Here is a 53,348-nt window from a genome sequence, read left to right as displayed (position 1 = left end):
CGTGCCCGCCAACGTGCTGGGATTCGGAAAGCGCCCGTAATTGGGGGCACCTGTGCGCCGGGGGCCGGGGCCCCGTCCCACCGCCCCCTTCTTCATGTCCGGGCGCCCGGACGCATACGGGCTCGCGGCGGTTCCCGGGATCTGCTGAGAAATCCGTCAGACGGCTCTGGGCAAACACACAGCGGAGTCCGAACTGGCTCACGGATAGCCCTCCTAATGTTTTCCATGTCGAAACCGAACGGCCCAGCCGAACGGACGAGACAAACGAAAGAGAATCGCCGACATTCGCGAGAGGAAAACATCATGAGCTTCAAGAAGATCGCCCCGGTCAAGCCCGCCCGCAAGCCCGAGCCGGGCAAGAAGAAGCACCCGAAGCCCGCCCCGAAGGCGCCGCAGAAGCGTCAGCCCCGTCGCCCCATCGGCGGCTGACCCACCTTCTGAAGGCGGGCCCGCGGCAATCGCGCCGCGGGCCCGCCTCGGCCGTTTCCGAGCCGTTTCCGGACCCGGGAGACCCCACGTGACGACACCCCCGCCCTCTTACGACGACCAGGCGACCATGCAGCTGCGCATGGTCGTGGCCGACCCCGCCACCGGCCGGGGGCGGCACCGGCGCCCCGGGCGGCCCCGCCCGTACGGCCGTCACCAGCGGGCGGTGCAGCCGCTGCCCGAGGCGTACACGTACGTCGTCCCCGCGCCGGAGGACGGCGAGGCGGCGGAGCAGGCCGCTCCGCAGCTTCCGGCGCGGCTGGCGTTCCGCCGGTTCTGGCCGCTCACCAGGGGTGACCGGCGCTGGATCGTGCTGATCTGCGTCTGCGTCATCGCCGCGGCGCTCGCCGAGACCGCCGCGATCCTGCTCTTCTCCGACCTCACCGACAACGCCCTGCGGCAGGGCTCGCTCAGCGCGTTCTGGAGCCCCGCGGCGCAGTGGCTCGCGGTCGCCGTTCTCGGCGCGGGCGTCGGCTACGCCGGTAACTCGCTCGCCGTCTGGACCGCCGAGCGCTTCGTGATGCGGCTGCGGGCCCGGGTCTTCGGGCACGTCCAGGACCTGCCGCCGCACTTCTTCGCCCGCCACCGCCAGGGCGATCTGCTGGAGCGGCTGACCGGGGACATCGACGCCATCGAGCAGATGGTGGTGTCCGGGGTGGTGGGCACCGTCTCGGCCGTCTTCAGCACCGTCTTCTTCTCCATCGCCGCGTTCACCCTGCGCTGGGACCTGGCGCTGGCCACCTTCGTCCTCGCGCCGCTGTTCTGGCTGGCCGCCCGGCGCTTCTCCGGCCGCATCAAGTCGGTCGCCCGGGAGGAGCGGGTCGCCGACGGCGCGATCACCTCCGTGGTCGAGGAGTCGCTGTCGAACGTCGTGCTGACCCAGGCGTACAACCGCAAGGCCGCCGAGGAGGACCGGCTGCGGCGGGAGGCGGGGGCGTGGATGCGGGCCTCGGTGTCCGGGGCCCGGATGAGCGAGCTGTACGAGCAGATCGTCGAGGTCCTGGAGACGCTGTGCGTGCTCGCCGTCATCGGGCTCGGCGCCTGGGAGATCTCCCAGGACCGCATGACGATCGGCCAGCTGCTCGCCTTCGCCGCCTTCCTCGGCTACCTCTACCCGCCGATCCGCAACCTCGGCCAGCTGGGCCTGACCCTCACCGCCGCGACCGCGGGCGCCGAGCGGCTGCTGGAGATCCTCGACGCCGAACCGGCCGTACGCGATCCCGCGCCGGGCGCGGCCGTCGCGCCATGGCGGGTGCACGGCACGGTGGAGTTCGACCGGGTCGCCTTCCGCTACCCGGGCGCCGAGCGGCCGACCCTGGCCGGGGTGTCGCTGACCGCCCGGCCGGGCGAGTTCGTCCTGATCACGGGGGCCAGCGGGGCGGGCAAGTCGACCGTCTCCAAGCTGCTGCTGCGCTTCTACGACCCGGGCGAGGGCTACGTACGGCTGGACGGCGTCCCCCTGCACGCCGTACCCCTTGGCTTCCTGCGCGACCACGTGACCCTGCTGCCGCAGGAGACGCTGATCCTGCACGACACGATCCGCGAGAACATCGCGTGCGGACGGCCGGGCGCGAGCGACCACGAGATCGTCGCGGCCGCGCGCGACGCGGCCGCCGACGACTTCATCCGCGCCCTGCCCCAGGGATACGACACTCCCATCGACCCGCACACCGCCCAGCTCTCCGGCGGCCAGCTCCAGCGCATCGCCATCGCCCGTGCGATGCTGCGCAACGCGCCCGTGCTGGTCCTGGACGAGCCCACCACCGGCCTCGACGCGCTGGCCGCGCGGCGCGTTGTGCGCCCGCTGCGGCGGCTGATGGCGGGCCGTACGACCATCATGATCACCCACGACCTCAACCTGGCCCCGGACGCCGACCGCATCCTGGTCCTCGACCACGGCCGCCTCGTGGAATCCGGAACCCACCGCGAACTCCTCGCCCTGAACGGCGCCTACGCCCGCCTCCACGGCTCCCAGAACGGCTCCCTGACGGACACCGGATCGCACCCCACGGTCCAGCTCGGCCCGTCCTGACGACGGCGGTCCCGGCCCGTCCGGGGCCAGCCCAGGGCCGCTACCGCCACAAGGTCCGCAACCTCAACAGCTCCGATTCCGGAGTCGACGGCACATCGTAGGAGCGGCCGGATCAGGCGGCGGATTCCCCGTTGTCGGCACTGGTCGTCTGCTCGTTCACCCACCGCTGGGCCTCCGCGAGGCTCGGGGCGGTGCCTGCGGGCTCGTACGAAAATCCGTTCCACTCCTCCAGCACCCGTGGCTCGTCCGGACGGAGATGTCCGCCGGCGCGGGGAACGGCGCGGGACGGCTGGTTCGGCGGTCCGGGTCGGGAGTGCTTGCCCATGGTCTCGATGCTCTCAGGCCGCGACCGGCGTCGACCGCGCTGCCGCGACATCCGCCGCGCGGGTGCGGACCTCGTCCACCGCAGCGGTGCGGTACGGGCTGGCGGCATCCAGCAGGGTGTTGAGCCGGGAGGCCACCAGAGTGGAGTCGACGCGGGCGGCGTCGTCCAGCGCCTGCTGGGCTTCTGCGGCAGCCTGCTCAGGCTCGCCCTCGTTGAACAGTGCGGCGGCCAACGCAAGGGCGTCGGTGAAGTGCACGCTCGCGGCCCGGGGCAAGTGCGGCTGCCGAGCACTGCTCTTGAAAAGGCGTGGCTGCCGGGCATCGTGATGCGAAACTCGGTCCGCAGCCTTATCCACATCCGCGTCCCGGGGGTCCGCATGGAAGTCGCTTCGCTGCTGCCGTTGACCACGGCCCGGTTGTCGCTGCGTCTGTTCACTCCCGGCGACGCCGACGACCTGTACGCCTACCAGAGCCTGCCGAGCGTTGCGCGCTACTTGTACCGGCCGGTGCACACGCGTGAGCGCAGCGAGCAAGTTGCCGCCGAGCGCGCGGCGCAGACGGCCTGGCGCGTCGACGGGGACAAGCTGGCGCTCGCTGTCTGCCGACGCGATGAGCCCGGCGTCCTTGGCGAGGTGAGCCTTGCCCTGGCCGATGCCCGCGCAGCCCAGGCCGAGATCGGCTGGACTCTGGACCCAGGTCACCAGGGGCACGGCTACGCGACCGAGGCGGCCTCGACGCTGGCCGGGTTTGCCTTCGACACGCTGGGCGTGCACCGGCTCTACGCACGGCTGGACGTGGAGAACACCGGGTCTGTGCGGGTCTGTGAGCGCCTCGGGATGCGCCGGGAGGCGCACCTGGTCGAGAACGACCTCGACGGGGATCGCTGGGGCAGCGAGTACATCTACGCGGCGCTGTCCGCGGATCTCAAAAGATGCTGATGCTGCCGCCGTCACTGGATGAGTGGCTGCCCGAGGGGTATCTGGCCCGATTCGTGGCCGAACTGGTCGACGAGGTGCTCGACCTGGGCCCGATCCTGGCGTCCTCCACCGAGAAGCGCGGGTTCCCGCCGTATGACCCGCGGTTGATGGTCCGGCTGCTGATCTACGGGTACACCACCGGAGTGCGCTCGTCGCGGGCGCCTGGCGCAGCGACTGGGCATGGTCAAGATGGGCCCCGCCCCGCGCGGACGCATCCCGGCCGACGCCACAGCGCGCGAGCGCATGGCCCGCAAACCGCGCACCAAACCCGGACGCGCTGTCTTCGGGCAGGTCGGAACCCCCGGACTGGCCGCCGCCCGGGCCTGAGCGCCCAGGCGGCACCATCACCCTCCACTGCAACCACACCCCGCACCCGCCCCGACACCGCCGACAAACCCCAGACCGCCAGAGATCCGACCACCAACCCTCGGCGGCTTGCCCGTTACCGACCCACGCTCCTAGTCGACAACTCAGAGGCGTACGAGGGCCCCGGCAAGCCATGCCGGGGCCCTGTCGTGTCCGCGCACCCCAGACGCCCGCCGGATTGTCGGTCGTTCGGCCGTCTGCGGTCCCCGGTGCGCTTCCCTACGGTCGATTGAGCTGGTCAACCCAGCTCGAAACACAGGGGGAAGCACGTTCCATGAGCACCATTGGGATCACTCCGCGCCGCGCCCTCGGGGAGACGGGCGCCAACGAGTCGTACGCGCTGCGGTGGCGGCGCCGACGCGGGCTCACAGGTCCTCGACGGCCACCAGCCCGTCCTGGATGGCCCGCGCCACCAGGCCCGCTTTCGTGCGGGCCGGGCGGCCCGCGTTCGCGTACTTGATGCGCACCCGGTCCAGGTAGGTGTTGACCGTCCGCACCTTGATGTTGAGCCGCTGCGCCACCAGTTCCTTGGACTCCGACTGGAACCACTCGATCAGCACGTCCTCCTCGCGCTGGGAGAGCCGGGGCCGGTCGCTGCGGGCGTTCGTCCCCAGCGCGCCCGCCAGCGCGGGCGGGGTGTACGGGTGCTGGCGGGCGGCGGCGAGGGTCGCGGCCACCAGGTGGCGGCCGCCCTCGGTCTTCGTCAGATACGTGGCGGCGCCCAGGTCCAGGCAGGTCAGCGCCGTCTGCTCGTCGTCGCGCATCGTGTAGACGACCACCTGGCGCCCGGCGTCGACCAGCCGCCGCAACTCTCCGAAGGCGGGCCCGGCGTCGCTCAGCTGAAGGTCGAACACGACGACGTCGGCACCGTCGCCCGGCGGTGTCCACGCGGTGGCGGCGGTCTCGCCCGCCGCGATCACCTCGATCGGCTGCTCCGAGGAGGCGTACCACGCCTCGACCCCCGCGAGGATCGCCGGATGATCATCTATCAGCGCCACGCTGACGGGTTCGGTCGGCATCGTCTCCCCCTTCACCTACGGACGCCCGACCCTAATCGCCCGCGAGGTGCGACGCAGCGCTGCTGGCACGCACCCTCACCGAGAAAAATGGAGGTGCGCGCAGACCTCCGGCGGTGTCAGGCTGCGCGAATGAACCGTGAACAAATGTCCAGGATCGCTCATGCCCATCATCCGATTAAGGCTCCCCTCGACGACGATGCGGTGCGCGGTCTGCTGGAGCGCGGGATCTCCCGGCCCGACGCGCGGGTGCTCGATCTCGGGTGCGGAGGAGGGGAGTGGCTCCTTCGGGCGCTGTCCACCAGACCTCGCTTACATGCCGAGGGCGTCGACATCTCCGAAGACGCACTGGCACAAGCCCGTGAAGCCGCGAGCGGCCTCGGCGTCCAGGAACGCCTGGTCCTGCACCAGCAGGCAGCCGCCGATTTCGTCTCCGCGCAGCCGTTCGACTTGGTGCTGAGTGTCGGGGCCGCCCACGCCTTCGGCGGTCTGCTGCCTACGCTCGCGGCGGCGCGGGGGCATCTGGCTCCGGGCGGGCACGTCCTGGTCGGTGACGGAATCTGGGAGGGGGAGCCTTCTCCGGAAGCGGTCGAGATGCTCGGCGACTTCGCCGACCTGGCGACCACCTTGGATCGCGTGACCGCTGACGGGTGGACGCCCGTCCATGGCCACGTCAGCACCCGCCGGGAGCTGGACGACTACGAGTGGTCATGCTGGGGGACGCTGGCCGCATGGGCCCTGGACCATCCTGATGATCCGGACAGTTCCCAGGCTCTCGCGACCGCCGCGACCCGCCGCTCCGAATGGCTGCGTTCCTACCGGGACAGCTTCGGCTTCCTCTGCCTGGTCTTGCGCCGGACGCCGACCGCCTGACCCTAGTCCGCGCGGAGCACATAGCCGACGCCCCGCACCGTGTGGACCACGCGCGGCTCGCCGCCCGCCTCCGTCTTGCGGCGCAGGTACATCACGTACACGTCCAGCGTGTTGGACGACGGCTCGAAGTCGAAGCCCCAGATGTCGCGGAGGATCGCGGCGCGGCTGAGGACCTGGCGGGGGCGGGACAGGAAGAGCTTCAGCAGGGCGAACTCGGTCTTGGTGAGGTCGAGTTGGCGGCCGGAGCGGGTGACCTGGCGGGTGAGGGTGTCCAGGGTCATGTCGTCGAAGGCGAGCCGGGCGTCCGGCGCCGGGGGTGGGGGTGGGCAAACGGGGCTTAACGGCACGAGCGCCCGGCCTCGGCGCAGCAGGGCGCGGACGCGGGCGAGCAGTTCGTCGCATGCGAACGGCTTGGTCAGGTAGTCGTCGGCGCCGTTGTCGAGGCCGACGATGCGGTCGCCCACCGAGTCCCGCCCGGTGACCATCATGATCGGTACGGTGCGGCCGGAGGCCCGCACGCGGCGGGCCACCGCCAGCCCGTCCAGGCGCGGCATCGTCACGTCGAGCAGCACCAGGTCGGGCGGCTCCTCGTCGATGCGGCGCAGCGCGGCGAGGCCGTCCCCCGCCGTGTCGACCTCGTAGCCCTCGGACCGCAGGGCTCTGCCGATGGCTTCGCGCACCGAAGGCTCGTCGTCCACGACCAGGATCCGGGAAGTCTCGTGCATGGGCGTAAACCTGGTGCCCGTGGCTGTGGGTTCGCTGAGTCCGGCGTGTACGGGGGCTGAGAAGGTCAGCGGAGGGTCAGGGGTCTAGTTCGGGCGGGGCGGTGGGGGCGCCGGGGAGGCGGAGCCAGGCGACGGTGCCGCCGCCGGGCGCGGGCCGCAGCCCCACCTGGCCGCCGCAACTCTGGACGGTACGGGCCACGATGGACAGCCCGAGTCCGGAGCCGGGCAGGCTGCGGGCGGACGGCGAACGCCAGAACCGCTCGAAGACGTGCGGGAGTTCATCGGCGGGAATGCCGGGGCCATGGTCCCGCACCGTCAACTCGCCCCTTCTGAGCGCGACATCGATGACACCACCCGAAGGGCTGAACTTCACGGCGTTGTCGAGCAGGTTGACCAGCGCCCGCTCCAGCGCCGCCGCCTCGCCGCGTACGTACCAGGGCGCGATCGAGGCGTCGAGGGTGATCCCGGTGCCGCGCAGCCGGGCCCGCCGCAGGGCGCTGTCGGTGATCTCGTGGAGGGCGACGACCTGGAGCGGTCCGCTGCCGGGCAGCGCGTCCGGCCGGGACAGCTCCTGGAGGTCTCCTATGAGCGCCGCAAGCTCCGTCATCTGCGCCTTGACGCTGCTCATGAGCGCCTTGCGGTCGTCCGGAGGCAGCGCGCGGCCGGTCTCGTCGCTGCGGGCGAGCAGTTCGATGTTGGTGCGGAGCGAGGTGAGCGGGGTGCGCAGCTCGTGCCCGGCGTCGGCGATCAGCTGCTGCTGGCGGTCGCGGGAGGAGGCGAGGGCGGCGGTCATGGCGTTGAACGAGCGGGACAGCCGGGCGATCTCGTCGTCGCCCTCGGCGGGGATGCGGACGGCCAGATCCTCGGTGCGGGCCACGTGCTCGACGGCGTGGGTCAACCGGTCCACCGGCTTCAGCCCGGTCCGGGCGATCCACAGCCCGGCCGCCCCGGCGCCGACGACGCCGATGCCCGCGACGAGGGCGAGGACGAGCGCGAGCGTGTTCAGCGGATCCTGGACCTCGCTGAGCGGCCGGGCCATGGAGACGGCGATACCGCGCGGCAGCGGGCTGTCCGGGCCGCCGGACGGCCGGTAGGTGAAGACCCGCATGTCGCGGCCGTCCTCGGCGGTCGCGTCGTGCAGCGCGGTCGGCCGCGTACCGGTGGCGACCGCCACGTCGTCGGCGCTCACCGGCAGCTTCGTCGCCCCGGGCTGGGGGCAGCGGCTGCCGTCGGGCAGCACGATCTGCACGGAGTACGAGCCGAGGGCGCGCGGGGTGTGGCCGTCGTCGCCGTCGGGGTTCTGGCACGCGTCCAGGATGCTCACCACGTTGCGCTCGTCGACCTTGACGTTGCGCAGCGACGAGTCGAGCTGTGCGCTGAGCTGTTCGCGCACGATCAGCCAGCACGCGAACGCCGACGCCGCGACCGCCACCGCCACCGCCACCGCGGTCAGCAGGGCCAGCCGCGAGCGCAGCGGGAGTCCGCGGAACCTCACGACGGCTCGCCCTCGGCGGGCCGCAGGACGTATCCCACGCCGCGCACCGTGTGGACGAGGCGCGGCTCGCCGGCCGCCTCGGTCTTGCGGCGCAGATACATCACGTACACGTCCAGCGAGTTGGACGACGGCTCGAAGTCGAAGCCCCATACGGCCTTCAGGATCTGCTCGCGGGTGAGGACCTGGCGCGGATGCGCGAGGAACATCTCCAGCAGGGTGAACTCGGTCCGGGTCAGCTCGACGCGCCGCCCGCCCCGGGTGACCTCCCGGGTCACCAGGTCCATCCGCAGATTCCCGAAGGACATCGTGTCGTCGTCGGCGACCGGCGCGCCCTGCCGCGCCGCGTACGAGCTGCGGCGCAGCAGGGCGCGGATCCGGGCCAGCAGCTCGTCCAGCTCGAACGGCTTGACGAGGTAGTCGTCCGCGCCCGCGTCCAGGCCGGTGACCCGGTCGCCGACCGTGTCGCGCGCGGTGAGCATGAGCACGGGCACGGTCACCCCGGTGGCGCGCAGCCGCCGGGCGGCGGTGAGCCCGTCCATGCGGGGCATCAGCACGTCGAGCACGATCAGCTCGGGGTCGTAGGTGGCGGCCTTCTCCAGGGCGTCCACACCGTCGACGGCGGTCTCGGTCGCGTAGCCCTCGAAGGCGAGGCTGCGCTGCAGCGCCTCGCGGACGGCCGGCTCGTCGTCGACGATCAGGATGCGGGCGGGCTGATCGCCGTGGTCGGCGGGGCTCATGGATCGGTTTCCTTCACGGTGGGCGGGGGTGGGGGCGGGCGCTGTGCTGTCAGCCTCGCACGCCCGTCACCGCCACGGGTCGGCTCAGCTGTGGCTCAGCTGTCGCCGTTGCCGCCGCTGCCGCCGTCGCGCAGGGCGGCGAGGTCGGACTTGACGGTGTCGACGGGGATCGAGAAGCCGAGGCCGATGCTGCCCGCGCTGCTGCTCTGGCCCGAGGCCGGGGCGTACATCGCGGAGTTGATCCCGATGATCTGGCCGCGCATGTTGATGAGCGCGCCGCCGGAGTTGCCGGGGTTGAGCGAGGCGTCGGTCTGGATGGCCTTGTACGTGGTCGTCGACTGGCCGACGTCGCCGTTGTAGCTGCCGCCGCCGAACTCGAACGGCCACTGTCCGCCGCCGCCCTGCTGGCCCTGGCCCCGGCCCTGGTCCTGGCCCTGGCCCTCGTCCGTGGAGACGGTGACGTCGCGGTCGAGCGCGGAGACGATGCCGCTGGTCACGGTGCCGGTCAGCCCCTCGGGCGAGCCGATGGCCACGACCTGGTCGCCGACCTTGACCTGACTGGAGTCGCCCAGGGACGCGGCCTTGAGGCCGCTCGCGCCGCTCACCTTGACCAGGGCCAGGTCCTTGTTCGCGTCGGCGCCGACCACGGACGCGCTCTTGGTGCTGCCGTCGCTGAACGTCACCTTGATCGAGTCGGCGCCGGAGATGACGTGGTTGTTGGTGATGATCTCGCCGCCGCTGGTGATGATCACGCCGGAGCCGGTGGACTCGCCCGAGGCGGATGTCGCGCTGATCTCCACGATGCTGGGGCTCACGGCCGCCGCCACGGCGGAGACACCGCTGCCGGTGCTGCTGGAGTTGGCGTTGACGACGGGGGCCGCCACGGAGGTGCCTCCCTGGTCCGTGGCCTGCCCGACCAGGGTCGCCGTACCGCCGCCCACCAGCGCCGAGACCACCGCCACGGCGACGAGCAGCCCGGCCGTGCGGGAGACGCGCCGCTTGCGGCGGCCGCCGCCGTGGTGCGGTATCGCCGTGGTGTCCCCGCCACCGGTGCCACCGGCGCCACCTGATCCGTCGGTGCCGCCGCCCGGCCACACGGTGACCCCGGAGGGGGTGGTCACCGGCGTCTGCGGCTCATGGGTGGGCGGCGGCGGGTAGGCCGCCGCGCCGCCGTACGCGTAGGGATAGGACTCGTAGTCGCCGCTACGGCGCTGGCTGTCGGTCATGTCTATGACTCTGCGGCGGAAGTATGAGAGCCAGCTGAGGGCCTGCTGAGAACCAGGGCAGAAGTCGGTATGCCCGACATCAAAGAGCGTTTTTGTCCCGGCGAGGTTGTTTGGTTCGAGGTTCAGGTGTCGCGCCAGTTCGGCGTGGATTCACTGGCGAGTCGTTGGCTTATTCTGGCGGCACTGTACGTGTTCATCGACGACCATGTGGCGCCTTGTCGCCGGATCGGGCGACCTCCGAAACTCACGGACGCCGAACTGCTGTGCCTGGCGGTCGCCCAGGTCCTGCTGGGCTTCCTTCCGCCCGGCATTGGATCCGCTTCGCACACGCCCGGCTCGGGCACCTCTTCCGCTACCTGCCTCAGCAGTCCGCCTACAACAAGCGTCTCAACGCCGCCGGCCCGCTGATCAGCCACGTGATCGAGATGCTCGCCCGGCAGGTGCCGACCTGGCACGACGACCTGCGGCTGATCGACTCGACCCCGCTGCCGTGCGTGGCCTCCAGCGAGACCGTCAAACGCTCAGAGCTGGCCGGGCATGCCGGATACGGCTACTGCCGCAGCCACTCCCGCTCCTTCTGGGGATTGCGGCTCTACCTGGTCACCACCGCCGAAGGCATGCCGGTGTCCTGGTGTCTGGCCAACCCGAAACTCGGCGAGCGGGAGGTGATGGCCGCGCTGCTGGAACGCGACCACCGCCTCATCCGCGCCGGGCAGGTGATCCTCGCCGACAAGGGCGAAGACCCCGGCAGGGGTCCTGCCGCCGTGCTGTTCAAGACTGAGCTGGCCTTTGAGGGTGTCTATGACAGCCTCGATCCACTGGCGGACCCGAGCGATCTTCCCGTGCCGGACCGGCTCGTCCTTGCGGACCGGCCGCACCAGGTGAGCCCCTAGCCAGTCGGCGACGAAAGCCTCGAACTCCTTGCCCGCGAAACCCTTGCGGGCTTTGTCTCGTCACGATCCGAAGTGCCCCGCCCGGCAGTAACCTGTTCACCGTCCGTCAGGCCTTGACCCGGCTCGCGGAGGACATCGGCCTGCGTCACAGCACGGTCGAGAACGCCCGCTGGACAGCATCGCGGCGGCCGAAGGAACATCGCCAGGCGGGTGTGTCCTTCACCATTCACCGGGCCCTGGGCAGCACTCCTGACGAGGAAGAGCACTTCGACACGACCAAGACTCCACCCGAGGGCAAGAACCGTGCGCCGCCGGGCCCATTCCGGGGCGGAGCGCCGGATATTGGTTCGATTTAATTCGTGGAGCAAATTCTGGGACCAAATTCTTGGCGGAGCGGAGAATTCGACTCAGTCGCAGACTGAATGGGGAGCGTGCAGCATTTGCCCAGTTCAGAGTGCACCATCATTGGTAACGTTACCGAGAGTGTTCGTCATGGCATGCAAATTCACCCGACACCTTAGCGGATGACGGGTGAATTCGAAGACGAGGAATGGAATCTGTTAGCGCTTCTTGCGCAGCGTCGCTGAAGACGCGCGGGGACTGGATGCCTCGGTCGCGCTAGAGCTAGTATTCGCCCTCGCACTCACAGGAAGAAGTGAACCGGCAGGTACGCGAGACACAGTCAATTCGGTGGCAGATTCCGGCAAGGCCCTATCTTGCGCCATTATGTGATACTTTACCTGTTCTTTATTATCGGCTGGCAAAGAGTAGAATTTATATCCGCGCACCCCTAAGTGCGCAATCAGGTCATCGGATGGCCTAGTTAGGCGACCCCTACTACTTCTCCAGTTATTGATGGCACTAGCGGTTTCCTTTGGAATACTAATGTTCCCCTGAAGTCCCCTCACGTGATCCTCGTCCGTCCTTCGTGGCACCGGAACAAAGTCATCATCTCTCAACAGTTTCCATTTACGACCAACGAGCCCTATCTCCAGACCATGCCTCTCCAAAGCTTCTTTCAGATTTTCGTTCGGCTCGTCGCTCCATCCCTTATAGAAGAGATTCGAGACTGCATGACCGACAGCCACTTCCTTCCCTGATTCGATTGGCATCAAACCCTTATACGGAATTCCGCTCTCTACTGGTATTCCGTTCAAGGCTTCCGCTAATTCATCATCTGTATAATCTCTCTCAAATCCCACAGGCAGGTGTCCTCGCTGAGTCTTTGGCTAGAAGTCCTGTCCCTATCTCTACGGTTCGCGCCCAGCAACGGTTCAATCTCAGTCCGCCGAGTTGGACCTATCAAATGAGCGACCCCGATGCTCATCTGGTGGTGACGGATTGCGGGCATTTGCCGGATTGCGGGCGGTCCGGGCTCATTCGCTACCAGATCCTCGATGGTCTCCAGGACACCTTGAGGTGCTGGACCGACATCTGCACCACCTGCCACCAACCCCTGCCCAGCAAGACACCAAGATCGAGAATGACCTAGTCGAGTCCTATTAGCCTCCATCTTGCATGAGGGGCCGTCAGCTTGCTGATGGCCCCTTTCAGCTTGTTCGGGGTGGAGATTTCTCGGGTGGGCAGGCTGGTGGCCCGGCTGTCGCCTCGGGTGGGCGCCGGGTTCCACGGCTCCGATCGGGGTGGTGCTGCTCGCAGGGACGCTGCTGTTCAGCCGGGGTTCGGCAGGGACGCGAGCCATTGCTGGGCATCGATGATCACGCCGGTCCAGGACCAGTGCCTGGCGAGGCGAAGGATGCGAGACCGTCCGGTGGTGACGAGCTGAGCGGCTGCGGAGAACAGTCGCAGCCGTGGGCGGCGGGGCTCCCATAGGCGGGCTTGGCCGGTCAGCGCGAGCATCGGCATCCAGGCCAGCAGGTCGAGGGCGATCTGGACGATCTCCAGCCAGATCTGGTTCTGTGGGGTGTCGTGCAGGGGAAGGTTGCGCAGGCCGGTGGCCCGTGCGGCGCGGATGCGGTCCTCGGCGCGGGCCCGCTGGCGGTGCCGCAGCTCCAGCGCCGCGATCGCGGTGTTCTTGGTGTTGGTGGCGAAGCAGGACAGGCGCATGCCGGCGGCGTCGGTGAAGCGCAACTGGGCTCCGGGGTGCGGCCGTTCCTTCCGCACGATCAGCCGCATCCCCATGGGCCAGCCTTTGAGACAGTCGCCTCGAGTTCGGCGGCCCAGGCGCCGTCGCGGACCTCGCCGTCGGGCTCGACAGCCGGTGTCCAGGCCGACGCTGGGACCTTCAGGACGGCCTCGTGGATGGCATCGGTGAGGGTCATGCCGACCGAGTAGGACAGCCACCGGCCGCGTGCGGACAGCCAGTCGACGAACTCGTGGGTGCCCCCACCCGAGTCGGTGCGGATCAGCGTCTTTCGTCCGCGCCGGTACCTCTTCGGCAGCTGCGCCAGCGCAAGCTGGGCGGCTTCGATGTGCTCGGCGGCGGTGTTGCTGCCCGCGTTCCCAGGCCGCAGCAGGGCAACGGCCGGCTCCCCGGCCCCGCCCCGGCCGTGGTCGACGAACCCCATCAGCGGATGGTGGCCGAAGGTCTTCTTCCAGGTCGCGGCGACATCCTGCTTCTCGGAATGTGCCAGGACGAGCACCCCGTCCAAGTCCACGACCACCTGCCCGGCCGCGTCCGGCGCCCCCGGCCAACCTCCACACATGTTCACGGACTTCAGCGCGTGCGGAGCGGAGCGCGGCCAGAACCCGATTCCCTCCTGCGGCCAGCCGGCCGATCAGGCGGGAGACCGTCGGGTCGGAGGCTACCGGACTGAACACGGCCGGCTCCGCCCGCAGCATGCCGACGCCGGCCAGGCAATCCCGCCCAGCGCGACCGCGAGAGCGACGTCCAGGAGGACCTTTCCCGGGTCGTGGACGGACCGGTGCTTGCGCCACGGGGCGAAAGCGGTGGATATTGCCGGATCAAGGCCGGTCTTTCGGATCGTCTCCACCAGCAGCACGGCCCCGGCCTGAGAAACCACCCCGCGGCCATCGCCCTCGACGCGGACATGCGGGTACGACCCGATATTCTTCTTCACCTGGGAAGTGCTTTTTTCCCCGCAGCCAACAGGACCCTCAGCAAGTCCTATCGTTGCAGGTCAGAAGCACTTCTCGCGTTTTTGATCAAACCTCGGACGGCCTACTTCGTGAAAACGCGAGACTAGAGGGGCTGAAGCGGAGATCTGGGAGAGCAGGTGGATGTTGCCAGCGTTGTCGGAGACGCTCGCCGCGGTCACCCGGACGGCCAGCAGCAGGCCTAGCGTGTCGACGCCGATGTGACGCTTGCGACTGCGATTTTCTTGCCTGCGTCAATGCCCTGATCAGCTCCGGGCACGTTGGCGGAGGTCTTGACGCTCTGAGCGTCCAGCACGCGGGCGCTCGACTCTGCGCTGCGGCCTTCGGCTTCACGCACCAGGCATCGCAGCAGGCCGTTGAGCTGGTCGAAGACGTCTTCCTTCTGCCAAGCGGCGAAGTAGCCGTAGACCGTCTCCCGCGGTGCGAAGTCGTGCGGCAGGTAGCACCAGAAGACCCCGGTGCGGTCGACGACCTGCACCGCATCGGGTGGACGGCCGATGTCCAGGCTCTTGCTGGACAGCATCGCGGCGGCCGAAGGAACATCGTCAGGCGGGTGTGTCCTTCACGGTTCCCCGGGCCCTGGGCAGCACTCCCGACAAGGAAGAGCGCTTCGACGCGACCAAGACTCCACCCGAGGGCAAGAACCGTGCGCCGCCGGGCCTATTCCGGCACGGAGCGCCGCATATTGGTTCGGATTAATTCGCGGAGCAAATTCTGGGACCGAAGCTGTAGCGGAGCGGAGAATTCGACTCAGTCGCAGACCGAATGGGAAGCACGGAGCATTTGCCCAGTCCAGAGTGCGCCACCATCGGTAACGTTACCGAGAGCGTTCGTCATGGCATTCGAATTCACCCGACACCTTAGCGGATGACGGGTGAATTCGAAGACGAGGAATTGAATCTGCTAACGCTTCCTGCCCTTCGTCACTGGAGACACGGGGGGACTGGATGTCCTGGTCGCGCTAGAGCTAGTATTCGCTGCCCCCCTCGCATCCGCAGGAAGAAATGAACCGGCAGGTACGCGAGACGCAGTCAATCTGGTGGCGGATTCCGGCAAGTCCCCACCTTGTGTCGTTACCTTATACTTTACCGTTCCTTTACTGCCGACCGGCAAAGAATATACTTTGTAATTGCGCGCCTCTAACTGTGCAATCAGGTCATCGGATGGTTTAGTTGCGCGACCCCTTCTCCTCCAGTTACTGATGGCAAGATAGGTTCTGTCCGGAATATTCCCTTTCTGTCGAAGCCCCCTCGCGTGCTCCTCGTCCAGGACTCGTGGCCCCACCTTAGGGTTACTATTTTCCGGTATTTTCCATCTACCGTCTCTGAACCCTATCTCCAGACCATGTTCCCTCAAAGCATCTTTCAGATTTTCGTTCGGCTCGTCCGGCCTTCCCGTGTAGCGGTAATACGCGAGTACATGACCGATGTTCACTTCCTCCCCTGATTCGATTGGCTCGTAACCGTTATACGGAATTCCGCTTTCTGGTGGTATGCCGCTCAAGGCTTCCGCTATTTGATCGTCTGAAAAATTGTTCTCAGGCATAGGCAAGTGTCCTCGCTGGGTCTTTGGCCAGAAGTGCTGCACCCATCTCCACGGTTCGCGCTCAGCAATGGTTCAATCTCAGTCCACCGAGTTGGGCCTATCAAATGAGCGGCCTTCATGCTCATCTGGTGGTGACGGATTGCGGGCATTTGCCGGATTGGGGGCGGTTCGGGCTCACTCGAGAAAGACCTAGCGGAGTCCTCTTAAGGAACGGCCGGCAGGACCCAGGAGCCTACGAGCAGCCGCAGGAGCGCCGTACCACCAGCGCGGACGGGAACTGCCGCATCCGCTCCCGCCGCGAGACCGCGATCCGCGGCCCGTCGTCCAGCACCAGGTCGACCGCGGCGCGGGCCATCGCGGGGCGGTCGGAGCCGACCGTGGTCAGCGGCGGGTCGGTGAGCCCGGCTTCCTTCACGTCGTCGAAGCCCGCGACCGCCAGCTCCCCGGGGACGTCGATGCGCAGCTCGCGCGCCGCCCGCAGCACCCCGAAGGCCTGGTCGTCGGTGGCACAGAAGATGGCCGGGGGCCGGTCGGGACCGGCCAGCAGGCCGAGGGCGACCTGGTAGGCGTCGTACCGGTTGTACGGGGCCTGGAACAGCCGCCCCTCCGTGGACCGCCCGGCCTCCCCCATCGCCCGGCGCCACCCCTCGACGTGGTCGGTCACCGGGTCGCCGACGGTCGGGGTTATCTCGGTGCCGCCGAGGCAGGCCACATAGGGGTGGCCGTGCTCCAGCAGATGGCGCACCGCGAGCTGGGCGCCGCCGATGTCGTCCAGCACCACGGCCACGTCGTCGATCGCCTCGGGCCGCTCGTGCAGCAGCACCACCCGGGCGTCCCAGGCCTCGATCTCGGCGGCGGCGTTCTCGCTGGGGCCCTGGCTGATGAGGATCAGCCCGGACACCCGCATCCCCAGGAAGGCACGGAGGTAGTGCACCTCGCGCTCGTCCAGGTAGTCGGAGTTGCCGACCAGCACCATCTTGCCGCGCTCGGCGGCGGCCTGTTCGACGGCGTGCGCCATCTCGGCGAAGAACGGCTGGCGGGCGTCCGGAACGATCAGCCCTATGAGGTCGGTACGGCGGCTCGCCATCGCCTGGGCCACCCGGTCGGGCCGGTAACCCAGCTCCTTGATCGCGGCGAGTACCCGCTCGCGCGTGGCCGGGGCGACCGGCCTGGGTCCGTTATTGATGACGTAACTGACGACCGCGGTCGAGGTTCCCGCCAGCCTTGCCACATCATCACGCGTCACCTTGGCCACGCGCGCAGTCTACGCGGGTCCAGCTAGGTCTTGACCGGTCGTGCGGGGCCCGGTTCCGCTCCGGACCGCTGGGCTCCGCCCGCCGGACCTGAGCCGGTATCCCGGGCCGTACCCCGGGCCGCGTTCCTGGCCCGGGCCTCCTCGGCGGCCCGCTCGGCCCGCTCGACCTTCTCCGGCGTGACGAAGCGGTAGCCGACGTTACGGACGGTCCCGATCAGCGACTCGTGCTCCGGGCCCAGCTTGGCCCGCAGCCGCCGTACGTGGACGTCGACCGTGCGCGTACCGCCGAAGTAGTCGTAGCCCCAGACCTCCTGCAGCAGCTGCGCCCGGGTGAAGACCCGGCCGGGGTGCTGCGCGAGGTACTTCAGCAGCTCGAACTCCTTGAAGGTGAGGTCGAGCACCCGCCCCTTCAGCTTGGCGCTGTACGTGGCCTCGTCCACCGACAGATCGCCGTTGCGGATCTCCATCGGGCTGTCGTCGGTGGTGATCTGCTGGCGGCCCATGGCCAGCCGCAGCCGGGCCTCGACCTCGGCCGGGCCCGCGGTGTCCAGCAGCACGTCGTCGATGCCCCAGTCGGCGGTGACGGCGGCGAGCCCGCCCTCGGTCACCACCAGGACCAGCGGACATCCGGGCCCGGTCGACCGCAGCAGCTGGCACAGGCTGCGCACCTGCGGCAGATCGCGGCGGCCGTCGATCAGGATGACGTCGGCTCCCGGGGTGTCCACCAGGGCCGGGCCCTCCGCGGGGGCGACCCGCACGCTGTGCAGCAGGAGGCCGAGGGCGGGGAGCACCTCCGTCGAGGGCTGGAGTGCGTTGGTCAGCAGCAGGAGGGAACTCATCGTCCACCACCTGCCCCGGCCGTGATCGTGATGTTGTGCACGCTTCGCTCGCCCATTGCCTCGGTTTCCTCCTCGGTCCCTTGCGAGAGGGGGCACCTCCCAGGCGGCTCCGCCCGGGGGAGTTTGCGGCTACTACTTCGTACGGTGTGCTCGCCGGGGCATCCGCGCGGCCCTACGCTCAAACGCGCGCAGTGCCCCTGAAAGCACAAAAGGACCCGGGGGCGACATTGCCCGGATCCTTCACCCAGCAGAATAACCCACATGACACCCGGTGGAGAGGCTGAATCTGCTCGTCGTTTTCTTTCCCCGGCTGCCGCGGGCGCCCGGAGAGCCACGCTGCTCACCGAGGACGGGGTCCCCATCGAGGCCCGTTACGAGCCTTCCCGGGCGGCCGGTGGGCTATCCGCCGGGGCCCCTGTGATCGTGGTCGCGCACGGTTTCACCGGCGCCCTGGAGCGGCCCGCGCTGCGCCGGGTGGCGTCGGCCTTCACGCAGCGTACGGCCGTGATCACGTTCTCGTTCCGGGGTCACGGCCGGTCCGGCGGGCGGTCCACCGTGGGCGACCGGGAGGTGCTGGACCTGGCGGCCGCGGTGCGCTGGGCGCGGACGCTGGGCCACCGGCGGGTGAGCACGGTCGGCTTCTCGATGGGCGGCTCGGTGGTGCTCCGCCACGCGGCGCTGGCCGCCCAGAACGAGCAGAATCAGCCGGATCCGGACGAGAAACGCGAGGAGCGCGAGGGGCGCACGGGGGCGCACACCGCGGCGGCGGACGCGGTCGTCTCGGTGAGCGCGCCCGCCCGCTGGTACTACCGGGGGACGGCCCCGATGCGCCGCGTCCACTGGGCGGTCACCCGGCCGACCGGGCGGCTGGTCTCCCGCTACGGGCTGCGGACCCGGATCGACGGCCGGGGGTGGAGCGCGGAGCCGCTGCCGCCGGTCGCCGCCGTCCCCCGGATCGCGCCGACGCCGCTGCTGATCGTGCACGGCGACCGGGACCCGTACTTCCCGCTGGACCATCCGCGGATGCTGATGGCGGCGGCCGACCCGGCGTACGCCGACCTGTGGATCGAGCCGGGCTTCGGCCACGCGGAGACGGCGGCCCCGGCGGAGCTGCTGGACCGGGTCGCGGAGTGGGCTCTCACCAATGCCTGAGGACCCGGTCCCAGCAGGCGCTACTCCGGCTCCGCCACCGGCTCCGCGAACTGGGCCGCGTACAGCCGGGCGTACGCGCCCTCCGCCGCCACCAGCGCGTCATGGCTGCCCTGCTCCACGATGCGGCCCGACTCCATCACCAGGATCACGTCCGCGTCGCGGATCGTGGAGAGCCGGTGGGCGATCACGAAGCTGGTGCGGCCGGTGCGCAGCGAGGCCATCGCGTGCTGGATGAGGACCTCGGTGCGGGTGTCGACGGAGCTGGTCGCCTCGTCCAGGACCAGGATGGACGGCCCGGAGAGGAAGGCGCGGGCGATGGTGATCAGCTGCTTCTCGCCGACGCTGACATTGGCCCCCTCCTCGTCGATCACCGTGTCGTAGCCGTCCGGCAGGGTGCGCACGAAGCGGTCCACGTGGGTGGCCTTCGCCGCCTCCACGATCGCCTCGTGGGACGCGCCCTCGGAGCCGTACGCGATGTTCTCCGCGATCGTGCCGCCGAACAGCCAGGTGTCCTGGAGGACCATGCCGATGTGGGAGCGCAGCTCCTCGCGCGGCATGGTGGCGATGTCGACGCCGTCGAGCGTGATGCGTCCGCCGCTGACCTCGTAGAACCGCATCAGCAGATTGACCAGGGTGGTCTTCCCCGCGCCGGTCGGGCCGACGATGGCCACGGTCTGGCCGGGGCTCACCGACAGCGAGAGCCCGTCGATGAGGGGCGTGTCGGGCTGGTAGCGGAAGGCGACGTCCTCGAACTCGACCTGGCCGAGCACGGTCCGCGGCCCCACCGGGCCCACCGGGTCCGGGGTCTGCTCGTCCGCGTCCAGCAGCTCGAAGACCCGCTCGGCGGAGGCGACGCCCGACTGGACCATGTTGGCCATGGACGCGACCTGGGTGAGCGGCTGGCTGAACTGCCGGGAGTACTGGACGAACGCCTGGACGTCGCCGATCGACAGCGCCCCGCTCGCCACCCGCAGCCCGCCGACCACGGCGACCAGTACGTAGTTGAGGTTCCCGATGAACGTCATCGCGGGCTGGATGAGCCCGGAGATGAACTGGGCGCGGAAGCCCGCCTCGTACAGCTTCTCGTTATGGACACGGAACACCTCGGCGGACTGCCGCTCCCGCCCGAAGACCTTCACCAGCGCGTGGCCGGTGTACATCTCCTCGATATGGGCGTTGAGCTTGCCCGTGGTCATCCACTGCTGGACGAACTGGGGCTGGGCGCGCTTGCCGACCCGCGTCGCGACCACCACCGACACCGGGACGGTGACCAGCGCGACCAGCGCCAGCAGCGGCGAGATCCAGAACATCATGGCCAGCACGCCCACCAGGGTGAGCAGCGAGGCCATGATCTGGCTGAGGGTCTGCTGCAGCGTCTGCTGGATGTTGTCGATGTCGTTGGTGGTCCGGGAGAGCACCTCACCGCGCGACTGCTTGTCGAAGTACGACAGCGGCAGCCGCGCCAGCTTGTGTTCGACGTCCTCGCGCAGCCGGAAGACCGCGCGCTGGACGATGCTCGTGGCCACCCGCGCCTGGATCAGGTTGAGGAGCGAGGCCGCGAGGTACAGGCCCAGCGCCCACAGCAGGACGGTTCCGACGGCACCGAAGTCGATGCCCTGGCCGGGCGTCACGTTCATCGACGCGACCATGTCGGCCATGGTGTCCTGGCCGCCGTCGCGCAGATGCTGGACGGCCTCGGCCTTGGTGGCGCCGTCCGGGAGCTGCCGTCCGACGATGCCCGCGAAGATCAGGTCGGTGGCGTGGCCGAGCACCTTGGGGCCCAGCACCGTCAGCGTGACGCTGACCGCGCACAGGGCGAGCACGGCGAAGGCGATGCCGCGCTCGGGGTGCAGCGCGCCCAGCAGACGGCGTCCGGAGCCGCGGAAGTCCATGGACTTCTCCACGGGCTGGCCGCCCATGAAGCGGCCGGGCCCGGCGGCCGGAGCGGGACCCCTGCGGGGTGCGGGAGAGCTGTTACTCATGCGGCTTCCTGCTCGGTGAGCTGGGAGAGCACGATCTCCCGGTAGGTCTGATTGCCGTCCATCAGCTCGCTGTGGGTGCCGCTGCCGACGACGCGGCCCTCGTCGAGGACCACGATCCGGTCGGCGCCCCGGATGGTGGACACGCGCTGGGCGACGATGACGACGGTCGCGTTCCCGGTCTCGTCCGCCAGCGCCGCCCGCAGCCGGGCGTCGGTGGCGTAGTCGAGCGCCGAGAAGGAGTCGTCGAAGAGATAGACGGACGGCTTGAGGACGAGGGCACGGGCGATCGCCAGCCGCTGCCGCTGCCCGCCGGAGACATTGGAGCCGCCCTGCGCGATGGGCGCCTGGAGACCGCCCTCCATGACCTCCACGAAGTCCCGGGCCTGGGCGGTCTCCAGGGCCTGCCACAGCTCGTCGTCGGTGGCGTCCGGATTGCCGTAGCGCAGATTGGAGGCGACGGTGCCGGAGAAGAGGTACGGCTTCTGCGGTACGAGCCCGATGGACCGGGACATCACCTCGGGGTCGAGGTCGCGTACGTCCACGCCGTCGAGCCGGACGCTGCCGTCGGTCGCGTCGAACAGCCTCGGCACCAGCCCGATCAGGGTGGACTTGCCGCTGCCGGTGGAGCCGATGACGGCGGTGGTCCTGCCCGGGTGGGCGGTCAGCGAGATGTCGCGCAGCACGGGCTCCTCGGCGCCCGGATAGCGGAACTCCACGCCCCGCAGCTCCAGCAGCCCCCGGCCGCCGCCTTCGGACGCGCGGGGCGCGACCGGCCGCAGCGGCGGGACGACACTGGTCCCGGTGTCCAGCACCTCCTGGACGCGCTCGGCGCACACCTCGGCGCGCGGCACCATCATGAACATGAAGGTGGCCATCATCACCGACTGCAGAATCTGCATGAGGTAGCTGATGAAGGCGGTCAGCGCGCCGATCTGCATCTCGCCGCTGTCGATGCGGTGCCCACCGGCCCACACCACGGCGACGCTGGACACGTTCACCACCAGCATCACGGAGGGGAACATCAGCGACATCAGCCGCCCGGACCGCAGCGAGACGTCCATCAGCTCGGTGTTGGCGGCGGTGAACCGCTTCCGCTCGTGCGTATCGCGGACGAAGGCCCGGATCACCCGGATGCCGGTGATCTGCTCGCGCAGCACCCGGTTGACGGTGTCGATGCGCTCCTGGACGACCCGGAACAGCGGGCGCATCCTGCGGACGATGAGCGTCACGACGATGCCCAGCACCGGCACGATCAGCAGCAGCAGCCCGGACAGCGGCACGTCCTCGTTCAGCGCCATGACGATGCCGCCGACGCACATGATGGGCGCCGACACCATCAGCGTGAACGACATCAGGCACAGCATCTGCACCTGCTGCACGTCATTGGTGGTGCGGGTGATCAGCGAGGGAGCCCCGAACCGGCCCAACTCGCGGGCGGAGAAGGACTGCACCCGGTCGAAGACGTCGGCCCGGATGCCCCGGCCGAGCGCCATGGCGGTGCGGGCGCCGAAGTAGACGGCGCAGATCGCGCACCCGATCTGGACCAGCGTGACGGCGATCATCAGACCGCCGAGGCTGAGGATGCGGCCGGTGTCGCCCTTGACCACTCCGTCGTCGATGATGTCGGCGTTGAGCGCGGGCAGATAGAGGGTCGCCAGGGTCTGTACGAGCTGCAATAGCACGATCAAGGTGATCGTTCGGGTATAGGGCCGCAGATACGCCCGTATGAGTCGGACCAGCACACCGAAACCCTAAGCGAGCAGGCCGGGATACGGTCCGGAATTTCCCCTGGGCGTACCCCTGGGCGTACCGCGTCCTCGGGGCACCTCCGCACACGTCATCATGGAGGACGGCAGAAGACGGGAGAGGGACACGCGATGGCGCTGAACGAAACGCCCGCCGGAACCATCCGGTACTGGGCCGCGGCCCGGGCGGCGGCGGGCACCTCCGAGGAGCCGTACACCGCGACGACGCTGGCCGACGCGCTCGACGCGGCGCGCGAGCGGCACGCCCTGCGCCCGGAGTTCGCCCGGGTCCTGCTGCGCTGTTCGTTCCTGGTCGACGGCGCGCCCGTCGGCACCCGTGATCACAAGACGGTCCAACTGGCCGAGGGCGGCACGGTCGAGGTGCTTCCGCCGTTCGCAGGAGGGTGACGTACGACGTCATGAGCAACCAGCCGCATCAGCCACACGATCCGCACCAGCCGTACGAGCCCTATGGGCCGTACGGGTCGTACCCGCCGCCGTACGAGGGACAGCAGCAGCAGCCGCCTGCCGACCCGTACGCCGCGCAGCCCCAGGCGCAGCCCGGGTACGGCTATCCGCAGCAGGATCCGTACGCCCAGCAGCAGCCCCAGCCCCAGCAGCCGTATCAGCAGCCCTACGCCGATCCGTACGCCGCGCAGCAGGGGTACCAGGGCCAGCAGCCGCAGCAGCAGTACGCACCGGGCTGGGACCAGCAGCAGCACTACGCGCAGCAGCAGTACGCGTATCAGCAGGCCGCGCAGCAGGCACAGCAGCCGCAGCGGGCACAGCAGCCGCAGCGGGCGGCGCACGCCGCCCAGCAGCCCGCACCCGCCGCGCCCGCGCCCGCACCCGCCGCGCCCGCACCCACGCCCGCGCCCGACCGGCCGATGACCGCCGCCGAGAAGGCCCGCGCCGAGGGCCGCCCCCAGATCGTCGACCCCGGGCTGCAACCGGCCGCCCTCACCGCCGTCCTCGCCGCCCTGCTCGCGGTCACCGCACCGCTCGGCGAGTTCGCCGTGGCCGTGGTCGTGGCGCTGCTCCAGGCGGTCACGGCGGCGGGCTGGTTCCGGCTGAACGGCATGTGGCCCGCCCGGCAGGGCATCGCGCTCGCCTTCATGGGCGGTCTCGCCGCCGACGTCGGCCTGCTCACCACCGGCCGCGTCCACGCCCCGACGGTGCTCATCGGCACGATCGGCGTCTGGGTGCTGCTGGTGATCGTCCTCCAGCTGCGCAGCCACGCCTCGGCGGACGAGCGGATGTACGGGCTGACCGCCGCGGTCGCCTCGACCGCCATCACCGTGATCGCGGCCGGGCACCTGGCCGCGGTCGCCGAGTCGCCGGACGCCGTGGTGGTGGGCGCGACCGCGGTCGCCGTGGGCGCGCTGGCCCGCGCGCTGCCGCTGCCGACGCCCGCCGCCGTCGTCCTCGGGCTGCTCGCGGCGGCCGGAGCGGGCGTCGGGGCCGGACACCTCACCGGCACCGGGACCGCCACCGCCGCCGCGCTGGGGTTCGCGGCCGGGGCCTGTGCGCTGGTGGGGCTGCGGGTCGCGGCGTACGACTACCCGTCCCGCTTCGTCCACATGACGGCCGGAGTGGCCCTCCCCCTGGCGGCCGCCGCCCCCGCCGTCTATGTCCTGGGTCGTGCACTGGTCTGATACCGCACGCTCCTGAGCGTCCGCTCCGGTTAGGCTCGCTGCGTCAGGCAAGGGCCTGAGCGAGAGCCTGGGGGATCTACGTACATGCGCGCACTACGCATCACACTGATCGTCGCCGTGATACTCGGCGGCCTCTTCGTGGGGGCCGACCGGCTGGCGGTGTCCATGGCGGAGTCCAAGGCCGCCGACAAGATCAAAAGCTCACAGGGGCTGACCAGCACCCCCAACGTCTCCATCAAGGGCTTCCCGTTCCTGACCCAGATCGCGGGCAAGGAGCTGGACGAGGTCGACGTCGGGGTGGACGGGCTGACGACGGACGCGGGCGGCGGGACCACCGTCCGCGTCTCCGAGCTGAACGCCCAGCTCCACAACGTCCGCATCGGCGGGAACTTCTCGTCGGCGACCGCGAACCAGGCCACCGGCTCCGCCCATATCTCCTACGCGGACCTCTCCAAGGCCGCGGGCCCCGGGGTCACGGTGAGCTACGACCCGGCGGGGGCCAACCAGGTCAAGATCACCGGGAATCTGCTGGGCTTCACCCTCAGCGCCCGCTCCAAGGTGACGATCGTCAACGGGGACACGATCAAGCTGCACGCCGAGCGCATCCCGGGCGGCTCCATCCCGCAGTGGGAGGACAAGGTGCGCGAGCGCACCGACATCGAGCGGAAGATCGACGGCATGCCGCAGGGCATGCGGCTGGAGACGGTGAAGACCGACAAGGACGGCATAGACGTCTCGGTCGCGGGTAATAACGTCGCGTTGACGGGCTGACCCGTCCGGCAGGACCCCTCTCGTGTCCACCTAACGAGACGATCATGTCCGCGATGACGGATGACGACGGCGGCCGGACCCCCGGCGGCCGCCCGGGGCGGCCCTTCACGGCCCCCAGTGTCCGCATCGCGGACATCGGCGTCTCATCATTCGACACACCGGTGACATGCCCGCCCGTCCGTCCTTACGATCGGACGCATGAAGCGACAGGCGGATCTCACGAAGCGGCGGGCAGTCGACCTGTGCCGCGTCGCCGCCATGCTCTGTCGCGCCGTCTGAAACGAGGGCGCGCCCGGCCGCCGCAGCTTCGGCCCCGCCCCCTCCGGCCCGTCTGCCGGGCCGTCCCGCACTCCGCTCGTACGCTCGCGACCAGGCCCCGCGCAGCGCCGCGCGTCGAGCGCCCGTACCGCCGCAACTGCCCCGGAGGAGAGATACATGAGCCGCAGTGACGTCCTGGTGGACGCCGACTGGGTTGAGGCCCGCATCGATGACCCCAAGACGGTCATCGTCGAGGTCGACGAGGACACGTCCGCCTACGACACGAACCACATCAAGAACGCCATCCGGATCGACTGGAAGCAGGACCTCCAGGACCCGGTGCGCCGTGACTTCGTCGACCAGACGGGCTTCGAGAAGCTGCTGTCCGAGAAGGGCATCGCCAACGACGACACCGTCGTCCTCTACGGCGGCAACAACAACTGGTTCGCGTCGTACGCCTACTGGTACTTCAAGCTCTACGGCCACCAGGACGTGAAGCTCCTCGACGGCGGCCGCAAGAAGTGGGAGCTGGACTCCCGCGAGCTGGTCTCCGAGGTCCCGTCCCGCGAGAAGACCGACTACAAGGCCCAGGAGCAGGACAGCTCGATCCGCGCCTTCCGCGACGACGTCGTGGCGGCCATCGGCAGCCTGAACCTCGTCGACGTCCGCTCGCCCGACGAGTTCTCCGGCAAGCTGCTCGCCCCGGCCCACCTCCCGCAGGAGCAGTCGCAGCGCGCGGGCCACGTCCCGAGCGCCCGCAACATCCCGTGGTCGAAGTCGGCCAACGACGACGGCACCTTCAAGTCCGACGAGCAGCTCAAGGAGCTGTACGAGGGCGAGGGCGTCGACCTGTCGAAGGACACCATCGCCTACTGCCGCATCGGTGAGCGCTCCGCGCACACCTGGTTCGTGCTGCACGAGCTGCTCGGCCAGACCAACGTCAAGAACTACGACGGTTCCTGGACCGAGTACGGCTCGCTGGTGGGCGTGCCGATCGAGCTCGGCGCCAACAGCTGAACCCCTCTCCTCCCCGAAAGTTAAGGACAGACACATGTGTGGAGCGCAGACAGGCGGCCCCGACGCCTCGACCATCAAGCCCGGTGAGACCACGATCCAGGGCCAGGTGACCCGCGACGGCGAGCCCGTCACCGGCTACGTGCGCCTCCTGGACAGCACGGGCGAGTTCACCGCCGAGGTCCCCACCTCCGCGACCGGACAGTTCCGCTTCTACGCCGCCGAGGGCACCTGGACGCTGCGCGCCCTGGTCCCGGGCGGCACGGCCGACCGCACGGTCGTCGCCCAGAAGGGCGGTCTGGCGGAGGTCGCCATCACCGTCTGACGCCCACCACGCGTCGTCACGGCGTGAGGGCCGCATCCCGGGGTTGGACGCCTCGGCGGGGTGCGGCCCTCCCGTCTGTCCGGGCGGCGGCCCCGGACGTATCCTGGCCCTATGTACGCGCGACGCCGCCACGCATACTTCTTCCTGATGGGCGCGTGTCTGACGCTCTTCATCTCGGCCTGGGCCTTTGTGCGTCTGTGGTCCGTCCCCGCCGCCGTCGCGATGTGCGTCGTCGCGATGGTCATCCCTCCGCTGGCCGCCATCGTCGCCAACCGCCGGGGTCCGCAGGACCGCTGGTGGGACGAGTCGGGGGACCCGGAGTCGGACCGGTGGTGGCGGGAGCTGGACGAGCACCACCACCGGCACCAGGGGCACTAGGCCGTCATGGATCCGTTGGACCCCGTCGCGGACGCGCCGGGCCCATTGGGTCAGTACACGAGCGCCTGCACGCCGTCCGGCATGATCTCGCTCACGAAGACCTGCGCCCCCGCGATCCGCGCGCCCTCGATCAGATCCGCCTCGTCGATCTCCCGGCGCGCCGCGCACTGGCTGCACACCGTGATCGTCCCGCTCGCCAGAATGCCGCTGATCAGCTCCGGCAGCGGCGCCGCGTGCGGCAGCGAGAAGTCCGCCGCCCGGCCCGGCAGCGCGAACCACGCCGACTCGCCGGTCAGCCACAGCGAGACCTCGACCCCGCTCGCCACGGCCACCGCCGCCACCGTGAACGCCTGCGAGCACCGCTCGGGCGCGTCCGCGCCCGCCGTCACCTTGATCACGAGCTTGTTCGCCATGCCCCACAGCCTAGGCTCGCCGGTCCGGCGATTAGACTCGGTTCCGGTCCGTCATCCGTTACGAGGAGCAGCTCGTGCTTGAGGCAGTCTTCACCATCCTGTTGGTGCTGGTCATCGTGGCCAGCCTCGGTTTCGTCGGGCTCACCTGGAAGAAGCTCTACCAGGGCCAGCGCTGAGCGCTGCCGCCCCCTCGCCCCAGCCCGCCTAGCGACGGATCGTCTGAACCCATGATCGAGATTCCCTCCGACCTCCACCCGGACCTGGTGCCGCTGGCCTTCCTCCTCGGCAACTGGGAAGGCGCCGGCGTATCGGACTTCCCCGGCGCCGAGAAGTGCAACTTCGGGCAGGAAGCGACGTTCACCCACGACGGCCGCGACTTCATCGAGTACATCTCGCACACCTGGGTGCTGGACTCGGAGGGCAAGAAGGTCCGCCCGCTGGAGAGCGAGTCCGGATACTGGCGGATCGACAAGAACCGCAAGGTCGAGGTCGTGATGATCCGCGACCAGGGCGTCGTCGAGGTCTGGTACGGCGAGCTGGCGGACGGCAAGCCGCAGATCGACCTGGCCACCGACGCCGTGGCGCGCACCTCCGCCTCGGGCCCGTACTCGGGCGGCAAGCGGCTGTACGGCTACGTCAAGAGCGATCTGATGTGGGTCGGCGAGAAGGCCACCCCCGAGGTCGAGCTGCGCCCGTACATGTCCGCGCACCTGAAGAAGGTCGTCGACCCGCGCGAGTGGGCCAAGGACCTCAAGGACCTGCCGGACGACGGGATCGCCTTCTTCCGCTGAGCAGGGCGGCTGTCACGCCGCCTACACTGGCAGCGTGGCGACCACCGACTGGAAGACCGACCTGCGGGAGCGCGGCTATCGGCTGACCCCGCAACGCCAGCTCGTGCTCGAAGCCGTCGACAGCCTGGAGCACGCCACTCCGGACGACATCCTCACCGAGGTCCGCCGTACCGCGAGCGGTGTGAACATCTCCACCGTCTACCGCACGCTGGAGCTGCTGGAGGAACTGGGTCTGGTCAGCCATGCCCATCTCGGGCACGGCGCCCCCACGTACCACCTCGCGGACCGGCACCACCACATCCATCTGGTGTGCCGGGACTGCACGGAGGTGATCGAGGCCGACATCTCGGTCGCCGAGTCCTTCACCCGGCAGCTGCGGGCGTCCTTCGGCTTCGACACCGACATGAAGCATTTCGCCATCTTCGGCCGCTGCGCCCGGTGTTCCGCCGGGCAGCGGACGGAGGACTCCAGCGAAGGCCAGGCGGCCACGTCGTAGGGTGAGGCGTATGAAGAGCCCTTTGCTGTCGCTGCCCGGCGCCGTCCCCGGCGAGGGCGCCGACGAAGGCGTCGCCGCCCACTACGGCGACCTGTTCCGCGAGCAGCGCGCGCTCGCCGACGGCACCGGATTCGTGGACCTCTCGCACCGCGGGGTGGTCACGGTCACCGGTGCCGACCGGCTGAGCTGGCTGCATCTGCTGCTCACCCAGCACGTCAGCGAGCTTCCCGCCGGTGAGGCCACCGAGGCGCTGATCCTGTCCGCGCACGGCCACATCGAGCACGCGCTCTACCTCGTCGACGACGGCGAGACCACCTGGGCCCATGTGGAGCCCGGCAGCCAGGGCGAGCTGATCGCGTACCTGGAGAGCATGAAGTTCTTCTACCGGGTCGAGATCGCCGACCGCACCGAGGAGTACGCGGTCGTCCACCTCCCGGCGGGCAGCATCGCCGAGACCCCCGGGTCCGCCGTCGCCCGCGAGACCGCGCACGGCCGCGATCTGTTCCTGCCGCGCGCCGAACTGGAGTCGTTCGCGGCGGCGAGCGGCCCGGCGGCCGGGGTGCTGGCGTACGAGGCGCTGCGCGTCGAGGCGCACCGGCCCCGGATCGGCCTGGAGACCGACCACCGGACGATCCCGCACGAGCTGGGCTGGATCGGCACCGCCGTCCATCTGCAGAAGGGCTGCTACCGAGGCCAGGAGACGGTCGCCCGGGTGCACAACCTGGGCAAGCCGCCTCGGCGGCTGGTCTTCCTGCACCTCGACGGCAGCGAGGTGAAGCTGCCGGGCCACGGCGCGCCCATACGGCTCGCCAAGGACGGCGAGGAGGGCCGTCAGCTCGGCTTCGTCACCTCCTCGGCCCGCCACCACGAGCTGGGGCCGATCGCGCTCGCGCTGGTGAAGCGGAACGTACCGGTGGACGCGGAGCTGATCGCGGACACCACGGCCGCCTCGCAGGAGACGGTCGTGGAGCCGTAACCCCGGCCGCTACACCTCGACGATCACCGTGAACGGGCCGTCGTTCGTGAGCGAGACCTTCATGTCCGCTCCGAACCGGCCCGTCTCCACCTGGGCGCCCAGCTCGCGCAGCCGCGCCACCACCTCGTCCACCAGCGGTTCGGCGACCTCGCCTGGCGCCGCCGCGTGCCAGGTGGGACGGCGGCCCTTGCGGGCGTCCCCGTACAGCGTGAACTGGCTGATGACCAGCAGCGGGGCGCCCAGGTCCGAGCAGGACTTCTCGCCCGGCAGGATGCGCACGGACCACAGCTTGCGGGCCAGCTGGGCCGCCTTCTGCGGAGTGTCGTCGTGCGTCACCCCGACCAGGACGCACAGCCCCTGACCGACGATCTCCCCGGTCGTCTCGCCGTCCACGACGACGCTCGCCCCGTCCACTCTCTGTACCACAGCACGCATACCGACCATCATGCCCTGCGCCCATCGGGGCCGATCGGGTGGACCGCCGCTGCACAGGGGCCATTCGGAGTGGCACGATGCGTGCAGGCGGTGCAGTTGGGCAGGAACTGCGGGAATGGCGCATCGCTGGAGGGGACGGGACAAGAATGATCACACCGGGCACCGAGCGGGCCATGGCCACCGAGAGCCCGCTGCCGGCGCGACCGCCGAGCCAGCGCGGCGGACGGCTGGCGGACGCCGCGACCGTATCGGCGACGACGGGGGCGGCGGCAGCGGGGGCAGCGACAGCGGGGACAGGGACGATGGGCGGTCTGCGGCTGACGGAGCTGCGCGCGCGGCGCCGCTCCGCGCAGCGCGAGGAGGCGGACCTGAGCTATGTGCGCAGACTGCTGCACGGCCGGATCGACATCCTCCGCGCCGAGCTGCGCCGACGCCGCGCGGGGACGCCCGCGACAGCGGGCGGGCCACCGGCCGACCCCACGGAGCTGGTGGAACTGGTGGAGCTGCTGCCCGAGATCCTGGCGGACGTACCGTCCCGGCACCGCAGCTCGGCCCGCCATGTGACGCTCGGGACCCCGCACAGCGCGGAGTGCGAGCGGCTGGCCGAGGAGATGCTGGCCGAGGTCGGCCTCTCGGACCTCCCGGCGCGCACGGACGAGGAGCTGCACGGCGCGATGGGCCGCCTGGAGGGGTACGAACAGCAGGTCTCCCGGCGGCGGCAGGGGCTCCAGCGCACCGCCGACCAGTGCAGCGCCGAGATCGCGCGCCGGTACCGCGAGGGCGAGGCCCAGGTAGACGACCTGCTGGCGTAGCCGCCGTACCTGCTCGCGTAGCCGCCGTACCGGATATCCACAGCCTGTGGACGAAAATCCGGATGCGACGGGCGACCGCGGCCGCCTAGCGTGGCCGCATGGCCGCCCACATCCGCACCACCCTCGATGACTCCGACGTCCCCGGCTGGATCCGCGCGCTGCACACCGGCTTTCTGCGTCCGCCGGACGTCTCCAAGGAGGAGGTGGAGGTACGGCGGACGGGCATCGACCTGGACCGCACCCAGGGGGCGTACGAGGGTGACCGCTGCGTCGCCACCTTCCGCAGCTTCGAACAGCGGCTGACGGCGGTCGGCGGCGCCGACGTGACGGCCGACGCGATCAGCAACGTCACCGTGTCGCCCACCCACCGCCGCCGGGGCCTGCTCAGCCGGATGATGGAGCACGACCTGCGGGCGGCCAAGGAGCGGGGCGACGCGGTGGCCACGCTGATCGCCGCCGAGTACCCGATCTACGGGCGGTACGGCTTCGGCCCGGCCACCTGGGTCACCCAGTGGACGGTGGACGTCGCCCGCGCCGGTATCGACCCGCGCTACTCCGGGCCCGCGTGCGGCGGCAGGGTCGACTACGCCGACGCCGACGAGATACGGGCGCTCGGCCCCGCCCTGCACGAGCGGCTGCGCGCCCGGCGGCACGGCTACGTCGACCGCACCGAACGCTGGTGGCGCGTGAACACCGGCCTGCTCCGCTTCCCGGGCGACGACCGGACCAACGAACCGTTCTACGTCCTCTACCGCTCCCCCGACGGCACCGTCGACGGCCTGCTCGCCTTCACCGTCGACGACCGGTGGGAGGGCAACAAGCGGCCGCAGGACACCGCCACGGTCCTCAGCCTGATCGGCGTCAGCCCGGCGGCCGAGCGCGCCCTGTGGCACTTCCTGTGCTCCATCGACTGGGTCCTCCACATCGCCACCGGCCCCCGCGCCCCGGACGACCTGCTCCCCCTGTTCCTCGGCGACCCCCGGGCGGCCCGGACCACCACCCACGCCGACTTCCTGTGGCTGCGCCCGCTGGACGTACCCGTCCTGCTGGAGACCCGTACGTACCCGGCGTCCGGCTCACTCGTCCTCGACCTGCGCGACTCCGCCGGTCTGGCGGGCGGCCGCTACCACCTGGACGCGACCCCGGACGGCGCCACCTGCGTCCCCACCACCCGCGCGGCCGACCTGACCATGGACATCGGCGAGCTGGGCACCGTATGGCTGGGCGACGAGTCCATGACCCGCCTCACCGCCCTCGGCCGGGCCGAGGAGAACCGCCCGGGCGCCGCGTCCCTGGCCGACACCCTGCTGCGCGCGGGGCGGCGGCCATGGTGCCCGGACATGTTCTGAGCGGCTACGGGCCTGGCTAGCAGGAGGACTTGAGCAGGCGGCGGGCGCCCGCGCCCTGTTCGCCCAGCTGGTCGTAGGGGTTGGCCAGGGCGCACTTGTCGATCGACAGGCAGCCGCAGCCGATGCAGTCGGTGAGGCGGTCGCGGAGGTTCTGCAGCTGCTCGATGCGCTCGGTGAGGTCCGTGCGCCAGCACTCCGAGATCCGCGCCCAGTCCTCCTTGGTCAGGACGTGGTCGTCGGGGAAGAGCGACAGCACGCCCCGGATCCTCGACAGCGGGATGCCGACCCGCTGCGAGGAGCGGACGAAGGCCACCCGGCGGAGCGTGTCGCGGGTGTAGCGGCGCTGGTTGCCAGAGGTGCGGCTGCTGTGGATGAGGCCCTCGCGCTCGTAGAACCGCAGCGCGGAGGCGGGGACTCCGCTGCGCTGGGACAGCTCGCCGACCGTCAGCTCGTGGGTCTTCCAGGTGAGGTGCGTCATGCTGCCGAGGGTAGCTTGACTTCAACCTTTGTTTAAGTCCGAGGCTCTTCTCATGACTACCGCAACCACGACTACCGCAACCACGACTACCGCAACCACCGTCTCCACCGCTCCCATCCGGCTCGCCGTCATCGTCGGCAGCACCCGCGAGGGCCGCTTCGGGCCCAAGGTCGCCAACTGGTTCACCGGCCGCGCCGCGCTGCGCGACGACGTGAGCGTGGACGTCGTCGACCTGGCCGACACCCCGCTCCCGCCCTCGCTCACCCACCGCCCCGGCCCCGAGGACGCCTCGGCGCTGGAGGCCGTGACGCCCCGCCTGGACGCGGCGGACGCGTTCGCCGTCGTCACCCCCGAGTACAACCACAGCTATCCCGCCCCGCTGAAGAACGCGATCGACTGGCACTACAGCCAGTGGCAGGCGAAGCCGGTCGGCTTCGTCTCGTACGGCGGCATGTCGGGCGGCCTGCGCGCCGTCGAGCATCTGCGGCCCGTCTTCGCCGAGGTGCACGCGGTGACCGTGCGCGACACGGTCAGCTTCCACAGCGCCTGGGAGGCCTTCGGCGCGGACGGCGCGCTGGCCGACCCGAAGGGCCCCGACGCCGCCGCCACGGCTCTGCTCGACCAGCTCGTCTGGTGGGCCGACGCCCTCCGTACGGCGCGCGCGGCGCGTCCGTACGGAGGCTGAGCCGGGGCCTCAGGCCGTACGGCGGCGGAACAGCGGCCCGGACAGGGCGGCCGCGATCGCCAGGATCCCGCCGCACCAGGCCAGCGCCTGCCAGCCGCTGTCCCCCACCGGCTGGTCCAGCAGCAGCGCCCGCAGCGCCTCGATCACCGGGGTGACGGGCTGATGGGTGGCGAAGCCGTGCAGCCAGCCGGGCATGGTGTCGATCGGCACGAAGGCGCTGCTGGGGTACGGCAGGAACATCATCAGGAAGGTGAACCCGCCTGCGGCCTCCGGGGTCCTGGCGATCAGGCCGAAGCAGGCCGAGAGCCAGGAGATCGCGAGGATGAACGCCAGCAGGATGCCCGCCACGGCGAGCCAGTCGAGCGGGCCCGCGTCCGGGCGGAAGCCGATCAGGAAGGCGACGCCGAAGACGATGGTGGTCGCGACCGTGTTGCGCAGCACGCTCGCGGCCACATGACCGGCCAACAGGGCCGTGCCGGAGACGTCCAGCGAGCGGAAGCGGTCGATGATGCCGCCCGCCATGTCGTCGGTGACGGTGACCGCGGTGCTGGCCGAGCCGAATCCGGCGCACAGCAGCATCACGCCGGGGACCACATAGGTCACGTACTGGGTGTGCGTGCCGGTGTCGATCGCGCCGCCGAAGAAGTAGACGAAGACGAGCATCAGCAGGACGGGCAGCAGCATCGCGGTGAACACCGCGTCGAGGTTGCGCCTGCTCAGCCGGACGGCACGGCCGGTCAGGACGATCGCGTCAGACATGCGCGGCTTCCTTGGTGATGGTCGGGGCATGGCCGGTCAGGGCCAGGAAGACGTCGTCGAGCGTGGCGCCGCGTACGGCGAACCGGCGCACGGCGCGGCGGTCGGGGTCGACCTCGTCGAGCAGCGCGCGGACCTGCGCGGCGTCCCCGTCGGTGGCGACGCCCAGCGTCAGCCGGTCGGCGTCGCTGTGCACGAGCCGCACGCCCAGGCGCCGGGCGGTCTCCGCGAACGCGTCGGTGTCGGTGAGCACCAGGTCCAGCCGCTCCCCGGCGACCTGCCGCTTCAGCTCGCCGGAGGTGCCCTCGGCGACCACCCGGCCGCCGTCGGCCACCGCGATGCGGTCCGCCAGCTGGTCGGCCTCCTCCAGGTACTGGGTGGTCAGGAAGACCGTCACCCCGTCCTCGGCCAGCCCCCTGACGACGTCCCACATGGCCTGGCGGCTGCGCGGGTCGAGCCCGGTGGTCGGCTCGTCCAGGAAGATCACCTCGGGTCGGCCGACCAGCCCGGCGGCGAGGTCGAGGCGGCGGCGCATGCCGCCGGAGTACGTACCGGCGGTGCGGCGGGCCGCGTCGGTGAGGCCGAACCGCTCCAGCAGCTCCCCCGCCCGGCACCGGGCCTCGGCGCGGCCGAGACCGCTCAGCCGCCCCATCATGCGCAGGTTCTCCTCGCCGGTCTGCATCTCGTCGACCGCCGCGTACTGGCCGGTGAGGCTGATGGCGCGGCGTACCCGGGCGCGGTCGCGTACGACGTCGTACCCGGCCACCCGGGCGTGGCCCGCGTCCGGGGAGGTGAGCGTGGACAGGATGCGCACGGTCGTGGTCTTGCCCGCGCCGTTCGGGCCGAGCAGCGCGAAGACGCTGCCGGGCGCGACGGACAGATCGATGCCCGCGAGGACCGTCACCGCCCCGTAGGACTTCGCGAGGCCGGTCGCCTCGATGGCCGGTTGTGTGGTCATGGGTACCCCGTTCTCTCTTCTGCGTATGCCATACGCACTACTGCGTAAGGTATACACAGTTCTAGGATGGCGGTCAACGGCGCGGCGTCACGGAGGGCTTACGGCCAATGGCCATCGAGGAGAACGGCAACGGCAGCGGCAGCGGGCTGCCCGCGGGCATCGCGGCCGCGTGGGGGCTGCGCGAGCGCCGCACCAAGGGACCCAAACCGGGGCTGACCCTGAACCGGATCGTCGACGCGGCGGTGAACCTGGCCGCCTCCGACGGTCTCGGGGCGGTCTCCATGAGCCGGGTCGCGGCCGACCTCGGCGTCTCCACGATGTCGCTGTACCGCTATGTCTCGGCCAAGGACGAACTGCTGCTGCTGATGGAGGACGCCGCCTTCGGCACACCCCCGCCAGGACCGGCCCCGGACGAGGACTGGCGGACCGGACTCACCACCTGGGCCTGGTCGCTGCGCGCCGCCTTCCACCGCAACCCCTGGGTGCTGCGCATCCCGACCAGCGCACCGCCCTCGACCCCCAACTCGGTGGCCTGGATGGAGCGCGCGCTGGCCTGCCTGCGCGATACGCGGCTGAGCGAGGGCGCGAAGATCTCCGTGCTGCTGCTGGTCAACGGCTTCGTACGGAACGAGGCGCGGCTGTCCGCGGATCTCGCGGCCGCCGCCGAGCGCACCGGGGACGACACCGAGCAGTCGATGGCGTCCTGGGCCCGGCTGCTGGGCAAGGTGACGGACGCCGAGCGCTTCCCCGCGGTGACCGCGGCCCTCGCGGTGGGCGAGCTGGAGACCCCGGGCGGCCCGGACGACGAGTTCGTCTTCGGCCTGGCACGGACCCTCGACGGCATCGAGGCCCTGGTGAACGCCTGACACGTGCCGTGGGCGCGGCACAGGCCAGATCACTGGGCAGATCACTGGCCAGATCCTCACGCATCCTGGCCATCCAGCCACTCGCCGCCCCCGCCGCCGCGTTGCGACGCTGGCCGGTATGAACGTGCTGTGGATATTCGCCCACCCCGAACCGCGCTCACTCAGCGGCTCCCTGCGCGACGAGGGCCTGCGCGCCCTGCGGGAGCTGGGCCATGAGTGCCGGGCGTCCGACCTCTACGCCATGCGCTGGAACCCGGTCGTGGACGGCGCCGACTTCCGGCACGACAGCGGGGACCGCCTGATCGTCGGCGCCTCCTCGCACGACGCCTACGACGCCGGGACGCTGAGCGAGGACATCCGCGCCGAGCAGGAGAAGATCGCCTGGGCCGACGCGCTGATCGTGCAGTTCCCGCTGTGGTGGTACGGGATGCCCGCCATCCTCAAGGGCTGGTTCGACCGCGTCTTCGTGAAGGGCTTCGCGTTCGGCGTCACCGGCCCCGATGGCCGCACCCTGCGCTACGGCGACGGCAAGCTGGCCGGAAAACGCGCCATGGTCCTGCTCACCGCCGGGGCCCGCGAGGCGGGGCTCGGCCCGCGCGGCGTCAACGGCGACATCGAGCACCTGCTGTTCCCGCTCCAGCACGGGACGCTCTGGTACAGCGGCATGTCCGTCCTGCCGCCGCACGTCGTCTACGGCGCGGACCGGCTCTCCGCCGAGGAGTACCAGGACTACGCCGCCGCGCTGCGCGAACGCCTCGCCACGCTGCCGACCGCCGACCCGATCCCCTTCCGCCGCCAGAACGGCGGGGACTACGACGAGAACCTGGTGCTGCGGCCCGGTGTCATGCCGGGGCGCTCCGGTCTGGCGGTGCACTACGCAGCTCCAGCCGCCAGTCGTTGCACCGGATGAGGGAGCCCGCCGGATACTCGAGGTCGCACTCGCCGAGCAGCGTGAACCCGGCCTTGCGGCACACCCCGTTCGACGCGGGGTGGCCGACCGACGGATAGGCGTGCAGCTGGCGGTGGGCGCCCTCCGCGGCCGCGGCGCGCGCGACCTCCCGGGCGGCAGCCGCCGCGATGCCCCGGCCCTGATGCGGCGGCAGCACGCCCCAGCCCGTCTCGTAAACCGTCTCCCCGCGCCACTCCCGCTCCCAGAAGCCGATGACGCCCACCACCTCGGCCTCCCGCGCCAGCACGATCCGGTACATCCGGCCGCCGCCCCGCCCGGGCAGCTCCGCATAGCGCCGATGGCGCGCCGCCACCTGCTCCTCGGTCTCCGGCCCGCCCAGGTGCTTCATCATCTCCGGGCTGTTGTTGCGCCGCAGCAGCTCGAGGTGGGACGGGGTGTCCGCCCACGGCTCCAGCCGCACCCCCACCACACCGCTCCCCTGAGACATCCGCCGCCTCCCGCCGTCGCGCCGTCCTCCCTCATTCGACCACGGGGGTACGACAACGGGACGGTGAGAGCGGGTCGGTGACAACGAGGCGACGGCAAATGCCGCACCCGGTTCCGCGCCCGTGCGCTAATGTCCCGACATCGATCAGGAACGAACACAAGTTCCATAAGGGGTGGGGTATATGGGCATCTTCGTGCGCACCGGACCGAACAACAGGCGCCACAGCGCGGGGGCCGCGGCACTCGCCGCCGTACTGCTGTGCGCCGGGGCGGTGGGGTGCGGCTCGGCGGAGTCCGGCGGCGGCAAGCGCGCGCACCGGGCGGCGAAGGAGAAGGAGCCGCGCATGGCACCGGCGGCGGCCGTGCGGGCGGCGGCGAAGAAGACGGACAAGCTGACCTCGCTCCGCTACCGGATGACCGGCCAGACCCTCGACGAGGGACGCGTCGAGGGCGAGGGCGCGATGGCCTTCGACCCACCCGTGGCCCGGATGAAGATGCGCGCGCTCGACGGGGGCAAGGCGGGGACGGTGGAGTACCGGCTCACCGGCGGCGTGATGTACCTCGGCGGCAGCGCGGTGGCCGCCGGGATGGGCGGCGACAGCGACCTCCCCGAGCTGGACGGCAAGCGCTGGCTCGCGCTGGACGCCAAGGAGCTGGAGAAGCGCGGTTCCGCCTCCCGGGGCGCGGGCTCGCTCACGGGCCGGGCGAAGACCAATCCGGCCGACGAGTCCGCCTTCCTCTCCGACGCCGACGATCTGCGCCGGATCGGCTCCGAGACCGTCGACGGCGTCCGGACCACCCACTACCGCGGCACGGTCACCGTCGACCAGATGCGCGCGAGCCTCAAGGACGAGAAGCCCACGAAGCGCGCGAGCCGCGAGAAGGCCCTCAAGACGTACGAGGAGTCGGGCATCGACCGCCTGGACATGGACATGTGGATCGACCAGGACAGCCACACCAAGCGCTTCCGCATGCGCGGCGACGCCGACAAGGGCCGCCTCGATGTGACGATGACCTTCCTGGACATCAACAAGCCGATCATCGTGCAGGCCCCGCCCGCGAGCGAGACCTTCAACCTGTCCGACTTGACCCGGAGCGCCCAGAGCTGACACCCGCGTGTGCCGCGCGACGGCCCGGCGTCACGTGGCACACGCCACTCTTGCAAGCACCTTGCTTGCAATAGTTAGCACTCCTGGTGCAGCATCGAAGACATGGCATCACTGAACGTCGGCAACCTCGGCGACTTCCTGCGGGAGCAGCGGCGCAATGCCCAGCTCTCGCTGCGGCAGCTGGCCGACGCCGCCGGGGTGTCCAACCCGTACCTCAGCCAGATCGAGCGCGGTCTGCGCAAGCCGAGCGCGGAGATCCTCCAGCAGCTCGCGAAGGCGCTGCGGATATCCGCCGAGACCCTGTACGTACAGGCGGGGATCCTCGATGAGCGCGATCGGGAAGAGACCGAGGTGCGCAGCGTGATACTCGCCGATCCCACGATCAACGAGCGGCAGAAGCAGGTGCTGCTCCAGATCTACGACTCCTTCCGCAAGGAGAACGGACACGGGATCGCCTCGGACGACACCCCCGCCGACGCCGACGTCGCCACACCCTCGAACTGATCCGGGAGGACCAGCACCATGGCCATCACCGACGACGTACGCAAGACCCTCACCGACCCGACCCCGCTCTACTTCGTGGCGGGCACGGCCGACCTCGCCGCCCAGAAGCTCAGGGAGGTGCCGACGCTGGTCGAGAAGATCGTCGCGGAGGCCCCCGACCGCTTCAACCAGGTGCGCAACACCGACCCGAAGGCCGTTCAGGACCGGGTCACCCAGCAGGCGAAGGACGCCCAGGGCAAGCTGAACGAGGTGCTGGGCTCCCTGGACACCGACCTCAAGCGGCTCCGGGACTCGGCGCAGGACCTGGCCCTCCAGGGCGTCGGCCGCGCCGCCGAGCTGGCCGTCAAGGCGCGGGAGCGGTACGACGAGGTCGCCGAGCACGGCCAGGAGGTCGTGAAGACCTGGCGCGGCGAGGCGGCCGACGAGGTCGTCGACATCGCCTCGGCGATCGAGCCGGCGGAGGAGAAGAACCAGCCGAAGGCTCCGGCGCAGCCGGTCTCGGTGGACTCCTCCAAGGAGGCCCCGAAGGCCACGGCCAAGCCGGCCGCCCCGGCGAAGAAGGCCCCGGCCAAGAAGACCACCACCGCCACCGCCAAGAAGACGGACCCCAGCAAGCCGTCCCACTGAGGTCAGGGTTTTGTCGGGGGCGCACAAAGGGGCCGGGTACGCACGTGGCGTGCCCGGCCCCGTCAGCGGGTACGGTGGCCCGTAACGCTCATCCCTCTTCTTATCTCTCAGCGTCTCTTCTAGGCGGTGGACAGCGTGCTGGTGCAAGGTTTCGGCGAGTTGCTGTACTGGGTCTCCTGGGGCCTTCTCCTGTTCAGCCTGTTCGCCTTCGTCGACTCGGTGATCCGCCGCCAGGACGCCTACAAGGCCGCGGACAAGCAGACCAAGCCGTTCTGGATGATCATCCTGGGGCTCGCGGCCGCGGTGAACTTCTTCATGGGCATCATGAGCTTCCTACCGATCATCGGGCTGATCGCGACGATCGTGTACATGGTCGACGTACGACCCGCGCTGCGGCAGATCTCCGGCGGTGGCCGCGGCTGGCCCGGCGGCGGCCGCGGTTCCAGCTCGGACGGGCCGTACGGGCCCTACAACGGCGGCCGGTAGCGGCGCGAGCGGGGCGGCGCCTCAGCCGCGGTCCAGCAGGAGCACGGCCAGGTCGTCCGTCAGCTCGCCGCCGTTCAGCGCGCGCACCTCGGTGACCGTGGCGTCCAGCAGCTCCTCGCCGCGCAGCCCGGTCGCCATCTGACGGGCGACGATCTCGACCATTCCCTCCTGGCCGAGCCGCTGCGCCCCGGTCCCGACGCGGCCCTCGATCAGCCCGTCGGTGTACATCATCAGGCTCCAGGCGCCGCCCAGCTCGACCTGGCGGCGCGGCCAGCGGGCGTGCGGCAGCAGGCCGAGCGCGGGGCCGTTCTCGTCCGTGGGCAGCAGCCGGGGCGCCATTCCGGGCCGTACGGCCAGCGGTGAGGGGTGCCCGGCGAGGCAGACCCCGGCCCGCCTGCCGTCCGGGGCGATGTCGACGGTGCAGAGGGTCGCGAAGATCTCGTCGTCCGGGCGCTCGTTCTCCAGCACCTGCTGCAGGGTGCCGAGCAGCTGGTCGCCGCAGAGCCCGGCGAACGTCAGGGCGCGCCAGGCGATCCGCAGCTCCACGCCGAGGGCGGCCTCGTCGGGGCCGTGGCCGCAGACGTCGCCGATCATCGCGTGCACGGTGCCGTCCGGGGTGCGGACGGTGTCGTAGAAGTCGCCGCCGAGCAGGGCCCGGCTGCGGCCGGGCCGGTAACGGGCGGCGAAGCGCAGTCCGGAGCCCTGGAGCAGCGGCGTGGGGAGCAGCCCGCGCTCCAGCCGGGCGTTCTCCTGGGCGCGCAGCCGGGACTCGGTGAGCTGGCGCTGTGCGAGGTCGGACCGTTTTCGCTCGACCGCGTACCGGATGGCGCGGCTGAGGATGCGGCCGTCCAGCTCGCCGCGGAAGAGGAAGTCCTGCGCCCCGACCCGGACCGCCTCGGCGGCGCGCTCGGCGTCGTCCTCGGCGGTGAGGACCAGGACGGCCTGGGTGGGCGCGAGCTTCAGTACGGAGCGCAGCGTGTCGAGCGCGTCCTCGGCCTCGTGCTCGGGGCCGGGCAGGGCAAGGTCGAGCAGGATGCACTGCACCCCGTCGGTGAGCAGCCGGGAGGCCTCGGTGAGGTTACGGGCCGTACGGATACGGACCCGGTTGCCCTCGGTGTCCAGCATCTCGGGGACGTTGAAGGCGCCGGCCGGATCGTCCTCGATCACCAGCAGGGTGAGCCCGCTGTCGGGCAGGGCGGCCGGCCGGTCCTCGGTGGCCAGTGCCTCCCGCTGCCTCGGCACGGGTACGGACATCGCTCGATTCCTTCCCTCCCCCCGAGGGCGCGGCGCCCGCCGCCGACCGGCGGACCGCACGAACCGGCTCACACACCGACTGGTCGGTTTCAGGGCATGCAAGCCGAATACTGCCAGGCGACTTTAGCGCTCGGTCCGGGCCCCGTGGAATGACCTCCCGGACGCCACTTTTGTCATATGCCCCACGCCCCGGGCGACTTGGGGGAATCCGGGCAGGGGCCGGGATGACAAACGTCACGCGAACTCCTCGCCCTTTTGTGGAACCGCACACGGATACCGCGATTCCCGCCCCAACCACACCGGGGCGGGGCGGACATAACAGGCGAATGACTCCCGGCGCGTGAAAACTGCCCGAATCAGGAGCCGTCCGGGCGCACCACGCCCAGGATCGGCATCGACCCCGCCCCCGCCAGGGTGATCTGGCGGCCCGGGCGCGGGGCGTGGACGATCGCGCCGTCGCCCACGTACATCCCCACGTGGCTGGCGTCCTTGAAGTAGATGACCAGGTCACCGGGGCGCATCCGCGCGGTGTCCACCTTCGGCAGCAGCCGCCACTGCTCCTGTGAGGTCCGGGGGATGGACCGCCCGGCCGAGGCCCAGGCCCGCTGGGTCAGCCCCGAGCAGTCGTAGCCGTCCGGGCCGACCGCGCCCCATACGTAGGCCTTGCCGATCTGGGCCGTCGCGAAGTCGATCGCGCGGCGCCCGACGGAGCTTGAGCGTCCGCCAACGTCCCGCAGTATGCCGGTCTTGAGCCATTTGTTCTGGGATGCCCGGTCCCGCTCCTCCTGGAGCCGCCGCAGCCGGTCCCGCTCCTTGCCCTCCAGCCGCGACTCCAGCCGCCGGGCCCGGGCGAGCTTCTCGGTGATCTCCGCCCTTGCCGCCGCCTTCCTCGCCCGGCTCCGGTCGAGCCGCTCCCACTCCTGGGAGGCGGAGTCGGCGTAGCGGTCGAGCGCCGTCTGCGTGCGCTCCAGCCGGTTCATCAGCCCGCGGGCCGCCTTCTCGCCCTTGCGCGCGAGGGTGAAGCCGTCGAGGAAGCCGCTGGGGTTGTCGCCCAGCAGCAGCCGCGCCTCGGGCGGCATCCCGCCGCGGCGGTACTGGGCCCGCGCCAGCGCCCCGGCGCGCTCCCGTAACCCGGTCATCTCCTCCTGCGCCTTCACCACGGCCCGCGCGATCCTCACGATCGACTTCTCCTGGCGCGTCTGTTTCTCCCGCGCCAGGTTGTACGCGTCGGTGGCTGATTCCGCTTGCCGGTAGAGGCGGTCCACATCGGAGCGGACCTTCTCCAGCCGACCGGCGCCCGAGGCGGTGCCGCCCGAGCCGTCCGCCTTCGGTTCCGGTTCACCGGGCGCGGCGTACGCCGTCCCGGGTGCGGCCGGCGCTCCCAGCGCGCAGACCAGCGCGGCGGCCACGGCGGCGCCCGCACCCCTCCCTCTCCCGTCCCGACTCACCCCACCGGCCTCCTCTCGTCCAGGTAGGGACGGATAGTGACATGCCGTACCTCAATCCGACAGAGCCACGCGCCGGTCGGCCGCGCACGCGACGCGATCCGGGGTTTCGAGAGGACGAAAGTAGACGTAGGCGATCAAAAGCGGAGAGAAGCGGAGGGAAGGCGACAGAGCGAGCGGAGGCCGGACCGCGACCACGCCGTGACCCAGCCGTTACCCGGCCACCACACTGACGGCCGAGGTTCACCGCTCGTTAACTCTTCCCCTTCGGTCGCTTCATCTGATCTGCCTAATTTCAGCCCTACTGAGTGCGTGCCGAGCCCCATGCCCGGACTCGCGCCCAGCGCACATCCGTCCCTGCGCACCACACGTTCGCGCGCCGTCCCCACCGGCGGCTTCTGGAAGGAATCTCCGAAAGTGAAGCTTCAGCGCAACAACCGGCTTCGCGCCATCGCCGCCGGTGCCCTCGCCCTGTCCGGCGCCTTCGTCCTGACCGCGTGCGGTTCGGACAACAACACCGGCGGCGGTGGCGCCCAGTCCACCGGCGACATCAAGTGCGATGGCAAGGGGCAGCTGCTGGCCTCCGGCTCGTCCGCGCAGAAGAACGCCATGGACCTGTGGACGAAGAACTACGGCGCGGCCTGTAAGGACGTCAAGCTCAACTACAAGGCCACCGGCTCCGGCGCGGGCATCCAGGAGTGGCTGCAGGGCAAGACCGCCTTCGCGGGCTCCGACTCGGCGCTCAAGCCCGAAGAGGTCGCGTCCTCGAAGAAGATCTGCAAGGGCGGCCAGGGGATCAACCTGCCGATGGTCGGCGGCCCGATCGCGGTCGGCTTCAACGTCCCCGGCGTGGACAAGCTGACACTCGACGCCGAGACGCTGGCCAAGATCTTCAACTCGGACATCAAGACGTGGGACGACCCCGCGATCAAGGCGCTCAACAAGGGCGTCAAGCTGCCGAGCCTCAAGATCCAGGCCTTCCACCGCTCGGACGAGTCCGGCACCACCGACAACTTCACCAAGTACCTGAAGGCCTCCGCCCCGAAGGCGTGGCCGCACGAGCCGGGCAAGGCGTGGGAGGGCAAGGGCGGCCAGTCCGCCGACGGTTCCTCCGGTGTCTCCTCGCAGGTCAAGCAGGTCCCCGGATCGATCTCGTACTTCGAGCTGTCGTACGCGACCGCCAACAGCATCAAGACCGTCGACCTGGACACCGGCGCCTCGCAGCCCGTCCCGGCCACCGTCGAGAACGCCTCCAAGGCCATCGCCGAGGCCAAGCCGAAGGGCACCGGCAAGGACCAGGCCCTCGACCTGGCGTACGACACCAAGGCGGCCGGCGCCTACCCGATCACGCTGGTCACCTACGAGATCGCCTGCGACAAGGGCAACAAGGCCGGCACCCTCGCGGCCACCAAGTCCTTCCTGAACTACGCGGCGAGCGAGGGCGGCCAGTCCGCGCTCAAGGAGCTGGGCTACGCCCCGCTGCCCGACGCGATCGCCAAGAAGGTCCGCGAGAGCGTTTCCAGCCTCTCCTGACCTGAAGAGTGCGGCCTGTTCCGCCTCGGCCGACCGGCCGGGGCAGAGCAGGCCGCACCGTCCGGTGCACCGCCGCACCAGGAGCCACACCCCATCCGGCTCCGCAGACCGGAGAACCCATGAAAACGGATATAGAACCCACATCCTCATCCGCCGGGTCACCGCCCAAGGTCGCGACCCGCTCCACCGGCCGGGCCGGTGACAAGATCTTCCTCGGCCTCTCCCGGGGCTCCGGGATCGCCCTCCTGGTGATCATGGCGGCCATCGCGGTCTTCCTCGCGTACCGCGCCGCCATCGCGATCTCCAAGGACGAGGCGAACTTCCTCACCGCCTTCGAGTGGAGCACCGGCACGACGCCGATGCGCTTCGGCATCGCGGTGCTCGCCTTCGGTACGGTCGTCAGCTCGATCATCGCGATGGTGCTCGCGGTCCCGATCGCCGTCGGCATCGCGCTGTTCATCTCGCATTACGCCCCGCGCCGCCTGGCCACCCCGGTCGCGTACGTGATCGACCTGCTCGCCGCGGTCCCCAGCATCGTCTACGGCCTGTGGGGCGCGCTCTTCCTGGTGCCGCACCTGACGGGTCTGTACACCTGGATGGACAAGTACCTGGGCTTCACCGGCGTCCTCTCCTACGAGGGCGGCGCCGCGCGGTCGCTGTTCACCGTCGGCATCCTGCTGGCGATCATGATTCTGCCGATCGTCACCAGCGTGAGCCGCGAGGTGTTCCGGCAGGTCCCGAAGATGCACGAGGAGGCGGCGCTCGCGCTCGGCGCGACCCGCTGGGAAGTCGTCCGCATGTCGGTCCTCCCCTTCGGCCGCTCCGGCATCATCAGCGCCTCGATGCTCGGCCTCGGCCGCGCGCTGGGCGAGACCATGGCGGTCGCCACCGTGCTCTCCCCCAGCTACCTGATCAACGTCAGCCTGCTGGACCCGGGCGGCGGCACCTTCGCGCAGAACATCGCCAGCCACTTCAAGGAGGCGAACGGCAACGGGCGTGACGCGCTCATCGCCTCCGGTCTGGTCCTGTTCGTCATCACCCTGCTGGTGAACGGCGCCGCGCGAATGATCATCGCCCGCCGCAAGGAGTACTCGGGGACCGCAGCATGAGCGACACGACCACCGACACCAACACGCCGCGCGCGGCCGCCCTCCAGCAGGCGCGGCTGCCCCGCTGGGCACCGCTGGGACTGGCCGCCGTCGCGATCGCCGCGGGCGTCGGCATCGGCACCGCCGCGGGCCTGGGCAACACCATCCAGTGGGGCCTGATCGCCGCGCTGCTCTTCGTCGTCCTCTCCTACGGCGTCACGGCCGCGGTCGAGGGCGGCCGACAGGCCAAGAACCAGCTGGCCACCAGCCTGGTGTGGCTCTGCTTCCTGATCGCGATCGTCCCGCTGTTCTCCCTGATCTGGGAGACCGTCAACCGCGGCAAGACCGTCCTGGACGGCTACTTCCTCAGCCACTCCATGGACGGCGTCCAGACGATCCTGCCCGGCGGCGGCGCGTACCACGCGATCCTCGGCACCCTGGAGCAGGTCGGCATCGCCACCCTCATCGCGGCCCCGATCGGCTTGCTGACCGCCGTCTACCTGGTGGAGTACGGGCGCGGGCAGCTCGCGAAGGCCGTGACCTTCTTCGTCGACGTCATGACCGGCATCCCGTCGATCGTGGCCGGTCTGTTCATCCTCAGCTTCTGGATCATCATCCTGGGCTTCGACTACTCCGGCTTCGCGGGCGCCATGGCGCTGGCCATCCTGATGATGCCGATCGTGGTCCGCTCCACCGAGGAGATGCTCAAGCTCGTCCCGGACGAGCTGCGCGAGGCCTCGCTCGCGCTGGGCGTGCCCAAGTGGCGCACCATCCTCAAGGTGGTGCTGCCCACCTCGATCGGCGGGATCACCACGGGTGTGATGCTCGCGGTCGCCCGTATCGCCGGTGAGTCCGCCCCCATCGTGCTGCTGGTCTTCGGCTCCCAGGCGATCAACCCGAACCCCTTCGAAGGCGCCCAGTCGTCGCTGCCGTACTACATCTACGAGCAGTGGCAGCTCGGTAACGAGGCGTCGTTCAACCGCGCCTGGGCCGCGGCGCTCATGCTCATCGCCTTCGTCATGATCCTGAACCTGGTGGCCCGCGGCATCGCCCGCTGGAAGGCCCCGAAGACCGGCCGCTGAGGCCAAGAAGAAGAGAAGTGATTCACATGGCCAAGCGCATCGACATCAGCGGGCTGACCGCCTACTACGGCAGCCACAAGGCCATCGAGGACATCTCGATGACCGTCGAGCCCCGCTCGGTGACCGCCTTCATCGGCCCCTCCGGCTGCGGCAAGTCGACCTTCCTGCGCACCCTCAACCGGATGCACGAGGTCACCCCGGGCGGCCGGGTCGAGGGCAAGGTGCTGCTCGACGACGAGAACCTGTACGCCTCCGGCGTCGACCCCGTCTCCGTGCGCCGCACGGTCGGCATGGTCTTCCAGCGCCCCAACCCGTTCCCGACGATGTCGATCTTCGAGAACGTGGCGGCCGGGCTCAAGCTGAACGGCTCGTACAAGAAGAGCGAGCTGCAGGACGTCGTCGAGAAGTCCCTCAAGGGCGCCAACCTGTGGAACGAGGTCAAGGACCGGCTGAACAAGCCGGGCGCCGGGCTCTCCGGCGGTCAGCAGCAGCGGCTGTGCATCGCCCGCGCCATCGCGGTCGAGCCCGACGTGCTGCTGATGGACGAGCCCTGCTCGGCGCTGGACCCGATCTCGACCCTCGCCATCGAGGACCTGATCGGCGAGCTGAAGGAGCGCTTCACGATCGTCATCGTGACGCACAACATGCAGCAGGCGGCGCGCGTCTCGGACCGTACGGCCTTCTTCAACCTGGCCGGTGTCGGCCAGCCCGGCAAGCTCATCGAGATCGACGAGACCGAGCGGATCTTCTCCAACCCGTCCGTCCAGGCGACCGAGGACTACATCTCCGGCCGCTTCGGCTGACATGAGGCCCCTCGCCCACCGGGCGAGGACCGGCGTCCTGCGGTGCTGCATGGCGGTGCCACCGCACGACGAAAAGGGCCCGCCCCTGGCTCCCGGGGGCGGGCCCGCTCCGTATCCGCTCGTCGTGGGGGTCGGTGGGGTCTTGGCTCGGCGGGTCAGCCGAAGGCCAGGTCCACGATCCAGTAGCTGAGGGCCGCGACCCCGGCCGCCGCGGGCATGGTGATGAACCAGCCGAGGATGATGTTCTTCGCGACCCCCCAGCGCACCGCGTTCACGCGCTTGGTCGCCCCGACACCCATGATCGCCGAGGTGATGACATGCGTCGTCGAGATCGGCGCCTGGAACATGAACGACGCGGTGTACATGACCGAGGCCGCCGTCGTCTCGGCGGCGAAGCCCTGCGGCGGGTCCAGCTCGATGATCCGGCGGCCCAGGGTGCGCATGATGCGCCAGCCGCCCGCGTAGGTGCCGAGCGAGAGCATCGCGGCGCAGGCGATCTTCACCCACACCGGGATGGCGTCCCCCTGATCCTCGACACCGCCGATGACCAGGGCCATCACCACCACACCCATGGTCTTCTGGGCGTCCTGGAGACCGTGGCCGAGCGCCATGGCGGCGGCCGACACGGTCTGGGCTATCCGGAAGCCGCGCTTGGCCTTGTGCGGGTTGGACTTCCGGAACATCCAGAGGATGCCGACCATGACGAAGTAGCCGAGCACCAGGCCGATGAGGGGCGAGAGGACCATCGGGAGGACGATCTTCTCCACCACCCCGCTCCAGTGAACGGTGCTGGAACCGGCGAGCGCCGCGCCCACCAGGCCGCCGAACAGGGCGTGCGAGGAGGAGGACGGCAGTCCGTAGTACCAGGTGATCATGTTCCAGGCGATCGCGCCGATCAGCGCGGAAAACAGGATGATCATGCCCTGTTTGCCGGTCGGGGTGGCGATCAGCCCCTCGCTGACGGTCTTGGCGACCCCGCTGCCCAGGAAGGCACCGGCGAGGTTCATCACCGCGGCCATCGCGAGCGCGGCCCGCGGGGTCAGGGCCCGGGTGGAGACCGAGGTGGCGATGGCGTTCGCCGAGTCGTGGAAGCCGTTGGTGTACGTGAAGAAGAGCGCGACCGCGATGGTCACGACGAGCGCGAAGGTGTCCATGCCGGGGCTCAGGACTCCTTGACGGCGATGGTCTCGACCGTGTTGGCCACATGCTCGAAGGCGTCGGCCGCCTCTTCCAGCACATCCACGATCTGCTTGAGCTTGAGCACGTCCATGGCGTCGTACTTGCCGTTGAAGAGGTGGGCCAGCAGCTTGCGGTGGATCTGGTCCGCCTGGTTCTCCAGCCGGTTGACCTCGATCCAGTACTCGGTGAGGTTCGTCATGGTGCGCAGGTTCGGCATCGCCTCGGCGGTCAGCTCGGCCGCCCGGGCCAGCACCTCGATCTGCTGCTCGACGCCCTTGGGCAGCTCGTCGACCTGGTAGAGGACGACCAGGTCGACGGCCTCCTCCATGAAGTCCATGATGTCGTCGAGGGACGAGGCCAGGGAGTAGATGTCCTCGCGGTCGAACGGCGTGATGAAGGAGGAGTTCAGCTGATGGAAGATCGCGTGCGTGGCGTCGTCTCCAGCGTGCTCCGCGGCCCTCATCCGCTCGGCGATCTCGGAACGAGCGGCGGAGTCCGCCCCGAGCAGTTCCATCAGGAGCTTGGAGCCGGTCACGATGTTGTCCGCGGAGGCGGCGAACATGTCGTAGAAGCTCGTCTCCCTGGGGGTCAGACGAAAGCGCACTGGGGAATCCTCGGGAAGCGGCGGATGGGGACTCGACGATGCTAGGCGCATCTTCCGGCCACGGTAACCGGCGTCCCCAGTGTCGCCCATCGGGCGGTGTGCTCTTCACAGGGGCCCGGTTCGGCCGGAAAAGCCGTTACCATATACCCACTGGGGGTATATGCGCACCGATAGTGAACAACGGGAGGACGCCATGACCACCACGGCAGCCGGTACCACCGCGCCCACCGGCGGCGATGAGCGGGGCCAGGCGTCCGGCCAGGCGTCCGGCCAGGCTTCCCCTACCCACGGGGGCCACGGGTACGCCCACCACAAGGACCAGCACCTGAAGCGGCTGCGCCGGATCGAGGGCCAGATCAGGGGCCTGCAGCGGATGGTCGAAGAGGATGTCTACTGCATCGACATACTCACCCAGGTCTCCGCCAGCACCAAGGCCCTGCAGTCCTTCGCCCTCCAGCTGCTCGAGGAGCATCTGCGGCACTGCGTGGCCAGCGCGGCCGTCGAGAGCGCGGCCAAGGAGGGCGGCGAAGGAGCGGACGAGGTGGACGCCAAGGTCGCCGAGGCGACGGCGGCCATCGCCCGGCTGCTGCGGACCTGAGACGGCGGACCTGAGACGGCGGGCCTGAGGCCGCGGGCCCGCCGGGCGGGCCCGCTTACCGGGCGTCCGGACCGTCGCTTTCCGGACGCTCCGGACGCTCCGACCGCTCCGTACGCCCGGCCTTCCGGCCCTGCGAGCGATTGGCCGAATCCGATCGGTCACCTGAGCGATTAGCCGACCGGTCGGCCTCCACCCGGAGCACCTCGTCGATGCGGTCCGGACTGAGCCGTTCCTCGTCCGCGCTCGCTGCAGCGATCATCAATTCACCGTAGAGATCGATCTCGACGAGGGCCACGGGGTCCGGGCCCGGTGAGCCGCGACGCGCAACCACGTGTTTCACCTCCTCCTGCGAGCACCTTCGAGCACCTTCGAGCAGCGGCTTCCCAGCGTAGGGATCGGTACACACTCCGCGCATGGCACGGATGGGCCATTTCGAAGGGGAGAGCGGACCCCTCCGACTACTTCTGAGGCGATCCGACCTTTCCTGTGTAGATATCCGCGGGCTTGGGGAGCCGAACGGCTGCCGCCACCCCGAAGTCGTACAGCACCGTCGTCGAGGCGACCCCCATCGCGCTCCGCCCGTCCGCGCTCCCGGCGGGCCGCGCCCCGCTCGCCCCGCTCGCCCCGCTGGTCACGGTGAAGCGGTGGCGCACCTCACGCAGCCGCCCCAGCCCGTCCAGATACGCGTCGAAGGGCACCAGGGAGTCGGTGAACCCCCGCGCCGCGGCCCGCAGCGGCCCCCGTACGCCGTGCGAGGCCACCCGGGCCGCCCGGCCGATGTCCGTGGTGCCGCGGTAGTGCCGCACCTGGGCACCGTCCAGCCCCACCTCCCCGACCAGGCTCGCCCGCCGCACCCCGCGCAGCAGTTCGGCGGCGGTCAGCGGATCGGTCGCCCCGCCGGTGACCAGATTGCCGTCCGGAATGCCCGCGGTGTCCACCCGTACCCATTTGTCGCTGGGGATGCCCGCGCCGCGGTTGCGCATGAAGAGCGCTCCGGGTGCCAGCAGTTCGGTGATCGGACCGTGCTCGGCCGCGCCCGTCGCGTCCCTCGGCAGCACCAGCCGCAGCCGCCCGCGCCGCCGCTCGAAGTCGTACGCCCCGCTGCCCTCGATCGACACCCGGGTGCCGCCGGTCGCCGTCTCCAGGGTCGTCCGCACCCGTGAACTCCCGGAACTCACCAGCACGTCCGCGGCCTGCCGCAGCACGGCGACCGCGGCCGCCGCCCCGGGGGCACCGCCCGGGCGCTCGTCCGCCACCGTCTGGGACGAGCAGCCGCTGACGGTCGCCAGCAGCCCGGCCAGCAGACCACCCGCCACGCATCCGGCGACCGCCTTCGCCCGTCTCCTTCCACCGCGCCGCTGAACCACCATCGACCGTCGACCCCCTGGCCACGCTCGTCCACGCCTTGATACTTGTTCGTTTAACGACCCGTTCCGGCCACCCGTCACGGCCCGGTAGCGTGGTCATGTGCTCGACTCAGGCGACATAGGCCCCGAACAGGCCCACACCACCACCGTGGAGAAGGGGGCCTTCTGTCTCGCCCGATGCACCTGCGGCTGGACCGGTCCGGCCCGCCGCTCCCGGCCCCTGGCCCGCGACGACGCCAGCGCCCACTCGACGGACCGTCATTCTTCCGCCACAGACGCAACCCCGCAGCCCGGCATGGCCTCTGACCAGGAGACCGGGCGGCGTACCCAATAACTGCGGTGGCCCGGTCGACCAGTAGGACAAGGTCGACAGGGAGGGGACACCGCCATGAACCGGCGGACACTGCTGGCAGCGAGCGCGGGGCTGGCCTCCACGGCCACCTGGGCCGCCGCGTGCAGCAGCACCACCACGGGACACGCCGCCGGCAGCCGCACGTCCCTCGGCACCCTCTCGGGCAGCGGGAACGGGGACGGGAGCGGCAGCGGGCTCGCGGCGAGCGCGGGCAAGCCGAAGGCCGCCGACTGGACCGCGCTCGCCAAGACGCTGCACGGCGACCTGCTGCGCCCCGGCGACGCCGACTACACCGCCGCACGGCGCCTGTACAACACCCGCTTCGACCATCTGCGGCCCGCCGCCGTCGCTTATATAGGCAATACGGCCGACATCGCCGCATGTCTGGACTTCGCCCGGCGCCAGGGCACCCCCGTCGCCATCCGCAACGGCGGCCACAGCTACGCGGGTTATTCCAGCGGCGACGGACGCCTGGTCATCGACGTCTCCGCGCTCGACTCCCTCCGTACCACCACCGGCGAGGCCCGCATCGGCGGCGGCGCCAAGCTCATCGACGTCTACACCGGGCTCGGCGCCCGCGGCGTCACCGTCCCCGGCGGCTCCTGCCCGAGCGTCGGCATCTCAGGACTCACCCTCGGCGGAGGCCACGGCGTGGTCTCCCGGGCGTACGGACTCACCTCCGACCACCTCACCGGCGCGACCCTCGTCACCGCCGACGGCAAGACCCTCCAGGTCTCGGGGGACCGCGAACCCGACCTCTTCTGGGCACTGCGCGGCGCGGGCGGCGGCAACTTCGGCGTCGTCACCGAGCTGCGCTTCCGTACCCGCAAGACCGGCGACGGCGTCACCGCCTATATGTCCTGGCCCTGGTCGAAGGCGGCCAAGGTGCTCAGCGCCTGGCAGAAGTGGGGCCCGGACCAGCCCGACGAGATCTGGTCGGCGCTGCACCTGTCGGCCGCCCCCGGCCGCACCCCCACCGTCTCCATCAGCTGCTTCTCCCTGGGCACCTACGGCGATCTGCAGAACGCGGTCGACCGGCTCGCCGACGGCCCGGGCGGCCCCGGCCCCGCCTCCCAGGTGACCCTGCGCCGCCGCGGGTACGTCGACGCGATGCGCATGTACGCGGGGTGCGGCGACACCTCGACCACCCGCTGCCATCTCCCCGGCGACCAGCCCGGCCGCAGCACCGACGGGGTGCTGAAGCGGGAGACGTACGCGGCGCGCTCCGACTTCTTCGACCGCTCGCTCAGCCAGGCGGGAGTGCGCGCGATGCTCGACCAGGTCGAGCGCTTCGGGCGACGCACCAGCGGCGGCGGCGCGGTCAGCATCGCGCTCACCGCGCTCGGCGGCGCCGTGAACCGCGTCGACCCGCGAGCCACCGCCTTCGTCCACCGCCGCTCGCGGTTCCTCGCGCAGTACACCGCGTCCTGGGCGGCGGGCGGCACGGGCACCCCGCAGAACGCCTGGCTGGACGCGGCGCACACGGCGATGCGGCGCTACGCCTCCGGGGCGGCGTACCAGAACTACACCGACGCCTCCCTCAAGGACTGGCGCTCGGCGTACTACGGCTCCGGCGCGGACCGGCTGGCGCGGCTGAAGAAGCGTTACGACCCGAAGCGGCTCTTCGACTTCCCGCAGGCGCTGTGAGCGCACGTGCCTGATGTACGCGAAGGGCGGGCGGGCCCGGAGACCGGGCCGCCCTGGGCGTAGTTTGGGTTTGATGGCGCGCGGTGCATTGTGGCGGCCTGCCGGCGCCGCC

Annotated in this window: 56 protein-coding genes and 5 pseudogenes; 34 read left to right on the top strand and 27 right to left on the bottom strand. The window is 70.3% G+C overall.

What is annotated here, in order from left to right; all coding sequences use genetic code 11:
- Positions 1-303: 303 nt before the first annotated feature.
- Positions 304-429, top strand: a complete 126-nt coding sequence (locus tag ACFV9T_RS36315) for a hypothetical protein (protein ID WP_385446791.1) — start codon at positions 304-306, stop codon at positions 427-429.
- 127 nt (positions 430-556) lie between these two features.
- Positions 557-2,518: an ABC transporter ATP-binding protein gene (locus ACFV9T_RS36310; protein WP_385446792.1), complete on the top strand. Its 1,962-nt coding sequence runs from the start codon at positions 557-559 to the stop codon at positions 2,516-2,518.
- Positions 2,519-2,630: 112 nt separating this feature from the next.
- On the opposite strand, the gene ACFV9T_RS36305 is transcribed toward ACFV9T_RS36310, so the two are convergent.
- On the bottom strand, positions 2,631-2,843 hold the full coding sequence (locus ACFV9T_RS36305; RefSeq protein ID WP_385446790.1) for a DUF6087 family protein: 213 nt from the start codon (positions 2,841-2,843) through the stop codon (positions 2,631-2,633).
- Between the two features lie 13 nt (positions 2,844-2,856).
- Positions 2,857-3,075 (bottom strand): hypothetical protein, encoded by a 219-nt coding sequence (locus ACFV9T_RS36300; protein ID WP_385446789.1) that lies wholly within the window; start codon positions 3,073-3,075, stop codon positions 2,857-2,859.
- 144 nt (positions 3,076-3,219) lie between these two features.
- Between ACFV9T_RS36300 and ACFV9T_RS36295 the strand changes: the two genes are divergently transcribed.
- Both ACFV9T_RS36295 and ACFV9T_RS36290 read left to right on the top strand, forming a co-directional pair.
- Complete coding sequence (locus ACFV9T_RS36295) at positions 3,220-3,780, top strand: GNAT family N-acetyltransferase (protein ID WP_385446788.1); 561 nt, start codon at positions 3,220-3,222, stop codon at positions 3,778-3,780.
- A pseudogene (locus ACFV9T_RS36290) lies at positions 3,777-3,980 on the top strand (transposase); the annotation flags it as partial. The gene ACFV9T_RS36295 and the pseudogene ACFV9T_RS36290, both read left to right, overlap by 4 nt.
- 570 nt (positions 3,981-4,550) lie before the next feature.
- Here the strand turns inward: ACFV9T_RS36290 and ACFV9T_RS36285 are convergent.
- Positions 4,551-5,204: a response regulator gene (locus ACFV9T_RS36285; protein WP_385446787.1), complete on the bottom strand. Its 654-nt coding sequence runs from the start codon at positions 5,202-5,204 to the stop codon at positions 4,551-4,553.
- Between the two features lie 129 nt (positions 5,205-5,333).
- Here ACFV9T_RS36285 and ACFV9T_RS36280 point away from each other — a divergent pair, with 129 nt between their 5' ends.
- Entirely contained in the window at positions 5,334-6,074 is a 741-nt protein-coding gene (locus tag ACFV9T_RS36280) for an SAM-dependent methyltransferase (protein WP_385446786.1), read from the top strand.
- A 2-nt stretch (positions 6,075-6,076) separates the two neighbouring features.
- On the opposite strand, the gene ACFV9T_RS36275 is transcribed toward ACFV9T_RS36280, so the two are convergent.
- The 4 genes from ACFV9T_RS36275 to ACFV9T_RS36260 form a co-directional block, all read right to left on the bottom strand.
- The gene (locus tag ACFV9T_RS36275; protein WP_385446785.1) at positions 6,077-6,799 is read right to left on the bottom strand and encodes a response regulator transcription factor; all 723 of its coding nucleotides are present in this window, start codon (positions 6,797-6,799) and stop codon (positions 6,077-6,079) included.
- A gap of 76 nt (positions 6,800-6,875) precedes the next feature.
- Positions 6,876-8,294: a sensor histidine kinase gene (locus tag ACFV9T_RS36270; protein WP_385446784.1), complete on the bottom strand. Its 1,419-nt coding sequence runs from the start codon at positions 8,292-8,294 to the stop codon at positions 6,876-6,878.
- Entirely contained in the window at positions 8,291-9,031 is a 741-nt protein-coding gene (locus ACFV9T_RS36265; protein WP_385446783.1) for a response regulator transcription factor, read from the bottom strand. The genes ACFV9T_RS36270 and ACFV9T_RS36265 overlap by 4 nt, the downstream gene beginning before the upstream one ends.
- Positions 9,032-9,126: 95 nt before the next feature.
- Positions 9,127-10,257 (bottom strand): S1C family serine protease, encoded by a 1,131-nt coding sequence (locus tag ACFV9T_RS36260; protein WP_385446782.1) that lies wholly within the window; start codon positions 10,255-10,257, stop codon positions 9,127-9,129.
- A 153-nt stretch (positions 10,258-10,410) separates the two neighbouring features.
- Here ACFV9T_RS36260 and ACFV9T_RS36255 point away from each other — a divergent pair.
- Positions 10,411-10,994 (top strand): annotated as a pseudogene (locus ACFV9T_RS36255) (IS982 family transposase); the annotation flags it as partial.
- Here ACFV9T_RS36255 and ACFV9T_RS36250 read toward each other — a convergent pair.
- Positions 10,986-11,201: pseudogene (locus ACFV9T_RS36250) on the bottom strand (IS982 family transposase); the annotation flags it as partial. The pseudogenes ACFV9T_RS36255 and ACFV9T_RS36250 overlap by 9 nt on opposite strands.
- 62 nt (positions 11,202-11,263) lie before the next feature.
- Here ACFV9T_RS36250 and ACFV9T_RS36245 point away from each other — a divergent pair.
- Positions 11,264-11,506: a DUF6192 family protein gene (locus ACFV9T_RS36245; RefSeq protein WP_385446781.1), complete on the top strand. Its 243-nt coding sequence runs from the start codon at positions 11,264-11,266 to the stop codon at positions 11,504-11,506.
- 1,315 nt (positions 11,507-12,821) lie between these two features.
- Here the strand turns inward: ACFV9T_RS36245 and ACFV9T_RS36240 are convergent.
- Both ACFV9T_RS36240 and ACFV9T_RS36235 read right to left on the bottom strand, forming a co-directional pair.
- Positions 12,822-14,191 (bottom strand): annotated as a pseudogene (locus ACFV9T_RS36240) (IS1380 family transposase).
- Positions 14,192-14,305: 114 nt separating this feature from the next.
- A pseudogene (locus ACFV9T_RS36235) lies at positions 14,306-14,739 on the bottom strand (transposase); the annotation flags it as partial.
- Here ACFV9T_RS36235 and ACFV9T_RS36230 point away from each other — a divergent pair.
- Entirely contained in the window at positions 14,649-14,927 is a 279-nt protein-coding gene (locus ACFV9T_RS36230) for a DUF6192 family protein (RefSeq protein ID WP_385446780.1), read from the top strand. The pseudogene ACFV9T_RS36235 and the gene ACFV9T_RS36230 overlap by 91 nt on opposite strands.
- Before the next feature lie 204 nt (positions 14,928-15,131).
- Here the strand turns inward: ACFV9T_RS36230 and ACFV9T_RS36225 are convergent, their stop codons facing one another.
- The 3 genes from ACFV9T_RS36225 to ACFV9T_RS36215 form a co-directional block, all read right to left on the bottom strand.
- Entirely contained in the window at positions 15,132-15,773 is a 642-nt protein-coding gene (locus ACFV9T_RS36225) for a hypothetical protein (RefSeq protein WP_385446779.1), read from the bottom strand.
- 232 nt (positions 15,774-16,005) lie between these two features.
- Complete coding sequence (locus ACFV9T_RS36220; RefSeq protein ID WP_385446778.1) at positions 16,006-17,028, bottom strand: LacI family DNA-binding transcriptional regulator; 1,023 nt, start codon at positions 17,026-17,028, stop codon at positions 16,006-16,008.
- Between the two features lie 23 nt (positions 17,029-17,051).
- Entirely contained in the window at positions 17,052-17,867 is an 816-nt protein-coding gene (locus tag ACFV9T_RS36215) for a response regulator transcription factor (RefSeq protein WP_385446777.1), read from the bottom strand.
- 261 nt (positions 17,868-18,128) lie between these two features.
- Between ACFV9T_RS36215 and ACFV9T_RS36210 the strand changes: the two genes are divergently transcribed.
- Positions 18,129-19,019 (top strand): alpha/beta hydrolase, encoded by an 891-nt coding sequence (locus ACFV9T_RS36210; protein WP_385446776.1) that lies wholly within the window; start codon positions 18,129-18,131, stop codon positions 19,017-19,019.
- Positions 19,020-19,039: 20 nt separating this feature from the next.
- On the opposite strand, the gene ACFV9T_RS36205 is transcribed toward ACFV9T_RS36210, so the two are convergent.
- Together ACFV9T_RS36205 and ACFV9T_RS36200 are read right to left on the bottom strand one after the other, a co-directional pair.
- The gene (locus ACFV9T_RS36205) at positions 19,040-21,001 is read right to left on the bottom strand and encodes an ABC transporter ATP-binding protein (RefSeq protein ID WP_385446775.1); all 1,962 of its coding nucleotides are present in this window, start codon (positions 20,999-21,001) and stop codon (positions 19,040-19,042) included.
- On the bottom strand, positions 20,998-22,743 hold the full coding sequence (locus ACFV9T_RS36200; RefSeq protein WP_385446774.1) for an ABC transporter ATP-binding protein: 1,746 nt from the start codon (positions 22,741-22,743) through the stop codon (positions 20,998-21,000). The genes ACFV9T_RS36205 and ACFV9T_RS36200 overlap by 4 nt, the downstream gene beginning before the upstream one ends.
- A gap of 135 nt (positions 22,744-22,878) precedes the next feature.
- Here ACFV9T_RS36200 and ACFV9T_RS36195 point away from each other — a divergent pair, with 135 nt between their 5' ends.
- From ACFV9T_RS36195 to ACFV9T_RS36165, 7 genes are all read left to right on the top strand, one after another.
- A complete protein-coding gene (locus tag ACFV9T_RS36195) occupies positions 22,879-23,154 on the top strand; it encodes a MoaD/ThiS family protein (RefSeq protein WP_385446773.1) in 276 nt (91 codons plus the stop codon).
- Positions 23,155-23,165: 11 nt separating this feature from the next.
- Positions 23,166-24,401 (top strand): hypothetical protein, encoded by a 1,236-nt coding sequence (locus ACFV9T_RS36190; protein WP_385446772.1) that lies wholly within the window; start codon positions 23,166-23,168, stop codon positions 24,399-24,401.
- 84 nt (positions 24,402-24,485) lie between these two features.
- Positions 24,486-25,172, top strand: a complete 687-nt coding sequence (locus tag ACFV9T_RS36185; protein WP_385446771.1) for a DUF2993 domain-containing protein — start codon at positions 24,486-24,488, stop codon at positions 25,170-25,172.
- Positions 25,173-25,370: 198 nt separating this feature from the next.
- Positions 25,371-25,451 carry a putative leader peptide gene (locus ACFV9T_RS36180; protein ID WP_350962106.1) on the top strand — a complete coding sequence of 27 codons (81 nt, stop codon included), beginning with the start codon at positions 25,371-25,373 and terminating at the stop codon, positions 25,449-25,451.
- Between the two features lie 156 nt (positions 25,452-25,607).
- A complete protein-coding gene (locus ACFV9T_RS36175) occupies positions 25,608-26,447 on the top strand; it encodes a sulfurtransferase (RefSeq protein ID WP_385446770.1) in 840 nt (279 codons plus the stop codon).
- A 34-nt stretch (positions 26,448-26,481) separates the two neighbouring features.
- Complete coding sequence (locus tag ACFV9T_RS36170; protein ID WP_361490272.1) at positions 26,482-26,769, top strand: DUF1416 domain-containing protein; 288 nt, start codon at positions 26,482-26,484, stop codon at positions 26,767-26,769.
- 111 nt (positions 26,770-26,880) lie between these two features.
- Positions 26,881-27,147 carry a DUF3099 domain-containing protein gene (locus ACFV9T_RS36165; RefSeq protein ID WP_385446769.1) on the top strand — a complete coding sequence of 89 codons (267 nt, stop codon included), beginning with the start codon at positions 26,881-26,883 and terminating at the stop codon, positions 27,145-27,147.
- A gap of 50 nt (positions 27,148-27,197) precedes the next feature.
- On the opposite strand, the gene ACFV9T_RS36160 is transcribed toward ACFV9T_RS36165, so the two are convergent.
- Complete coding sequence (locus ACFV9T_RS36160) at positions 27,198-27,560, bottom strand: DsrE family protein (RefSeq protein WP_385446768.1); 363 nt, start codon at positions 27,558-27,560, stop codon at positions 27,198-27,200.
- A 227-nt stretch (positions 27,561-27,787) separates the two neighbouring features.
- Between ACFV9T_RS36160 and ACFV9T_RS36155 the strand changes: the two genes are divergently transcribed.
- The 3 genes from ACFV9T_RS36155 to ACFV9T_RS36145 are packed head-to-tail and all read left to right on the top strand — an operon-like array spanning position 27,788 to position 29,823.
- Entirely contained in the window at positions 27,788-28,351 is a 564-nt protein-coding gene (locus tag ACFV9T_RS36155) for an FABP family protein (protein ID WP_385446767.1), read from the top strand.
- A gap of 34 nt (positions 28,352-28,385) precedes the next feature.
- The gene (locus ACFV9T_RS36150) at positions 28,386-28,847 is read left to right on the top strand and encodes a Fur family transcriptional regulator (RefSeq protein WP_385446766.1); all 462 of its coding nucleotides are present in this window, start codon (positions 28,386-28,388) and stop codon (positions 28,845-28,847) included.
- A 10-nt stretch (positions 28,848-28,857) separates the two neighbouring features.
- Positions 28,858-29,823, top strand: coding sequence for a YgfZ/GcvT domain-containing protein (locus ACFV9T_RS36145; RefSeq protein WP_385446765.1), 966 nt, complete (start codon positions 28,858-28,860; stop codon positions 29,821-29,823).
- 9 nt (positions 29,824-29,832) lie between these two features.
- Here the strand turns inward: ACFV9T_RS36145 and dtd are convergent, their stop codons facing one another.
- The gene (gene dtd / locus ACFV9T_RS36140) at positions 29,833-30,258 is read right to left on the bottom strand and encodes a D-aminoacyl-tRNA deacylase (protein ID WP_385446764.1); all 426 of its coding nucleotides are present in this window, start codon (positions 30,256-30,258) and stop codon (positions 29,833-29,835) included.
- Between the two features lie 146 nt (positions 30,259-30,404).
- Between dtd and ACFV9T_RS36135 the strand changes: the two genes are divergently transcribed.
- A complete protein-coding gene (locus ACFV9T_RS36135) occupies positions 30,405-31,070 on the top strand; it encodes an ABC transporter substrate-binding protein (protein WP_385446763.1) in 666 nt (221 codons plus the stop codon).
- A 98-nt stretch (positions 31,071-31,168) separates the two neighbouring features.
- Positions 31,169-32,419, top strand: a complete 1,251-nt coding sequence (locus ACFV9T_RS36130; protein ID WP_385446762.1) for a GNAT family N-acetyltransferase — start codon at positions 31,169-31,171, stop codon at positions 32,417-32,419.
- A 16-nt stretch (positions 32,420-32,435) separates the two neighbouring features.
- Here the strand turns inward: ACFV9T_RS36130 and soxR are convergent, their stop codons facing one another.
- On the bottom strand, positions 32,436-32,897 hold the full coding sequence (soxR, locus tag ACFV9T_RS36125) for a redox-sensitive transcriptional activator SoxR (protein WP_385446761.1): 462 nt from the start codon (positions 32,895-32,897) through the stop codon (positions 32,436-32,438).
- 52 nt (positions 32,898-32,949) lie between these two features.
- Here soxR and ACFV9T_RS36120 point away from each other — a divergent pair, with 52 nt between their 5' ends.
- Complete coding sequence (locus ACFV9T_RS36120; RefSeq protein ID WP_385446760.1) at positions 32,950-33,582, top strand: NADPH-dependent FMN reductase; 633 nt, start codon at positions 32,950-32,952, stop codon at positions 33,580-33,582.
- 9 nt (positions 33,583-33,591) lie between these two features.
- On the opposite strand, the gene ACFV9T_RS36115 is transcribed toward ACFV9T_RS36120, so the two are convergent.
- Together ACFV9T_RS36115 and ACFV9T_RS36110 are read right to left on the bottom strand one after the other, a co-directional pair.
- Positions 33,592-34,341: an ABC transporter permease gene (locus ACFV9T_RS36115; RefSeq protein WP_385446759.1), complete on the bottom strand. Its 750-nt coding sequence runs from the start codon at positions 34,339-34,341 to the stop codon at positions 33,592-33,594.
- Complete coding sequence (locus ACFV9T_RS36110; RefSeq protein WP_385446758.1) at positions 34,334-35,296, bottom strand: ATP-binding cassette domain-containing protein; 963 nt, start codon at positions 35,294-35,296, stop codon at positions 34,334-34,336. The genes ACFV9T_RS36115 and ACFV9T_RS36110 overlap by 8 nt, the downstream gene beginning before the upstream one ends.
- 107 nt (positions 35,297-35,403) lie before the next feature.
- On the opposite strand from ACFV9T_RS36110, the gene ACFV9T_RS36105 reads away from it, so the two are divergent.
- Both ACFV9T_RS36105 and ACFV9T_RS36100 read left to right on the top strand, forming a co-directional pair.
- Complete coding sequence (locus ACFV9T_RS36105; RefSeq protein WP_385446757.1) at positions 35,404-36,162, top strand: TetR/AcrR family transcriptional regulator; 759 nt, start codon at positions 35,404-35,406, stop codon at positions 36,160-36,162.
- A gap of 118 nt (positions 36,163-36,280) precedes the next feature.
- Complete coding sequence (locus ACFV9T_RS36100) at positions 36,281-37,072, top strand: NAD(P)H-dependent oxidoreductase (protein WP_385446756.1); 792 nt, start codon at positions 36,281-36,283, stop codon at positions 37,070-37,072.
- Here ACFV9T_RS36100 and ACFV9T_RS36095 read toward each other — a convergent pair.
- The gene (locus ACFV9T_RS36095; protein ID WP_385446755.1) at positions 37,005-37,559 is read right to left on the bottom strand and encodes a GNAT family N-acetyltransferase; all 555 of its coding nucleotides are present in this window, start codon (positions 37,557-37,559) and stop codon (positions 37,005-37,007) included. The two genes, ACFV9T_RS36100 and ACFV9T_RS36095, sit on opposite strands and share 68 nt — an antisense overlap.
- 181 nt (positions 37,560-37,740) lie before the next feature.
- Between ACFV9T_RS36095 and ACFV9T_RS36090 the strand changes: the two genes are divergently transcribed.
- From ACFV9T_RS36090 to ACFV9T_RS36075, 4 genes are all read left to right on the top strand, one after another.
- Positions 37,741-38,667 carry a DUF1396 domain-containing protein gene (locus ACFV9T_RS36090; RefSeq protein ID WP_385446754.1) on the top strand — a complete coding sequence of 309 codons (927 nt, stop codon included), beginning with the start codon at positions 37,741-37,743 and terminating at the stop codon, positions 38,665-38,667.
- Between the two features lie 102 nt (positions 38,668-38,769).
- Positions 38,770-39,171 (top strand): helix-turn-helix domain-containing protein, encoded by a 402-nt coding sequence (locus ACFV9T_RS36085; protein ID WP_385446753.1) that lies wholly within the window; start codon positions 38,770-38,772, stop codon positions 39,169-39,171.
- An 18-nt stretch (positions 39,172-39,189) separates the two neighbouring features.
- Positions 39,190-39,798 (top strand): hypothetical protein, encoded by a 609-nt coding sequence (locus ACFV9T_RS36080; RefSeq protein WP_385446752.1) that lies wholly within the window; start codon positions 39,190-39,192, stop codon positions 39,796-39,798.
- A 135-nt stretch (positions 39,799-39,933) separates the two neighbouring features.
- Positions 39,934-40,284 carry a DUF2516 family protein gene (locus ACFV9T_RS36075; protein ID WP_385446751.1) on the top strand — a complete coding sequence of 117 codons (351 nt, stop codon included), beginning with the start codon at positions 39,934-39,936 and terminating at the stop codon, positions 40,282-40,284.
- A 21-nt stretch (positions 40,285-40,305) separates the two neighbouring features.
- Here ACFV9T_RS36075 and ACFV9T_RS36070 read toward each other — a convergent pair whose 3' ends face one another.
- Together ACFV9T_RS36070 and ACFV9T_RS36065 are read right to left on the bottom strand one after the other, a co-directional pair.
- Positions 40,306-41,538, bottom strand: coding sequence for a PP2C family protein-serine/threonine phosphatase (locus ACFV9T_RS36070; protein WP_385446750.1), 1,233 nt, complete (start codon positions 41,536-41,538; stop codon positions 40,306-40,308).
- 356 nt (positions 41,539-41,894) lie between these two features.
- Positions 41,895-42,947, bottom strand: a complete 1,053-nt coding sequence (locus tag ACFV9T_RS36065) for an NlpC/P60 family protein (RefSeq protein WP_385446749.1) — start codon at positions 42,945-42,947, stop codon at positions 41,895-41,897.
- 453 nt (positions 42,948-43,400) lie between these two features.
- Between ACFV9T_RS36065 and pstS the strand changes: the two genes are divergently transcribed.
- The 4 genes from pstS (at position 43,401) to pstB (ending at position 47,489) form a co-directional block, all read left to right on the top strand.
- A complete protein-coding gene (gene pstS / locus ACFV9T_RS36060; protein WP_385446748.1) occupies positions 43,401-44,516 on the top strand; it encodes a phosphate ABC transporter substrate-binding protein PstS in 1,116 nt (371 codons plus the stop codon).
- A 119-nt stretch (positions 44,517-44,635) separates the two neighbouring features.
- Positions 44,636-45,625, top strand: a complete 990-nt coding sequence (gene pstC / locus ACFV9T_RS36055; protein WP_385446747.1) for a phosphate ABC transporter permease subunit PstC — start codon at positions 44,636-44,638, stop codon at positions 45,623-45,625.
- Positions 45,622-46,686, top strand: a complete 1,065-nt coding sequence (pstA, locus tag ACFV9T_RS36050; RefSeq protein ID WP_385446746.1) for a phosphate ABC transporter permease PstA — start codon at positions 45,622-45,624, stop codon at positions 46,684-46,686. The genes pstC and pstA overlap by 4 nt, the downstream gene beginning before the upstream one ends.
- Positions 46,687-46,712: 26 nt before the next feature.
- Positions 46,713-47,489 carry a phosphate ABC transporter ATP-binding protein PstB gene (gene pstB / locus ACFV9T_RS36045; RefSeq protein ID WP_385446745.1) on the top strand — a complete coding sequence of 259 codons (777 nt, stop codon included), beginning with the start codon at positions 46,713-46,715 and terminating at the stop codon, positions 47,487-47,489.
- A gap of 155 nt (positions 47,490-47,644) precedes the next feature.
- Here pstB and ACFV9T_RS36040 read toward each other — a convergent pair whose 3' ends face one another.
- On the bottom strand, positions 47,645-48,643 hold the full coding sequence (locus tag ACFV9T_RS36040; RefSeq protein WP_385446744.1) for an anion permease: 999 nt from the start codon (positions 48,641-48,643) through the stop codon (positions 47,645-47,647).
- Positions 48,644-48,651: 8 nt separating this feature from the next.
- Positions 48,652-49,272 carry a DUF47 domain-containing protein gene (locus tag ACFV9T_RS36035; RefSeq protein WP_385446743.1) on the bottom strand — a complete coding sequence of 207 codons (621 nt, stop codon included), beginning with the start codon at positions 49,270-49,272 and terminating at the stop codon, positions 48,652-48,654.
- A gap of 193 nt (positions 49,273-49,465) precedes the next feature.
- Between ACFV9T_RS36035 and ACFV9T_RS36030 the strand changes: the two genes are divergently transcribed.
- Positions 49,466-49,870: a metal-sensitive transcriptional regulator gene (locus ACFV9T_RS36030; RefSeq protein WP_385446742.1), complete on the top strand. Its 405-nt coding sequence runs from the start codon at positions 49,466-49,468 to the stop codon at positions 49,868-49,870.
- A 55-nt stretch (positions 49,871-49,925) separates the two neighbouring features.
- Here the strand turns inward: ACFV9T_RS36030 and ACFV9T_RS36025 are convergent, their stop codons facing one another.
- Together ACFV9T_RS36025 and ACFV9T_RS36020 are read right to left on the bottom strand one after the other, a co-directional pair.
- Positions 49,926-50,165 carry a hypothetical protein gene (locus ACFV9T_RS36025; RefSeq protein ID WP_385446741.1) on the bottom strand — a complete coding sequence of 80 codons (240 nt, stop codon included), beginning with the start codon at positions 50,163-50,165 and terminating at the stop codon, positions 49,926-49,928.
- A 163-nt stretch (positions 50,166-50,328) separates the two neighbouring features.
- Positions 50,329-51,240: a hypothetical protein gene (locus ACFV9T_RS36020; protein WP_385446740.1), complete on the bottom strand. Its 912-nt coding sequence runs from the start codon at positions 51,238-51,240 to the stop codon at positions 50,329-50,331.
- A 385-nt stretch (positions 51,241-51,625) separates the two neighbouring features.
- Here ACFV9T_RS36020 and ACFV9T_RS36015 point away from each other — a divergent pair, with 385 nt between their 5' ends.
- Complete coding sequence (locus ACFV9T_RS36015) at positions 51,626-53,236, top strand: FAD-binding oxidoreductase (RefSeq protein ID WP_385446739.1); 1,611 nt, start codon at positions 51,626-51,628, stop codon at positions 53,234-53,236.
- The last annotated feature ends 112 nt before the right edge of the window (positions 53,237-53,348 follow it).

The organism is Streptomyces sp. NPDC059850, from assembly GCF_042731515.1.
Lineage (GTDB): Bacteria > Actinomycetota > Actinomycetes > Streptomycetales > Streptomycetaceae > Streptomyces.
The sequence above is the reverse complement of the archived record's forward strand: the minus strand, read 5'-3'. Positions and strand labels throughout refer to the sequence as shown.

What these genes read in the sequence shown, in the direction of transcription:
- ACFV9T_RS36315 (WP_385446791.1), top strand. Translation starts at nt 304, where the DNA reads ATGAGCTTCAAGAAGATCGCCCCGGTCAAGCCCGCCCGCAAGCCCGAG.
- ACFV9T_RS36310 (WP_385446792.1), top strand. Translation starts at nt 557, where the DNA reads ATGCAGCTGCGCATGGTCGTGGCCGACCCCGCCACCGGCCGGGGGCGG.
- ACFV9T_RS36305 (WP_385446790.1), bottom strand. Translation starts at nt 2,843, where the DNA reads ATGGGCAAGCACTCCCGACCCGGACCGCCGAACCAGCCGTCCCGCGCC.
- ACFV9T_RS36295 (WP_385446788.1), top strand. Translation starts at nt 3,220, where the DNA reads ATGGAAGTCGCTTCGCTGCTGCCGTTGACCACGGCCCGGTTGTCGCTG.
- ACFV9T_RS36285 (WP_385446787.1), bottom strand. Translation starts at nt 5,204, where the DNA reads ATGCCGACCGAACCCGTCAGCGTGGCGCTGATAGATGATCATCCGGCG.
- ACFV9T_RS36280 (WP_385446786.1), top strand. Translation starts at nt 5,334, where the DNA reads ATGAACCGTGAACAAATGTCCAGGATCGCTCATGCCCATCATCCGATT.
- ACFV9T_RS36275 (WP_385446785.1), bottom strand. Translation starts at nt 6,799, where the DNA reads ATGCACGAGACTTCCCGGATCCTGGTCGTGGACGACGAGCCTTCGGTG.
- ACFV9T_RS36265 (WP_385446783.1), bottom strand. Translation starts at nt 9,031, where the DNA reads ATGAGCCCCGCCGACCACGGCGATCAGCCCGCCCGCATCCTGATCGTC.
- ACFV9T_RS36260 (WP_385446782.1), bottom strand. Translation starts at nt 10,257, where the DNA reads ATGACCGACAGCCAGCGCCGTAGCGGCGACTACGAGTCCTATCCCTAC.
- ACFV9T_RS36225 (WP_385446779.1), bottom strand. Translation starts at nt 15,773, where the DNA reads ATGCCTGAGAACAATTTTTCAGACGATCAAATAGCGGAAGCCTTGAGC.
- ACFV9T_RS36215 (WP_385446777.1), bottom strand. Translation starts at nt 17,867, where the DNA reads ATGAGTTCCCTCCTGCTGCTGACCAACGCACTCCAGCCCTCGACGGAG.
- ACFV9T_RS36210 (WP_385446776.1), top strand. Translation starts at nt 18,129, where the DNA reads ATGACACCCGGTGGAGAGGCTGAATCTGCTCGTCGTTTTCTTTCCCCG.
- ACFV9T_RS36205 (WP_385446775.1), bottom strand. Translation starts at nt 21,001, where the DNA reads ATGAGTAACAGCTCTCCCGCACCCCGCAGGGGTCCCGCTCCGGCCGCC.
- ACFV9T_RS36195 (WP_385446773.1), top strand. Translation starts at nt 22,879, where the DNA reads ATGGCGCTGAACGAAACGCCCGCCGGAACCATCCGGTACTGGGCCGCG.
- ACFV9T_RS36190 (WP_385446772.1), top strand. Translation starts at nt 23,166, where the DNA reads ATGAGCAACCAGCCGCATCAGCCACACGATCCGCACCAGCCGTACGAG.
- ACFV9T_RS36185 (WP_385446771.1), top strand. Translation starts at nt 24,486, where the DNA reads ATGCGCGCACTACGCATCACACTGATCGTCGCCGTGATACTCGGCGGC.
- ACFV9T_RS36180 (WP_350962106.1), top strand. Translation starts at nt 25,371, where the DNA reads ATGAAGCGACAGGCGGATCTCACGAAGCGGCGGGCAGTCGACCTGTGC.
- ACFV9T_RS36175 (WP_385446770.1), top strand. Translation starts at nt 25,608, where the DNA reads ATGAGCCGCAGTGACGTCCTGGTGGACGCCGACTGGGTTGAGGCCCGC.
- ACFV9T_RS36170 (WP_361490272.1), top strand. Translation starts at nt 26,482, where the DNA reads ATGTGTGGAGCGCAGACAGGCGGCCCCGACGCCTCGACCATCAAGCCC.
- ACFV9T_RS36165 (WP_385446769.1), top strand. Translation starts at nt 26,881, where the DNA reads ATGTACGCGCGACGCCGCCACGCATACTTCTTCCTGATGGGCGCGTGT.
- ACFV9T_RS36160 (WP_385446768.1), bottom strand. Translation starts at nt 27,560, where the DNA reads ATGGCGAACAAGCTCGTGATCAAGGTGACGGCGGGCGCGGACGCGCCC.
- ACFV9T_RS36155 (WP_385446767.1), top strand. Translation starts at nt 27,788, where the DNA reads ATGATCGAGATTCCCTCCGACCTCCACCCGGACCTGGTGCCGCTGGCC.
- ACFV9T_RS36145 (WP_385446765.1), top strand. Translation starts at nt 28,858, where the DNA reads ATGAAGAGCCCTTTGCTGTCGCTGCCCGGCGCCGTCCCCGGCGAGGGC.
- dtd (WP_385446764.1), bottom strand. Translation starts at nt 30,258, where the DNA reads ATGCGTGCTGTGGTACAGAGAGTGGACGGGGCGAGCGTCGTCGTGGAC.
- ACFV9T_RS36135 (WP_385446763.1), top strand. Translation starts at nt 30,405, where the DNA reads ATGATCACACCGGGCACCGAGCGGGCCATGGCCACCGAGAGCCCGCTG.
- ACFV9T_RS36130 (WP_385446762.1), top strand. Translation starts at nt 31,169, where the DNA reads ATGGCCGCCCACATCCGCACCACCCTCGATGACTCCGACGTCCCCGGC.
- soxR (WP_385446761.1), bottom strand. Translation starts at nt 32,897, where the DNA reads ATGACGCACCTCACCTGGAAGACCCACGAGCTGACGGTCGGCGAGCTG.
- ACFV9T_RS36120 (WP_385446760.1), top strand. Translation starts at nt 32,950, where the DNA reads ATGACTACCGCAACCACGACTACCGCAACCACGACTACCGCAACCACC.
- ACFV9T_RS36115 (WP_385446759.1), bottom strand. Translation starts at nt 34,341, where the DNA reads ATGTCTGACGCGATCGTCCTGACCGGCCGTGCCGTCCGGCTGAGCAGG.
- ACFV9T_RS36110 (WP_385446758.1), bottom strand. Translation starts at nt 35,296, where the DNA reads ATGACCACACAACCGGCCATCGAGGCGACCGGCCTCGCGAAGTCCTAC.
- ACFV9T_RS36105 (WP_385446757.1), top strand. Translation starts at nt 35,404, where the DNA reads ATGGCCATCGAGGAGAACGGCAACGGCAGCGGCAGCGGGCTGCCCGCG.
- ACFV9T_RS36100 (WP_385446756.1), top strand. Translation starts at nt 36,281, where the DNA reads ATGAACGTGCTGTGGATATTCGCCCACCCCGAACCGCGCTCACTCAGC.
- ACFV9T_RS36095 (WP_385446755.1), bottom strand. Translation starts at nt 37,559, where the DNA reads ATGTCTCAGGGGAGCGGTGTGGTGGGGGTGCGGCTGGAGCCGTGGGCG.
- ACFV9T_RS36090 (WP_385446754.1), top strand. Translation starts at nt 37,741, where the DNA reads ATGGGCATCTTCGTGCGCACCGGACCGAACAACAGGCGCCACAGCGCG.
- ACFV9T_RS36085 (WP_385446753.1), top strand. Translation starts at nt 38,770, where the DNA reads ATGGCATCACTGAACGTCGGCAACCTCGGCGACTTCCTGCGGGAGCAG.
- ACFV9T_RS36080 (WP_385446752.1), top strand. Translation starts at nt 39,190, where the DNA reads ATGGCCATCACCGACGACGTACGCAAGACCCTCACCGACCCGACCCCG.
- ACFV9T_RS36070 (WP_385446750.1), bottom strand. Translation starts at nt 41,538, where the DNA reads ATGTCCGTACCCGTGCCGAGGCAGCGGGAGGCACTGGCCACCGAGGAC.
- pstC (WP_385446747.1), top strand. Translation starts at nt 44,636, where the DNA reads ATGAAAACGGATATAGAACCCACATCCTCATCCGCCGGGTCACCGCCC.
- pstA (WP_385446746.1), top strand. Translation starts at nt 45,622, where the DNA reads ATGAGCGACACGACCACCGACACCAACACGCCGCGCGCGGCCGCCCTC.
- pstB (WP_385446745.1), top strand. Translation starts at nt 46,713, where the DNA reads ATGGCCAAGCGCATCGACATCAGCGGGCTGACCGCCTACTACGGCAGC.
- ACFV9T_RS36040 (WP_385446744.1), bottom strand. Translation starts at nt 48,643, where the DNA reads ATGGACACCTTCGCGCTCGTCGTGACCATCGCGGTCGCGCTCTTCTTC.
- ACFV9T_RS36030 (WP_385446742.1), top strand. Translation starts at nt 49,466, where the DNA reads ATGACCACCACGGCAGCCGGTACCACCGCGCCCACCGGCGGCGATGAG.
- ACFV9T_RS36020 (WP_385446740.1), bottom strand. Translation starts at nt 51,240, where the DNA reads ATGGTGGTTCAGCGGCGCGGTGGAAGGAGACGGGCGAAGGCGGTCGCC.
- ACFV9T_RS36015 (WP_385446739.1), top strand. Translation starts at nt 51,626, where the DNA reads ATGAACCGGCGGACACTGCTGGCAGCGAGCGCGGGGCTGGCCTCCACG.